The following is a 57671-nucleotide window of genomic DNA, read 5'->3' on the forward strand; positions in this document are numbered from 1 at the left end:
ACAGATTCTCCAAAGGCATATAATTTACTCTTGCCCTCAATCTTAAACTTTGTCTTATCAACAAGTTCTATTTCCATTGGCTCCTTAAATCCTTCAGGATAAATGGTTTCAACATTAACTCTTATAGGAGAATATTTATAAAGCTCTTTTGAATACCATGGTTTAGCGATGTAATCGGCAAATGTTTTGTCAGCTGAGTTAAAATAAGAAACATTCAATCCTAAACTTCTTACCACCTTATCCATTAAAATCCGAGATTTCAAGATCTCCATCTCGTTTTCAACTATTTTAGTGTTGTCAAATACGTTAAGTTCATTTAATACACTTTCCTTACTTTCTTTCTCACTTGTTTTTGGTTGTTTTACAAGGATACTGGCTGTTACATCATAAACAGGCACAGCAAATTTCAAATAAAGGAAAGCTAATAGTAAACAAGTGGTGATAGAAGCCAGAAACCAAGGCCAGTTTCGTAGGCAGGTATTAATAAACTCCTTTACCGCTTGTTCCTGAGCAGGAATAGTGGTATTGTTATAGGAATTGTTTTCACTAATCATGATAAGAGAGCTAAATGAAGTATTAAGTTATAAGTTTTAAGTCACAACTACCTAAAACTTTATCAATTAATATTTTGAGTAAAATTAACAGTTATGTTAATTAATTATTGAGACTGCTTATTACTTAATAGCGTAAATAGCTGCAACGTTCAATAAACCAATTAACACAGTAAGTACTTGATAGGTTCGGTTTTCACTGGCGTAAACTTTACGCGGACCTGGTTCAACATATATCACATCACCTTTGTGCAGGTAGTAGTAAGGAGAACTAAATACATCTGTTTTATTCATGTCGATCCGTGCGAATTGGCGTACACCATTTTCCTCACGAATTAACAACACGTTTTCGCGCATACCGTAAATAGTTATATCTCCGGCCATACTTAGGGCTTCAGTAATGGAGATCTTCTCGTTTGGAATATTATAAACATTTGGACGAGCAACCTCCCCTAATACAGATATCTTAAAGTTTAGGAATTTTACTTTAACAGTAGGTTCCTTTAAATAATTAGTTAAACGAGATTTTATCAATTCTGAAGTAGCTTCAGTTGTTAAGCCCTGTATCTTTAGTACTCCTAAAATTGGTAATTCAATATTTCCGTTTTTATCAACCAGGTAACCATCTAGCTGACGGAGTTCAAGTGAGTTTGAATTTCCAGTATTGGATTGTGGATTAAACATCTGCGTAGCTTCGGGACTTAAACTCGAAATGGTAACAGAAACTATATCGTTAGGTTGAATAAGGGGTTCGTAACTATTAATTGCTTGCTGGGGAGCAGTTTGCTTGGTTCCTGCTCCTTTAAAGTATGCAATATTCTCTGTTGAAGAACATGAAACAACTAAAAAAGACGACAATAATACGAAGACAGAGGTAATGTAATGCGTAAACTTCATGGTAATGGGTTATGTTAATACATACGTGTAAATTTGGGATGTACATAATCAATTTATATACCAAAAAAAGGAAGTCAATAAAAATTTGCTCGAAACTTATTTTTTAGATTAAATAAAATTAACACTAAGAGCCAGGACCTTACACATTCTTTAATACGATCACTGTCTACCTTAGACATGATTTTAGACACCTCCAATAAGTTTATATTACAGATTGCCTAATTAATTATTGAGACAGCAAAACGTTATGTTGATATTTATATCAACTGTTTCATTCATCTTGACTTATAATAAAAAAGGTATGACTATTATTTAAGCCATACCCGTTTTACAGTATACAAAAACGCTTTAAACCACTATAACTAAAGCAATTTTTGACTACCAGCAGTTATCATTTGCCAAACGAAAACTTCAAATTTAAACCTGCAGAGGTCCATTTAATTTGCTCAGCACCTAATCCGCCCAGTGGATACTTTAGATAAGGTTCAACTGTTAACTTATTGTTTTTTAGATTATAATCAATCCCGAATGACATATTAAACGTACGGAACCAATCTATCCTTGAGAATAATTTGCCCGAATTATCCTCATTTTCAAATTCAGTTGTGGAGAATGCCATTGCCGATCCGTTTACGTTAGGCGATTGATACATCTGTGTATAAGACGCTTTATAGGAGTCTTCAATGTAAGAGTAACTACTCAATCCACCACTAACAAACCATGAATGCTTCTCTCCTGGAAAAACTACTTTAACATTTACCGGAAGATCAATGGCTAACATACTGGCTTTATAGTCATCCAATGTTCCCATTGAATATACAGTGCTCATTTTTGAAGATAATCGAGGAGGAAGTTGATTGTCATTTGCAAATGTCAACGACTGATGTCCTAAATTCAACCCTGTATTAATGTGTACATTAGAAGCAATAGGAATTTCCACGTCAAAACCTGCCTTGTAACCTAGCGTATTATTTTCAGCACCTTTTGAATAACTCATAAAAGATCCCGCTAAAAATCCTACATCAACGTTATCTTTTTTCTTTTTCCTGGTTTCTCCTGCAATGTATTCCTTTACATTATCTTCATTCCTTAATGTTTTTTGAGGAGCAGGGATGTTAGTTTTAATAGTTGTTAAGGTTAAGGCTGGTTGCCCCAAAACACCTTTTGACAGCCCGTTAAAATTGCCTTCCCGCTTTTGCAGTGCGACCAATTCTTCATCATATTTCAGTACTGGTTCTTCAACATGAGACGGAGCATAAGCAAAATTTACAACTGATTTAGGTTTCAGATCACTTGCATTGGGAGTCTTAACCTGCTCATTTATTGCAATTTCACCAAACGACTTCCCTATCGTAACAAGAGCACCTGTGTTTGCTTTAGGTTGCTTGATTACTGGTGTAGTTGTTGATGATTTTTCATTTTTAGTAACCATATGTTCTCCGCTATTCATTTTCTCCACATTTAATATATTGATATTAAAAGCAAAGAAGACAAATAATGCGGCAACAGCAGGCCCTAACCAATACCATAAAGGAATGATTTTACGTTTCTTCTCAGGTTCTGCTTGCTTTATAAGCAGCTTGTTCCAGCCTTCGAATGCATCGCAATCCTCGTAATTGTCGAAAACCTCACGGATATGCGCTGATAATTTTTCGTCAAACCGCTCTTCCATAACCCTTTGCTGTTAATTCGCCAACTAATTTTCTTAATTTATCTTTCGCTCGTGATAAGTATACACGAGAGCTACTCGATGTTATATTGAGTAATCCGGCTATTTCGTCATGTGAATAACCGTCAATTTCATACATATTGAACACCATTGATTGAAGCTCAGGAAGTCTGTTGAGCATGGAGAGAATATCCTTGTAACCTAATAAACTAATAGCATCAGCATCTGCCCAAACAGGTTCAGCTACCTCATCAATTGATTGTTCATTTTCAATTTTAAGCCACTTCCTTTTCCGATCGATGGATTGATTTACAACAATTTGTCGCAACCAAGGCTTAAATGAACGGTTGGGATCAAATAAATGGAATTTATCAAAAATCTTAATAAATGCATCGTTAACAACTTCAAGAGCATCATCACGATTGATACAATACCGCAATGCAACGCCCATTGCATATCCGTAAAAACGTTTATACAATAGTTCGTAACACCGCTTTTCTCCTTTGCAGCAACGTTCTATAATCTCTAAATCTGTTAACTTATCCAACTTAAGCATTATGCTTTAAAAGGTTTTTACCGTTCCTACCATTCATTATCAATTAAAAACCAGTCATTTTCGGTTGCAAAGAAACAAAGAGTTGAGCATACAGGCCAAATTAATTCACGCTTACAAATTCTACGTCGACCATTGGAGAGAAGATCTGCAGAAAGGGGACCTGTATTACTCAACCTTTGTTCTGTTTACAACTAATCGAAATTTATTTTACCGGACTATATAACATATAGCCTTTTTTTCCGGCATGTATTAAAACTGTATTATTTTTAATCTCGTACAGAGCTCCTGCTTTTAGGAAAACCAATGACAGGCTATCTTTAACCGACACAACTGTTTTGTCTGTTGCAATTTGACCTGCAGTTAACTTATAGTTGCCGTCCATTTTATAGGATCCAGTCATGGTTACACTTTCAGGTTTTCCTGTAAATGCTGCAAGACTCTTAGCTTTATCAAAATTGATTGACAACGTACTTTTGTCAAGTTTTGTTGTTGCCGAATCTTTTCCGGTTTTATCAAAGTGATGTAGTTCAACTAATTTCCAGGAACCAGTAGGCACCTGAACAATTGGTTGAGGATCATCATTATCACTGCACGATGCAAATGAAATTGCCATCATTATTAAGGCTACAAATTTAGTCTTCATGTTTTTTTACTTTTAAATTCTGATTGATTTTTCCGGAAGAACCGGAGAGAGCACCAACCTGTCGACAGAAGGCTTGTAGCTGTTAATATGACTCCGCGAAAGTATATCAACCGTTACATTAGATATTACGGAGCTAAAAAGTTAAATGCTACAGTTGGTATGAAAAAAATTAAAAGCCACGATGATTTAATGGCTCAGGAAGACATAAAAAAGGTCAGCCTTATCAGCTGACCTCAAATTTAGTTATATAAAGTGTATTGAAATTGGGTTCAAAGAATAATCTACATATTTTTAAGCTCACTTACCAGTTGTTGTAGCACCGCTTTTGCATCGCCGAACAACATAGAGGTTTTAGGCTGGAAGAACAAAGCATTTTCGATTCCGGCATAGCCAGGTTTCATACTTCTCTTATTGACTACCACAAGCTTGGCATCTTCAACCTCAAGGATAGGCATGCCATAAATAGGTGATGATGGATCTTTTTTGGCCGCAGGGTTTACGACATCGTTCGCTCCCAACACCAAAACAACATCAGTGGTCTTAAACTCCTCATTAGCCTGTTCCATTTCCATCAACTTATCGTATTCAACATCTGCTTCAGCAAGCAATACATTCATATGCCCTGGCATACGGCCAGCTACTGGGTGTATCGCATAAACCACATTTACTCCTCTTGATACTAATGTTCGTTCCAATTCATGGCAAACGTGTTGAGCCTGAGCTACTGCTAAACCATATCCCGGAACAATGATCACTTTTTGAGCATAGTTCATTGCAACGGCAGTATCACTAATACTTATTTCCTTATAAGTACCACCAACTTCACTATTTCCATTGGAAGTTTTCTTTGCACCAAAAGAACCGATTAATACATTTTTAAGGCTTCGGTTCATGGCCTTACACATCAAAATTGTTAACAAAGTTCCCGCCGCACCTACTAAGATCCCTCCGGTAAGCATTACCTTGTTATCATATAAAAAACCACCACACGCAGCCGCTATCCCGGTAAATGAGTTCAGCAATGATATTACTACTGGCATATCAGCTCCACCTATTGGCAAAACAAATAGCATCCCATAGATAAATGCCAGAGCAAGTAAAACATAGAACAAGTAAAAATTGGAAGCGTTTAGATTAAAAATCAGATAAATGCATAAAGTGAAAATCACCAGCAACAACCCAATATTAACAAAGTGCTGACCATTAAATGAATAATCTTTTAACCGACCATTAAGTTTCGCCCAAGCTATTACACTCCCGGTAAAGGAAACAGATCCGATAATCAGCCCTAAGAAAATGATTAATAACAGTCCGTGTGGGACCTGCGTTGTCTGTTCTGAAACAGAGAATAATGTATGTTTTAAATGATCAAACTCAATTATTGAAATAAGAGCAGCACAGGCACCTCCTACGCCATTGAATAAACTAACCATTTCGGGCATGGCAGTCATTTTTACTTTTTTGGCAGCCAGCATTCCAACTACACTACCTATAATAATTGCACTAAAGATCCATACGTAATTATGAAGAGGATTTCCTTCCGCATCTTTATAAAAGAAAATAGTGCCTAAGATGGCCAGCGTCATTCCAATGGCTGCTACTATATTCCCTTTTCTTGCTGTCAACGGATGTGACAGCATTTTTAAGCCCATAATAAAGTTGACAGACGCTATTATATATATAAGAACTAATATTTGCATGTTGATTTAGTTAAATTGAATTCATGATTCGGACAAAAGACAATGTTTTTTCGCATCGATAACTATTTCTTCTTTTTAAACATTTCCAGCATCCGATCCGTAACTACAAATCCGCCGACCACATTTATAGCTCCTAATACAACGGCTAAAAACCCTAACCCAAGTGCCAGGTAATTATCGGGCTCTGCTTTACCCATAACTATTATTGCACCTATTATAACCACCCCATGAATGGCATTTGCTCCGCTCATAAGAGGTGTATGTAGCACACTTGGTACTCGTCCGATCACTTCAATCCCTAAAAAGATCATCAACACTAAAATGTAGATATACTGTTCATAGGATGAAATGAATGAAAGCACTGTTTCCATATAATTTAATTGACAGATTTATTGTATAACTATTCCTCGAGCTAACACTCTTCAGAAATAATCCTTATTGTTTTTTTGATATACAGGTTGCATTAACAATATCGTCTTCAAAATTTAAAGCGATCTCCCCTTCAGGTGTTAATACCAACTGTAAGAAATTAAGAAGATTTTTGCCATAGAGCTTACTGGCATCGAAAGGCATTGTTGAAGCCAAGTTGCTATTGCCAACAATTATCACTCCTTTATGCAAAATGGTTTCTTCATTTTTAGTAACCGCTGTATTTCCACCAGTAGCAGCTGCAAGATCAATGATTACAGATCCTGTACGCATCTTATCCAGCATATCTTCAGTAATTAAAACTGGTGCTTTTTTACCTGGAATTTGGGCGGTGGTAATTACCACATCCGCCTTTTGAATGGAATTTGCAATGAGTTCCTGTTGACGTCTTTTATATTCTTCGGTTTGTTCAACTGCATAGCCTCCGGCTTTAGATGCATCAGCGGCACCGTCTACTTCTACAAATTTGCCTCCTAAACTCATCACCTCCTCTTTAACGGCAGGTCTTGTATCGAAAACCTCCACAACAGCCCCCAGCCTTCGCGCTGTGGCTATAGCCTGTAACCCAGCAACCCCTGCCCCTATTATCAGCATTTTAGCAGGAGGAATACTTCCGGCAGCAGTCATAAACATTGGGAAATAACGAGGATACAATTGAGCTGCTAGTAAAACAGCTTTATATCCGGCTATATTTGCCTGACTACTTAACACATCCATACTCTGCGCCCTGGTTGTACGCGGAATGGCATCAAGACTAAATAATGTTATTGATTTTGATTGGCATTGTTGAACCCATTCTGCATTAAACAATGGCTGAAATACGCCTGCCAGAATAGTTCCTTCTTTTATATCACCGCTTGGGATTGGGTGAATGGAAAAAATTAGGGAAGCTTTTAGTAGTGCCTCCTCCCGGCTAACTATCTCTGCCCCCTTCTGAACATAATCTTCATCGGTTGCAAAGGCATTTAATCCGGCATTGTGCTCTACCAACACCTTTATGTTTTTTTCCGTAAGTACCTCAACCTGTTCAGGTAACAAGGATACTCGTTTCTCGGTGGAAGACTCCTTCAGTATTGATACAATCATGAGATGAAATACGAAGTTTTCTTAAGATAAAAAAACGATTTATATCATAAAAGTTATTTTGAAGAAGTTTTTATTTTATTCTTTAAATAAGGCTTTAGGAGTTAATGAATTAGAAAATTTATTCCTGAATGTTTTCAATTGAAGTGCCTGGCGGCAACAAATGTTGTACGGTTTCAATGTATTCAGGTCCAGCATATTTTGGCAATCGATTTTTCCCACCAATTATCAGTATGCCAGGAAATATCAAAGGTAACAGACCGGTATTTTTCGTCAACCTCTCCGATCTTATCAGTAAAATACTTAAAATCTTCAAACTCTTTAAGAGAATTCGCATTTAAAAGCACCTCAATACCCTTTCTATCTCTCATTTCATAGTCAGCTTCCCACATTGTGGCAGAATACGGATCAACCCGAAAAGTTGGGGGCTTGAATTAAATTATTTTCTTTGCAGTTCCATGCAAGATTTTAGCGTAGCCCAATTAATACTGCCGGAGGGAATGTTAGATTATTTTCTCCTTAGCGATATAGAACAAACTGACGAGCATATTTATATTTCGTTAACCGAAAAAAACACTAAACCGGAACAGTACGGCTCTGAGCATTTGGAATCTAAAGGATTCTTTGATCCAATTAAGGTTCAAGACTTTCCATTACGGACAAAAACGGTTTATCTACTCATTAAACGAAGAAAATGGTTGAATCATAGCACAGGGAACATTGTTTACAGGGATTGGGAGCTGGTTGCCAAAGGAACCCGAATTACCAAGGAATTCGGGGCTTTTTTAAAAGCATTGGCTCGATACTCAGCCAGTCAGCGCCAATAGTGTTGGGACTTATTTCAAAGTAGATGGCAAACAACTGGAAGAACACTACCGCTGTCATCTAAGTCATTACCATAGCTGGGATCAACGGGAACATGCCCAGGACTGGATTTTATTTGAGCATAATGTGGGGCCTTGTTTGAGCATTGATGAAACAGCTCTTTCTCAGGGTGAACTTTATACGATCATTACCAATAAAGCGGCCAAGGGTCGAAAAGGAGCATTGATAGCCATGGTAAAGGGAACCAACAGTGATAAAGTCAGGGCTGTGCTGGAAAAGATTCCTGTCCGCAAGCGTAACCAGGTCATCGAGGTGACCTTGGACATGGCTGCCAGCATGGAAAAGATTGTCCGTTATTCTTTTCCTAAGGCCAGTCTGGTAACAGATCGGTTTCATGTTCAGAAATTAGCTTACGATGCCGTTCAGGAAATGCGGATTCAGTACCGGTGGGAAGCTATCGAACAGGAAAACCAAGAGATTGCTTTAAGCAGGGAACTGGGACGAAAATACATTCCTGACCTGCTTGAAAATGGAGACACTCTGAAACAATTACTGGCCCGCAGTAGATACCTGCTATTTAAAACACGTTCCTCTTGGACTCCCTCTCAGGAACATCGTGCAGAACTGTTGTTTAAGTACTATCCGCTATTGGAACAAGCCTATGAGTTGTCCATGCAGTTGGGTAAGATCTTTCATTCCACTAAAGATAAAGGCATTGCTTTTACGCGACTAGCCCGATGGTATGACCAAGTGGAAAAAGCCGGATTTAAATCCTTTAATGTGGTGGCCCGGTCTATTCAGGCTCACTACCTGACCATCCTGAATTACTTCGATAACAGGAGCACCAATGCCGCTGCCGAATCTTTTAATGCCAAGATAAAGGCATTCAGATCTGCTTTCAGAGGTGTAAAGAATGTCAGTTACTTTCTTTTCAGGGAACAGGAACAAAAGTTGTGGAGTTTAGGCTAAAAGCTGATTTTTGTGGATCAAAAAAAGAATAATGCACGATTCCTTTCAAGCCCTTCTTCACTTGGTTATTCCCGAAGGTGTTTCAGATTATTTCAAACTGGTTGACCATAAAACGCAGGCCAACTCCATTCATATTTACCTGGAAGAACTCAATAGTATTCCCCTGGAGTACCAGTCCAACCGGCTGCAATCCAAAGGTTTTTTCGATGAAGTGATTTTACAGGATTTTCCCCTCCGTGGCCGGGAGGTGTTCTTGCACGTGAAGCGTCGCCGATGGCTGAATTTAGATAGCAATAAAGTGGTTTTCCGTAACTGGGAGGTAGTGGCCAAGGGAACGCGAATCACCCAGGATTTTGCCGCTTTTTTAAAAGCTATCAGCCGATACCAAGGCACATAGCCTGCAAACGATCGGTTCATTTTATGGTGTTAACGGAAAGAAACTACAGCGCTATTATCGGGATAAACTCAGTGACTACTCCCTTTGGGAACACAAAGAGAATGCTCGCAAGGGACTTGTTTTTGAACAGAATATGGGACCTTTTCTATCGATTGATGAAACCTCGCTGTCTCACGGAGAACTCTATACGGTGGTGACCAACAAGCAAGCAAAAGGGAAGGCAGGAACTTTAGTGGCCATTATGGAAGGCACCAAGTCGGAAACGATCATCCCTTTGCTGCAAAAGCTATCGCTGAAACAACGCAATAAGGTACAGGAAATAACCCTGGACCTGGCGGGCAACATGAGCCTGATTGCCAAGAAGTGTTTTCCCAATGCCACCCGGGTGATCGATCGGTTTCATGTGCAGCAGTTGGCCACAGAAGCCTTGCAGGAGATAAGAATTAAATACCGCTGGCAAGCAATCGATGCAGAAAATCAAGCAATAGAAGATGCTAAAACAGCCCAAGTAACCTACTGCCCTCCGGTTCTCTCCAATGGAGATACGCTCAAGCAGCTGCTGGCCAGAAGCAGGTACCTCTTGTATAAAAAAGAGGATAACTGGACTGCCGAACAGGCCCAGAGGGCCGGCCTGTTATTTGAAAAATACCCCGATCTAAGAAAAGCCTATGAACTCACTCAAAAACTATCCTGGATCTTTAGTACTACCACAGATAAATTATATGCTTTTGCAAGATTGGCCAAATGGAACGAACTGGTGGAACAATCGGGATTCAAGTCTTTCAATACCCTCTCCAGAACAATTATTAATCACCATCAACACATTCTTAACTACTTTGATAACAAAAGCACCAATGCTTCTGCCGAATCGTTCAATGCCAAGATCAAAGCGTTCAGAGCTCAATACAGGGGTGTGGGAAATGTGAATTTTTTCCTTTTCAGGCTGGCTAAATTATATGCTTAGTCCACAGATTTTGGACCTGATCCCTTTTCAGACTTTCTAATATCTATGCTTAAGCCCCCAACTTTTCGGGTTGATCCATAATTTATCAATCTGTGGAAATATTATCTGAAGGTATAACAAACAAAAAAAGGAAACAATTTTATAATTGTTTCCTTTTTTTGTTTTTGGTAGCGGGAACCAGACTCGAACTGATGACCTTCGGGTTATGAGCCCGACGAGCTACCAACTGCTCCATCCCGCACTGTATTGTATTGAAAAGATTTGCTTGGTCATAACTCCTTTCGGTAAAGAAATGCAAATCTAAAAATTAAAGGCCGACGACTTGTCGACCTTTGATCTTTGGTAGCGGGGACCAGACTCGAACTGATGACCTTCGGGTTATGAGCCCGACGAGCTACCAACTGCTCCACCCCGCACTATTTTTATTTCAGGGATTTTCTATTTGCGATCATAACTCGCTATCCCCTTTTGGGACTGCAAAGATAGGAATGATTATTTAATCACCAAAAATTATTTTAAAAATATTTCAAACCGTATCTTTGCCGAAACTTTTGCTTAACTCTTTACAATTGTAACACAAATAATTGCATCGTTTTAAGCTGATCACCTTTCAGATTATATAGGCTAAAACTTCTTAAATGTAGTTTTCTATTGATCTGAACTTAAATTAACTAAATGGAACACAAAGCAGGTTTTGTAAGTATTGTAGGTAAACCAAATGCCGGCAAGTCAACCCTAATGAACATTCTGGTGGGTGAACGTATGTCGATTATTACGCATAAAGCGCAAACTACCCGTCACCGTATCATCGGAATTATCAATGACGAGGACACCCAGATCATTTTTTCTGACACTCCTGGAATGATCCAACCTAAATATGGCTTACAAAAGTCAATGATGTCGGCTGTAAATGAATCCTTTTTAGATGCCGACGTACTTTTGGTTGTAACCGACATCAATGAAAAGCATGATGAAGCTGACTTAATAGAAAAAGTAAAAAAATATGAAGGTCCGGTTGCTGTATTGATCAATAAAGTTGATCAGTCTAACCAAGAACTGGTAACTGCAAAATTCGAATACTGGCAAAAAGAATTAAATCCGGCTGCTATTATTCCTATTTCAGCATTAAAGGAATTTAATATTGATGCGATTACTTCCTTCATTCGCGCCAATTTACCTGTTCACCCTCCTTATTACGACAAAGAGGAGTTAACCGACAGAAGTGAGCGTTTCTTCGTATCTGAGATCATTCGTGAACAGATATTTAAATGTTGCGAAAAAGAAGTGCCTTATAGCTCTGAAGTTGTAATCGTTTCGTTTAAAGAAGGTGAAGATATAGATCGTATCAGTGCTGAAATTATTGTTGAACGCGAAACTCAGAAGGCTATTATTATAGGTAAAGGCGGATTGATGTTAAAGAAAATCGCTTCTGCGGCCCGTTATGATATAGAACTGTTTTTACAGAAAAAAGTATTTCTTGAGGTCTTTGTTAAAGTGCTGGACGACTGGCGCAATAAAGACAACTACTTAAAAAGATTCGGATACGAATCTTAATATACTGATGGATATAAATTGATCTACTGATTATAGCAGCCAAGATTGAATTATACCCATCCTATTGTTGAACTATAAAGTTCAGAACTGTTAAATTTAATGAATTAGCAATAAGAGAATTGCTGATTGAACACCTGATTTTAAAAAAATGAGCAATATTGTAGCTATAGTTGGTCGCCCGAATGTAGGCAAGTCCACCTTATTTAATCGTTTAACCGAAACCCGCAAAGCCATTGTTGACGATATGAGCGGCGTAACCCGCGACCGTCATTATGGAAAAGCTGAATGGTTAGGACGTGAGTTTATCGTGATCGACACCGGAGGTTATGTGGCCAACTCCGAAGATGTTTTTGAAACAGCCATCCGTGAGCAGGTAATGATCGCTATTGAAGAAGCATCCGTTATCATTTTTATGGTTGATGTAACTACTGGCGTAACTGACTTGGAAGATGACGTGGCAAACATTCTTCGCCGCTCTAAAAAGCCGGTTTTTGTAGTTGCCAACAAAGTAGATAATACCAAACTGGTTCACGAATCAGCTGTATTTTATTCATTTGGATTAGGCGAAGTGTACAATCTTTCTTCAATGACAGGAAGCGGTACTGGAGAATTATTGGATGACATTATAGCCAAATTCGAACCTGATGCTGAAGACACCACAAGTGATTTACCTAAATTCGCAATCGTTGGTCGTCCAAATGTGGGAAAATCGTCCATTATTAACGCCTTTTTAGGTCACGACCGTAACATTGTTACTCCAATTGCAGGAACAACACGAGATTCAATCCATATCCATTACAAACAGTTTGGTCATGAATTCATGTTAATCGATACTGCTGGTCTTCGCAAGAAAACCAAAGTAAAGGAAAACATTGAATTCTACTCAGTTATGCGTACCATCAAAGCTTTGGAAGAAGCAGATGTTTGTATTTTGATGGTGGATGCCACTGCAGGCATTGAATCTCAGGATATTAATATTTTCCATCTAGCAGAAAAAAACAGAAAAGGTATTGTATTGCTGATCAACAAATGGGACCTGATCGCCAAGGATCATAAAACCATGAAGCAGTTTGAGGAAGCAATTAAACAAAAAATAGCTCCTTTTACTGACGTGCCTATTGTTTTTACTTCAGTAACGGAGAAACAACGCATTTTCAAAGCAATTGAGGTTGCACAAGAAGTGTATACTAACAAAACCAAGAAAATACCTACTTCAAAACTTAATGATGTAATGCTGGAAGTGATTGAACACTATCCACCACCATCAACAAAAGGTAAACACATTAAGATAAAATACATTACGCAACTGCCGGGCTCAGCTCCTACTTTTGCGTTCTTCTGTAATTTACCTCAGTATATTAAAGAACCTTACAAGCGTTACTTAGAGAACAAACTTCGTGAGAACTTTGATTTTACAGGTGTTCCGGTAACGATCTATTTCAGACAGAAATAATCACCCTTAAAAAAATAACCATGGCTTTAGCTTAAAACAGATTTAAGTTAAAGCCATTTTTTTGCTTAAAAAGCCCCTATAATCAAAAAAATATAAATTTAATTATTTGCTTATTAAGTTTATTAATATTTATCTTTGCCCCCGTTAAAAAATCTAACAAGTAAGAAAACACATGAAAAAAGTATTTGCATTAATGTTAGCTGCTGGTATGTTCGCAGTAGTTGCTTGCGGTGAAGGTAAAAAAGCTGAAGGTTCTGCTGATTCAGTTGCTGTTGATTCTGCTCAATCTGCAACTGTTGATTCATTAGCTAATTCAGTAGACTCTACTAAAGCTGTTGACTCTGCTGCTGTTGATACAGCTGCTAAAAAATAATTTTAGCTTAATAAAAAATGAAAGGCTATCCAATTGGATAGCCTTTCATTTTTTATAGCACTACTGTTTACTTAGCCGAAACATTTCCGGCCACAGTTTGCACCGTATTACTTATCGACCTTAAAACTACCTGGTCGTTGCTATTTATTACTTTATAAAAGCCCTCATCTTTCCAGTACCTTCGGGCAATTAAAGCTTTTATCTGTTGCTTTATTAAGCCTTTACTTCTTTTTAAATCAGTATCATTTACATTGATCTTCTGTTCGCGCGCCAACTTCATTAGCTCTTTCACATCATTATCAGCTATTTCAAAGCTTTTCACAAAATCTTCCAAAGAGGTGTAGGATTTCAGCATACTATAATTCTTCTCCATATAATCATAGGCATAATCAACCACTAATCCCTTGTAGGAAATATAATTGTACAAAGCTGAGCCAGCAGAAGTATCAACTGGAATAAAATTATCTGGCATAATTCCGCCGCCGCCAAATAAAGTCTTTCCTGATGGTGTTATGTACTTTGGTGCATTAACAAATGCAATCTTGTTACTATCTGCATTAAACAGTTCTCCATGCTTTAAACGCTCATCCACTTCATTCTTATAACTCTCAATCCCTGCCGAGTATGACTTTTGAATACAACGGCCAAGTGGGGTATAATAACGTGCTACGGTCAACCGCAATGCCGAACCATCAGGAAATAATACCTGATCCTGAACTAAGCCTTTACCGAATGAGCGGCGACCAATGATAGTAGCTCGTTCAGTATCTTGTAAAGCACCCGCAACAATTTCACTGGCAGAAGCTGAATTTTCATCAATAAGAACTACCAGGTTTCCTTTTTCGAATTCTCCCGAACCTGTCGCAAAATATTCTTCTTTAGCCTGCTTACGTCCTTGCGTATAAACGATCAACTGTCCATTTGGCAAAAATTCGTCAGCAATAGCGATCGCTGCCCTTAAGTAGCCTCCTCCATTTCCACGTAAGTCGAGCACCAGACTTTTTAAGCCTTGTTGCTCCAACTTTTCCATTGACTTCAAAAATTCTTTATGAGTAGTAGCAGCGAAACGGGCAATCTTAATATAACCTGTTTGCTCATTAAGCATGTAAGAGGTTTCAATACTATTGTACGGAACCTTTCCACGGGTAATACTAAACTGTTGCAACGCAGCTTGTCCGTAGCGCTTGATGCCTAAATTTACGGTTGTACCGGAAGGACCTCTTAAAACCTTGAATATATCTGCATTGGAGGCTTTTACAATGCTCTTTTCATTCACATTGACAATCTTATCTCCGGCTATTAAACCAGCTTCAGCAGATGGACCATCAGGCACTACATTCACAATTAGCAATGTATCTTTCAGCATGTGAAATTCTATGCCTATTCCGTCAAAATTGCCATCTAAAGATTCCGACAGTATCTTATATTCATCCGGGGTTACATATTGCGAATGTGGGTCGAGCCTTGACATTACAGCTTCGATCGATTGTTGCTCTACTTTATCGATATCAACCGTGTCAACATACCTGTCTTGAATTACTTGTAAGATCCGACTCATTTTATCTACAGACCTTGCACTGAAAGGGAAACTAAAGTTGAGGTCAGATGTAGAGGTATCGCCCATTCTAGACCCCACAACCATCCCTCCAGCCATCATTAAGGCTGCAATCAACGCAATTCGGGCATTATTTTTAGTAGCGCTCATTTATAATTAATAATCTGCAATATTAATACAATTAATATTCCGCTATTGTTCTTTAAAAAAAACAATCCGTAACAATGCATTTACTGAATTGATTAAGAAAATGTTGTATACTTTTAGTAAATAAATAACGTTTCAACACTATTTTTCATTATGATTTAAGTGTTGCAATACAGAACTTTGCAGTTAAGATATTTTCTTGTATGCACAGAACAACTGAATCCGATTCAAAATATGAACATTTAGAAAAAATGTCAGTTCTTGAATTATTGAAAAACATAAATAATGAAGATAAATTAGTTCCTCTTGCTGTGGAAAAGACAATTCCGGCAATTGAAACTTTAGTTATGGCAATTGTTGAACGACTGCAAAATGGTGGTCGTCTATTTTATATTGGTGCAGGAACAAGCGGCCGCCTTGGTGTTGTTGATGCATCTGAATGCCCTCCCACCTTTGGTGTTCCCCATGGCTTAGTGGTTGGTATAATTGCAGGCGGTGATACAGCAATTCGTAAAGCTGTGGAATTTGCGGAAGACAATGAACAACAAGCGTGGATTGATTTGCAACAACACGACATCAACGAAAAAGATTGTGTTATTGGAATCGCAGCTTCGGGAACCACTCCATACGTTATTGGAGGATTGCAACAAGCTAATAAAAAAGGACTACTTACTGGCTGCGTTGTTTGTAATGGCGGCAGTCCGGTAGCGGCAGAAGCACGGTATCCGGTTGAAGTAATTGTAGGCCCTGAGTTTTTAACCGGATCAACCCGTATGAAATCCGGAACGGCTCAAAAATTGGTACTGAATATGATATCTACTTCGGTGATGATCAAATTAGGAAGAGTCAAAGGCAACAAAATGATCGATATGCAGTTAAGTAATCATAAACTTGTTGACCGTGGTATCAGAATGGTAATGGAAGCAACCGGTGTTGATCAAACGTTGGCTGCAAAATTACTTGAAGAGTGCGGCAGCGTAAGAAAGGCTGTTGAGCATTTTGAGAAAAAAGATTGATCGAAAACTATTCGTTCATCACTCTGTATTATTTTTTATTTAAATCATGCACGAATTAGAACCATATTATAACTGGCGGGATTATTATGTTGCTTCGGAAGACAAGTTATCACCGTTCTATAATCGTGAGTATAGCGAGTTTTATTTCGATAAAACAGTTTATAATTATTACATCCATCCTCAATGGGATTTTTTTGGATCTAACACCTTATACCTGAAAGTCTTGTTTGCTGATTATACTGCAGGCTATGGCATCATTGAGTTTATTGGCGAATGGAATGATTGTATTAACAATGACATCATGCTCTTAAAACGTGAAGTACTGGAAGACATGATGGCTGAAGGAATTAATAAATTCATCCTGATTGGCGAAAATGTACTTAATTTTCATGGTTCTGACGATTCTTATTACGAGGAATGGTATCAGGAAGTAGAAGACGGATGGATAGCACTTATTAATTTCCGTGAGCATGTTTTACAGGAAATGGTTAGCAATAATCTTGATTATTACTTGAATTTGGGAGGTGAACTTGATGAATTAGGATGGCGTACGCTAAAACCAATGCAGCTTTTTAAAAAAGTAGATAATATGATGACGAAAAGGTTAGGGATGTAATTTACACCCTATTCTTTTCAACCATTAGTTTTACCAGAATTACCCATGATCGTCATGAATTACTCTTCCACTCTTTTTAACTCTTCTCCATCAACAGTCATTTTCCAAACACCTTCTTCTTCATGAGGAGGATTTGTAACCTTGAAAGTAGTTGTTATACCTAGTGCTCCTACTTCGAAATCATTTCCAATGAACTTCTGGAGTGGGCCAGATACACTTTTAGATGTCCCTCCTTCAATCCTCTCGTACTGAACACTTCCATCCTTAGTAATAACCAGTTCCATTGATAACGATTTCCACCTGCCAACATAATTCATTTTATCTGACGGGATACCGGGACTTTTTAAATTACAGGCCGTGATCAAAAACATAGAAATCAACAAAAGTAGAATGTGATTTTTCATGATGATAAATGGTTAGTACTCAAGAATACATAATTATTTTCAATAAAAAAGGTCCGCACTCACTTGCAGACCTTAAATCATACTATTTTTATTGGCAAGCAACGATTATTCATCGTCATTATCCATTAAGCTGGCCTTTTTTCCATGTTTCAACACTTTGGCTTCAAGGAAGAAAATGATCTCTTCAGCAATGTTAGTAACATGATCACCAACGCGTTCAAGCTTGCGAATGATAGTCATCAGGAACAATGCCTGTTTAACATTATGAGGATTTTTGCCAATATAATCAGCAATCAGGTCCGTCGCTTGCTTGTTGATAGCATCTAAGATACTGTCCATGCTAAATACCGTACGAGCAAGCTTTGCATTTCGTTCAGCATAAGCGCGATTAGAGGCACTCAGCATCAGCTTAACAGTTTCAGCCATTTCGTAAAAACGACATTCTTCCAAAAGATTCTTATCAAACCCCTTTTCAAAATCGATCACATAATGAGCAATACCTTCGGCGTTATCACCAATACGCTCCAGATTATAATTGATTTTTAAAGTGGCAAAAACAAAACGCATATCCTGCGCAAACGGATTTAATAAAGTGAATATATTCTCACAATCCTTGTCAATCTTTAACTCATAAGCATTTACGCGCTTTTCATTAAAAACCACCTCTCTTGCTAATCCTTTATCTTCGTCTACCAATGAAGCAATACATTTCTCAATTTGGCCTTCAACCAAACTTGCCATATCGTTCATCTGGTAAAATAATTTCTGTAGTTCTTCTTCTAAGTGTGTCATAGTTGCTTCCTCCGAAGAGTGATATGCATAATGTAATTAATAAACCCTAAATATGGTATAAAATAATGACGAAATCCACTTTGTCTGTCAATCCTTTTACATCAACCAAATCTACCCGTTACGTAATTTTGAGTAGCCTCTTTAGCCGGATTAGTGAACATAGTTGATGTTTCATCATATTCAATTAATTCACCCAAGTAAAAGAAAGCTGTTTTATCACTAATACGCGCAGCTTGTTGCATATTATGCGTTACAATTACAATCGTGTATTTGTGTTTAAGTTCGTGTATAAGTTCTTCAATTTTTGCAGTCGAAATTGGATCAAGTGCCGATGCGGGTTCGTCCATCAGGATAACAGAAGGCTCAACCGCCAATGTTCTTGCAATACACAAACGTTGTTGTTGTCCACCAGATAAAGCTAATGCTGATTTCTTAAGATCATCCTTAACCTCATCCCATAAAGCTGCCTGACGCAAGGAACGTTCAACGGTTTCATCAATAAACTTCTTATGAGTAATACCGTTAATTCTTAATCCGTACGCAACATTCTCGTAAATAGATTTTGGAAATGGATTGGGTTTCTGGAATACCATTCCTATCTTTTTACGGTGATCCACTACGTTGATTTTATTTTTATAAATATCACGACCGTCAATAAGTATTTCACCTTCCACTCTACAATTATCGATCAAATCGTTCATACGATTAAAACAACGCAAAAATGTTGATTTACCACAACCCGACGGACCAATAAAGGCGGTAACACTGTTGGCTTTAATACCCATGCTAATGCCTTTTAATGCGTGCTTTTCGCCGTAATACAAATTGACGTCTTTAGCTTCTAATTTATTCATGTATATTCAATTTGGCTAATAGCTATTGGCTATTAGCTATTGGCTATTTAATATTTTATTCTTCTATTATGGCGATTACGTAAAAATACGGCGATGCCATTTAATATGAAAACAAACAATAACAAGATGATAATTGCAGCCGCTGCATTCACAACAAATCCTTGTTGTGGTCTGCTCGTCCAGTTAAAGATCTGGATAGGCAGTACCGTAAACTGATCCATTGGCGATTTAGGAGCAAAGGGTACATAAACCAAGGCACCAACAACAATTAGTGGAGCAGTTTCTCCTACAGCCCTTGAAACGGCCAGAATCATACCTGTTAAAATACTTCCGAAACTTGCCGGAAGCACAATACGGCTAATTGTCTGCCAACGAGTAGCACCTAATCCTGTCGATGCTTCACGCAATGAGTTAGGAACAGCCTTAACAGCCTCACGGGTAGCAACGATAATAACCGGTAATACCAATAAGGAAAGCGTTAAACTCGCAGCCAAAATACTATTACCTAATGCAAGCAAACGACCAAATAATTCTAATCCGAGAATACCGTAAATGATAGAAGGCACACCTGCAAGGTTAGCAATATTGATTTCAATAAATTTGGCAAACCGATTCTTTTTGCCGTACTCTTCCAGATATACACCTGCTCCAATTCCAATTGGAAATGAAATTAACAACGTTAATGTTACTACCCAGATCATTCCTAACAAAGCGGTATAGATACCGGCTTTGCCTGGTCTGCGTGAAGGGAGGTTAGTAATAAAATCCCAGTTGATACGTGTTAAACCAACGGAAATAATGTTGTACAACAGCAAGCCTAAAACAATAAGACCAACAGATGTACAGACAAGCGCAAACACTTTAAAAGTATTGTCTTTCAGCTCATTCTTACGCGCGTTATTCATATTTCTGCTGAAATTTACGTTTCATCCAAAACGAAATATTGTTCAGGATAAAGGTTAAACCAAATAATGTAATACCTGCCGCAAATATTGATCGGAACTCAATTGAGTTTTGAGGGACATCACCCATGCTCACCTGTACGATATAAGTAGTAATCGTTTCAACCGAGTTCAATGGATTGAAGGTAAGCTTTGGCTCCTGCCCTGCTGCAACGGCAACGATCATTGTTTCTCCAATCGCCCGAGATATAGCAAGGATCACGGAAACAATTACACCGGAAGAAGCCGCAGGCAGCATAACTTTAAAAGCTGTTTGCAAACGGGTGGATCCCATTCCATAAGCAGCCTCTCGTAAAGAATTTGGTACCGCACTTAAAGCATCCTCACTCATCGACGATACATACGGAATAATCATAACTCCCATTACTAAACCAGCCGACAATGCATTAAAACCGCCTAAGGATGGAATAAATGTTTGTAGAATTGGAGTAATAAATGTGAGCGCAAAAAAACCATATACTACTGTCGGTATAGCAGCTAATATTTCTAATAAAGGCTTAATAAATGCTTTAAAGCGTTTATCAGCATATTCATTTAAATAAATAGCAATGGTTAACCCTAGCGGAAGAGCCACTAAAATAGCTATCAAGGTGGTTAATAAAGTTCCTGAAACCAAGGGCAAAATCCCGAACTTCTTATTGGCAAACAACGGGGTCCATTCAGTACCGGTAAAAAACTCAACAATTGAAACATCCTTAAAAAACTGGAATGTTTCAATTGTTAATATGATAATAATCCCTAATGTGGTTAAGACAGTGATGGAACTGCAAAAGAACAGTATTCCTTCAATGATCTTTTCTTTGATTTTTTGCATTTATGGTGATAGTTCAGAGATGATAGTTTATAGCTAATTAGTTAAGTTATTCAACATCAATAATTAGCTATAAACTGAGAACTTAATCTTATTTTCCTTCTTCCAGTTTAAGAAGATCAGACATTTTAGTACCTACAATTGATTTACCATTGGCAAACATAGTACCTGTTACTTTTTTAGTAAAACGTTCTTCGGCTAACTTATATTCAGCATCACCCAATGGAACGTAGCCAATTTCTTTGGCTAATTTCCCTGCATTCTGAATGTAAAACTTCACGAAATCCTGCACTTCTTTACGCTCTGCAGATTTTGCGTTTACATAGATAAATTCTGGACGAGATAATGGCTGATAGGTTCCGTTTCCTACCGTTTCCTGACTAGGAGCAATCGGACCATTTCCGTTATCAACTGGAATTAGTTTTAACTTATCAATATTTTGTTCGTAATAAGCTAAACCAAAATAAGCCAATCCGTTTTTATCATTAGAAACACCTTGTACTAACACGTTATCATCCTCACTAGCTGTATAATCACCACGTGAAGCTCCTTTTTTACCACAAATTGCTTCGGTAAAATAATCGTAAGTACCTGATGCTGTTCCTGCACCGTATAATTTAATTGGTTCTTTCGGAAAAGAAGAGCGAATTTGATCCCATGTTTTAACAGTACCTTGTGCAGCTGGTTCCCAAAGTTTTTTCAACTCTGCCACTGTTAAATGATCTATAAAAGTATTTTGCTTACTTACAACTACTGCTAAACCATCGAAAGCAACGGGAATTTCAATAAAGTTAATGCCTGCTTTGGTACAAGCCTCTATTTCTTCTACAGTAATCGGACGAGATGCATCACTAATGTCAATTTCATTTCTGGAGAATTTCTTGAAACCACCGCCAGTTCCTGATTCACCAACTGTTACGTTAACATTTGGTTGGATCGCCCTGAATTCTTCAGCTACTGCTTCCGAAACAGGATAAACGGTACTTGAGCCATCAATTTTAATAGCTCCGGTTGCACTTTCCGTTTTATTCGTTTTTTGTCCACCGCCACAAGAGCTTAAAAATGCTGCTGTTGCGATTAAAAGAAAAATCTTTCTCATAATTACTTCTTTGGATAGAATATATTTCGGATACAAAGAAGAAAGAATTACATTACTTGAACATTAATCTAATGTTAAGTAAATGTTAAGTAACATTTCTTTAACAATTTATTCACTTTAACACTGATAAACAAGTAATTAAAAAAGAAAAAAACAGACTAGATATTTACAATTGTTAATTCAACTCCTGCATCTTCAATTTGTCCGGCTGTTCTGGGATTAATATTACTATCGGTAATAATGTGATCTATATCTGAGAAATCGCAAATCTTACCAAAACCACGCTTACCAAATTTCGATGAATCGGTTAAAACAATTGTCTTCTGCGCAGCCATAATCATGTGCTGATTTACATGAGCCTCTAAAATATTACTGGTTGTACAACCATATTCAAGGTCGATTCCATCTACGCCTAAAAATAACTTACTGGCCGAAAATTGTTTTAAAATATACTCAGCAAATGGACCAGTAACTGAGGTTGACGTTTTACGAATAATTCCGCCAAGTTGTATTACTTCAATATTATCCTTCTTAAGTAAAGCCATGGCAACGTTCAACGCTGAGGTAAGCACTGTTAAGCGATCCTTGGGTTCTACCACTTGGGCAAGTTGCAAAATGGTAGTACCTGACGCAAATATCACCGCATCTTTAGGCTCAATTAACTCAGCAGCCTTCAACGCAATCCGTTTCTTTTCATCAGCAGAAAGAAACTCTTTTTCTTCCACATGCTTGTCTTGTGTATAAGGACTCGAAACACATATCCGCCCATGTGTTTTATATAAAAGTTTCTTACTTTCTAAATATTCCAAATCCTTTCTAATTGTTACCATTGAAACATTTAGCTCGTTGCTAATATCTATCACCTTAAGCTCACCCTCTTTCCTAAGTTTATTTAAGATAAAAGTGTGTCTTTGGGTCTGTGAAAGCTTATCCATACCAATTCTTTGTGCAACTAAGATAATTCTTTTATTGCTTTCTGCTTCTTTTTTATAGCCTGCAAAACATGATATAAATCATATAAAAAATAACTATTAAAAACATACATTTGTTTCTAATTATTTCTAATTGTTACTTTTTATTGCGGATATGAAAAAAAGAAATGCATTAATTGATCAACTTGAGCAGGAAGAAATTTGGGATATAGTGATAGTTGGCGGAGGCGCAACCGGTTTGGGAATTGCTCTCGACGCTGTTACACGAGGCTATAAGACCCTATTGCTTGAGCAACATGATTTTGCCAAAGGAACTTCAAGTCGCAGTACTAAATTAGTACACGGCGGAGTTCGATACATGGCACAAGGCGATCTTGCTTTGGTTAAAGAAGCTTGCTTTGAACGTGGCCTTCTACTAAAAAACGCTCCACATTTAGTAAAGAACCAATCATTTGTAATTCCCAATTATTCATATTGGAATAATCTGAAATACACCATTGGTTTAAAATTCTACGATTTCCTCGCCGGAAAACTAAGCTTAGGAAAATCGGAATACATAAATAAGGCTGAAACAAAAAATCTTTTGCCTACCATAAAAACAGAAGGATTAAAAGGAGGCGTAAGGTATCACGACGGCCAGTTTGACGATTCGCGCCTGGCGGTAAACATTGCACAATCGGCTATTGAAAATAATGCTTGTTTATTGAACTACTTCAAAGTTAAAGGTTTATTAAAGTCTGAAACCGGACAAGTTGCGGGTGTTGTAGCTCAAGACATTGAAACCAATAAATCGTATGAAATAAAAGCAAAGTCGGTTATTAACGCTACAGGAGTATTTGTGGATGATGTATTATTAATGGATAAACCTGAAGCACGGAGAATTGTACGTCCAAGTCAGGGAATTCACTTAATGCTCGACAAAAAATTCCTTCCCGGAAACGATGCCTTGATGATTCCTGAAACCAGCGACGGACGGGTATTGTTTGCAGTTCCATGGCACGATAAATTAGTGGTAGGTACCACTGACACTTTACGTGATCATCCGGAACTAGAACCCCATGCATTGGAAGAAGAAATCAACTTTATTCTAAATACTGCAGCTGCTTATTTAGTTAATAAACCTCAACGATCTGACGTTTTATCTGTATTTGTTGGACTTAGACCTCTTGCTGCCGTTGAAGGAAACAACCAAAGCACTAAAGAAATATCAAGAAGCCATAAAATCATTGTTTCATCCAGTAAACTCATCACTATTACCGGAGGAAAATGGACAACCTACAGAAGAATGGCCCAGGATACCCTTGAAAAGGCTATTAAACTCGATCTTTTACCTAATCGTCCATGTGTTACTCAAAATTTTAAGATACATGGATATAAGGAAAAAGTAGACAGAACGGATCCGCTTTATATTTATGGTTCTGACAAGGATGCGCTTTTACAGCTTAGCCATACCGAGAGAGAACTTTCTGAAAAGCTACATCCAGCCCATCCTCATCTAAAAGCAGAAGTTGTATGGTGTGTTAGGAATGAATTTGCGAGAACTGTTGAAGATATATTATCACGAAGAGTTCGGTTACTATTTCTTGATGCAAGGGCAGCCGTTGAAGCAGCCCCAACCGTTGCTCGTCTAATAGCTAATGAATTAAATAAGGATGAAAACTGGATCAATCAGCAAATAGCAGACTTTACAGCTTTAGCCAAAGAATACATACTACCAAACAAATAAAGTTTAACCAAGAAAATTATGAATACACAAAAGTTTATCCTTGCCTTAGATCAAGGCACAACAAGCTCACGTGCAATTATTTTCAACCATCAGGGCGAAATCGTGAGCCTTTCACAAAAACCATTTGAACAAATTTTCCCACAACCGGGGTGGGTTGAGCATGATGCCAACGAAATCTGGTATACACAATCTTCGGTTGCTGCAGAAGCTATTGCCAAATACGATCTCACAGGTGAAAATATAGCAGCAATAGGCATCACGAACCAACGTGAGACAACTATCGTTTGGGACCGTCAAACAGGTATTCCCCTTTACAATGCCATCGTTTGGCAAGACAGAAGAACATCAAGATACTGTGATGACCTTAAAGCACAAGGCCTTGAGAAAATGATCAAAGACAAAACCGGGTTAGTTATCGACGCTTATTTCTCTGGAACTAAGGTAAAATGGATACTCGACAATGTGAAAGGGGCCCGTGAACGGGCAGAGAATGGGGAGCTCTGTTTCGGAACCATTGACAGTTGGCTGGTATGGAAGTTTACACGAGGAAAAATGCACATCACAGATGTTTCAAATGCGAGCCGTACGCTACTTTTCAATATCAATACAATGGAGTGGGACAAGGAATTGCTTGAATTATTTAACATTCCTGAAAGTATGTTGCCTGAGGTAAAACAAAGCTCAGAAATATACGGAGAAACCTCTACTACCCTGTTTGCTTCAAAAATTCCGATTGCAGGTATTGCAGGAGATCAGCAAGCTGCATTATTTGGTCAAATGTGTGTTCATAAAGGCGATACCAAAAATACGTATGGGACTGGTTGTTTTATGTTGATGAACACTGGAGATAAACCTGTTCAATCTAAAAACAGTCTGCTAACAACAGTTGCATGGAAAATAAACGATAAAGTAACCTATGCACTAGAAGGTAGTGTATTTGTTGGGGGAGCTGTTATTCAATGGCTTCGTGATGGATTAGAGATCATTAAAAAATCAAGTGACAGTGAGGCTCTTGCCCTTTCTGTTGAGGACAATGGAGGCGTTTATTTTGTCCCTGCCTTAACAGGATTAGGTGCTCCTTACTGGGATCAATACGCAAGAGGAGCCATTTTAGGTATCACTCGCGGAACAAACAACGGTCATATTGCAAGAGCGGCTTTAGAAAGTATTGCATTCCAGGTTTATGAATTATTAAGAGCAATGGAATCTGATTCGGGACAAAAATCGACCGGACTTAAAGTGGATGGTGGTGCAGCCAACAATGACCTGCTGATGCAATTCCAGGCCGACATCTTTGGCAGTGCCGTTATTCGTCCGAAAACACTTGAAACAACCGCTTTAGGAGCTGCATATCTTGCAGGACTTGCTGTTGGCTATTGGTCAGATATTGATGAGATCAAAAACCAATGGGCAGTTGACAAACGATTTGAACCTGCTATTAATGATGAGAAAGCTGTTGAATTATTAAAATACTGGAAAAAAGCAGTTACCAAATCCTTAAGCTGGATTGAAGACTAATATCAAAAACTAACACAACCAAAAATAGTATTATGTCAAATTTTATTTCTGAATTTATTGGCACTGCTGTGCTTATTCTTCTGGGGGGAGGAGTTGTTGCTAATGTTGTTTTAAACAAAACAAAGGGCAATAGTTCCGGTTGGATTGTTATTACGGCGGGTTGGGCATTTGCCGTATTCTGTGGAGTTATTGTTTCTATGCCAAGCGGCGCTCATTTAAATCCGGCAGTGTCTTTATGTTTAGCCATTGCAGGCAAATTTTCATGGGCAAGCATGGCAACTTACATAACAGCCCAGCTTTTTGGAGCCATGACCGGAGCCTTTCTTGTGTGGCTTACTTACAAAGATCATTTTGACCAATCGGATGCAGGTTCTCAACTTGCCGTTTTCAGCACTGGACCCGCAATTAAAAATCCAATCCTGAATTTAATAAGTGAGGTCATAGGAACTTTTGTTTTAACATTTGTGATCTTATGGTTTGGTACTGGAGCCAATGTGCAAGGATTAGCAGCATTAGGTCCATTACCTGTATCCATACTCGTTTGGGCAATTGGCTTATCATTGGGTGGAACTACCGGATATGCCATTAACCCCGCCCGCGATTTAGGTCCACGTATTATGCACGCCATACTTCCGATGAAAAACAAAGGATCATCTGATTGGCAGTATGCCTTAATTCCCGTTGCAGGACCTTTAATTGGCGGTGCATTAGCTGCTATTATTTTTAATTGTGTACAATAACTATCCCACATCTACCCGAAAAACACCATTAAAATTAACGCTCATGTTTTATGAAAAAACTATTTATTACTCTCTTTTCGCTTGTTGCATTTGCGACAAGCTCTTACGCGCAATCTGAATACAAACCAGTTGATTTTACTTTACAATTAAAGAATATGCACTTATGGCGTGGTTACACAGTTACCAATACGCCAATGACTGCTGTTGACTTACATTACAATTCAAAAAACGAACATTTTAGTGCAGGAGTTTGGGGAGGAGCAGGTTTTACAGGTGATTACAAAGAATTCGATTATTACCTCTCTTATCAAAACAAAGGATTTAATATAGCGCTTTGGGATATTTACAACTTCTCGACAGGAGCAACTTATAACAACTCCGAATTTTTCAATTATAAAGCAGGAGAAACTGGTCATTTTATCGACTTAACTGTTGGTTATAAATTCCAGGGAAGTTTTCCATTGAGCATGTCGTGGAGTACAATCCTTTACGGAAGGGACAGAGGAAGCCAAAATCAGCAAAATTTATATTCGACTTTTGTTCAGCTAGGTTATCCAGTGATGAAAAGCGACATCGTCAATATTGATGTTTTTGCAGCAGGCGCCTTTGCCTTAAATCCTGAAGATGGATCTAAAGCCAACTTTTACGGTTCAAAAAGTAACCTGGTCAGCTTAGGATTTACTGCATCGAAAACCCTGAAAATCGGCAATTTTAGCCTTCCTGTTTCAGTTATGCCAATGTGGAACCCAGAACTAAACCAGGGAAACATTCAATTCGCAGTTAACTTATTCTAGTTTCATAAGTTATTTATAGCACGCAAAGCCGCTAAGACGCAAAGTATTATACTTTTATGCCTTAGCGGCTTCTTCGTATCTATGTCAAAATCACGCAAAGTCACTAAGAGCACAAAGTAATCATTCCTTCACTTAGTGTCTTTGCATGACTTATCTTCTTTCTATATCCATTAAAATCAGGCAAAGCCGCTAAGACACAAAGCAGAACTTTCGTTTGCGCCTTAGCGTTCTTTGCATGACATATCTCCTTCCTTTACCTTGTATGATAAAATCACTAAAGCCGCTAAGCACAAAGTAGAACATCCCTTTGCGTCTTAGCGGCTTTGCGTGACTTATTTCTTAATTTATTTCTTTTCTTCGGTAACCTGTAATACTAAGCATAACTCCACTTCGCAGTTATCCTTAATTTCAACAAGTCGATTAGCGTCTGAAGGATTTAAGCCAAAATCTCGTAGATTAATTTGTTGTAAAGCTTTAAATCTTAACCCACAAGTAGAAGACTCTCCCTTATACGGAATTAAATAAGTCTTTTTAACACCAGCAATGGTAACACTTACCTTGCTTAAACCATTTTGCCATGGCATTTCATTGGCTCCTGGCTTAGGTGAAATAGAAATTACTTCAATCTTACAAATTGGATGTTCCTTGGACTTTAACAATTTTCTAAAATCCCGGTTCATTAAAAAATTACCAGAAGTAAATTTCTCAATTTCCAATTGTAAATCTCCAAATGCACTAATCAGTTGTTCATTGGTAGAGTTTGCTCCTATTTTAAAAGCCCGCATCATATCACCTTTATAGGTAAATGAGTACCCACCTATAGAAGTACGACCTTTTAATTTCACAGTGCTTTCAGGAAGTACTTTTACGAAGGTTTGCTGAGCTTCTACAGGAAGCGTTTGCAGCAGAAAGAATCCGGCAACAAGCACGATTAAATTTAGCTTCATTTTATTCGCCGTTAAAGTCTTTAAGAGGGGTAAATTAGAATTGAGAGCTTAAGAAAGCAGCAGACCTATAGGTCTGCTGCTGGTTATGAAGAATTTGTGTTTGTTTTTTACACCTTAGAAAGAGATGGCTGCTTCAATTACGTAACCATTGAATTTACCACCGCTACGATAATCAGCTGTTGGGAAATCTTTGTATTTTTGGTCAACGTATTCAGCTTTCATCATGATGTTTTTAGTGATGAACCAACCAGCACTTCCAGCGATACGGTCAATTTTTACATCATCAGCTACACCCATTACTTTACCGCTAACTGTATTGTAACGTGCTCCTACAAAAAGATTCTCATTTTTTCCGAATCTGTACACACCTTCAACAGCATATTGATTTAAGGTTCTGCTAGTTGTTTCAGCCGCTGCTCTACCTTTTGCATTTTCGTAAGTTCCGAAGAATTCAAAACCTTCATACTTTACAAAAGCGTTGATCATAAAGGCATCCACTTTCTGACTGAAGTTTGGATTTAAACGACCTGACCAAGGAATATTTTTATAATCCGCAGGAGTAGTTTTGCCATCATTAGCATTATAGGCTCCCCATTTTTCCATCACGTTTTGATAGTTGGAACCTGTTCTATCACCCCAGTATAAAGTACCAGCATTGTTTCCGGCATTTCCATTGTGATAATAACTACCTGACAAACGTACTCTTAAATTTTCCTGGATTTGTTTGTCAACCCCAGCTTTCAGGATAAGAGATGGTGATTTTTTAGCATCTGTATTTGTTGCAGAAGTTACAATTGAGTCAACATTACCTTTTAATTGACCACCAGTTACTCCCACCATTCCGAAGAAACCATCTTTTTGAACGAATACATCACCACCAATTTCAGTTGTGAATCCATCAAGAATATAGCCTTCCATGAACGGATTTTGAAGGGTTTGGCCACCGTCAGATCTGCGGAAGTGCATGTCACCGTAGTTTACTTCATAGTGACCAGCTCTGATCGTGGTGTATTTCATAATGTTATCCCATAACTCACCTTTAAACGGCAACTTGTCAATTTGTAAGTAACCGCCTTTTACCCAAGTTTCATTGTGGTGACGAGATGACAAATAAGTAGTTAAGTTCAAGCGGATACCATCGTATAACTGCGCATCAAGATATAAATTAGCCTGAGCAGTCATAAAACCAGGTGAAAGCGGATATAACTTATTGGCAGCTTGATTATTTAAGGCTTTAGGATTTTCTTGTTTCAAATTTTGAAACTGCTGAGTAAATCCAGCGCCAATTCTAAATTTGAATCCATCATAAACTACGCTATCATTTTTACCGGTTTCAAACATGTTGATACCACGTTGATCGTATGGACGGAAATATTGGATTTTTTGTTGTTGAGCATATATGGCTGTCGAGCTCGCTGCTAATACAGCCAAAAGAGTAAACACTTTTTTCATCTTTTTATCCTTTAACTTTTAAAAAACTTTTTTTTACGTTGGGTTATTTGTAAACCACATCAAATTCGATAGAGATATCGTCGCCTGTTTTTATAGCGCCAAGCATCGCTTTAGGAGGGGTGATACTAAAATCAGTCATCTTCATTTCCTTTTTCCCTGTAATTTTCACAGCACCATTACCTAATACTTTAGCATTTCCGGTTACAACAATGTCTTTTGCAACTCCGGCAATTGTTACCTGAGCAATCGCATTAACATCTCCTGTTGTACTGATACTGTTTACTTTTTTGAGATTAAAGACTATCTGAGGATATTTATCAGCATTTAATGATTTGTAAACATTTTTATCCATTCCTGAATCATAATATTTACCATCTTCTTTTAAACTTTTCATCGATTTCACCACCATTTGCATTTGCATGGCTTTGATCGATTTTAAAGTAGTTCCTGATTTTTCGGCCTGCAACTCACCTGAAAGCTGCTCCACTTTACATCTCCAATCATGAAGTGTAGAAGTTCCTTTAACCATTACTTTACTTTCGCTTGCGGAAATTTTTTGTTGAGCACTCGTCATTAGTGGCAATGACAACAAACAAATTCCAATGAGAATTTTCATTTTACGTTTCATATAATTCCCTTTCTATTTATTATTTATTGTTTCGTTTCCTTTTGTACAGCAAATATAAGGGGAAATTAGATGTTAAAACATGATTAAAATCATTGTGTCAAAAACACACTAATAATCAATGTTAAAACATTGATTATTAGTCAAAAACAATTCAATAACTATTAGATAGTATACCGTATGGATAAAGAAGGTCTATTAATCAATAAAAAACTTGTAATTAACCAATGAATTACAGACTTTTGTATCGCTTATAAAGAAAGACGGAGGGAATAGACCCGATGAAGTCTTGGCAACCTGTGCTAACAAGGTGCCAAATTCTATCCTGATAAAATCAGGAGAAGATGAGCAAAGTGGGAATCTCCACTTGATATCTGATAAGCACATAAATTATAAGTTGACACAGATTATCTCTTTACAGAAATAATCCGGTTTATTCCGATACCACAATTGATGTTATGGGAATTGATTATTCCAAACTTGGCTTAATCATTTAAACTGAAAATGTGGTAATAAAACGGAAGATAGCTGATTATATCGCCGTTAGGTTTTATGGCCAATTGCCGGCCGTTGATACTTGAATAATGGATATTAGAAATATACTTACAAAACGCATTTTGGTACTTGATGGTGCAATGGGAACCATGATCCAGCGATATAAATTGCAGGAGGATGATTTTCGTGGCAAACGTTTTAAGGACCACCCTACCGATCTGAAGGGCAATAATGACTTATTAAGCATTACCCGCCCGGATGTAATCAAAGCGATTCATCGCGAATATCTTGAAGCTGGTGCTGATATTATTGAAACCAATACCTTCAGTGGTACCACTATCGCTATGGCTGATTACCAGATGGAACATCTTGCATATGAACTAAATTATGAATCAGCTAAAATAGCTAAAGAAGTTACAGCGGAGTTCAATGCTAAATATCCTGAAAAACCTCGTTTTGTAGCTGGTGCCATTGGTCCGACAAACAGAACGGCTTCATTATCTCCGGATGTTAATGACCCTGGATTTCGTGCAATCACTTTTGACCAGTTAGTTGAAGCTTACACCGAACAAGTACATGGACTTGTTAGTGGTGGTGCTGATATTATTTTGGTGGAAACTATTTTTGATACGTTAAATGCCAAGGCCGCCTTATTTGCTATCGACCAATACTTTGAAGTAAATAAGATTAAGCTTCCAATCATGGTTTCGGGAACAATTACTGATGCCAGCGGACGTACTCTTTCCGGACAAACAGCAGAGGCTTTTTTAATTTCATTATCCAATTTTGATCTTTTATCAATAGGTTTTAACTGTGCTTTGGGTGCAAAAGATATGCGTCCATACCTGGAAGAAATTTCAGAAAAGGCTCCATTCTTTGTGGGGGCCTACCCAAATGCAGGCTTACCGAACCAATTTGGTGAGTACGATGAAACCCCTGATCAAATGCTTGATCAAATTCGCGATTTCTTAAAAAGCGGATTTATAAATATTGTTGGAGGTTGTTGCGGAACCACGCCGGATCACATTCGTGCGATTGCAGATGAGGTTGCTAAATATGCTCCCCGTAAAAAAGCTGAACCTCAACCTTTTTTGCGTCTGAGCGGTTTGGAACCTATTGTGATTACTCCGGAAACTAATTTCGTAAATGTTGGTGAGCGAACTAACATTACCGGATCTCCCAAATTCTCAAAATTAATATTATCAGGAGATTACGAAGGTGCCCTTGCTGTTGCTCGTCAGCAAGTGGAAGGCGGCGCTCAAGTTATTGACGTTAATATGGATGAGGGGATGTTGGATTCGGAAGCAGCAATGGTTAAATTTTTAAATCTTATTGCATCCGAACCTGATATCGCAAAACTGCCCATCATGATCGACTCTTCAAAATGGTCGGTTATTGAGGCTGGACTTAAATGTTTACAGGGAAAAGGAATTGTTAACTCCATTTCACTAAAAGAAGGCGAAGAAAAATTTAAAGAACATGCTCGCAAAATAAAACGTTATGGCGCTGCAACAGTGGTGATGGCTTTTGATGAAAAAGGTCAGGCCGATACTTATGAGCGTCGTATCGAAATCTGTGAACGTTCTTATAAGTTATTAGTTAATGAGATTGGATTTGCTCCTCAAGACATTATCTTCGATCCTAACATTTTAACTGTTGCGACTGGTTTAGATGAACACAATAATTATGCAGTCGATTTTATTGAAACAGCCCGATGGATCAAACAAAATCTTCCGTTAGCAAAGGTTAGTGGCGGTGTAAGTAATATTTCGTTCTCCTTCCGTGGTAATAATACAGTAAGAGAAGCGATGCATTCAGCTTTCTTGTATCATGCTATTAAAGCGGGACTTGATATGGGTATTGTTAACGCTGGTATGCTGGAAGTTTATGAAGAAATCCCTAAAGATCTTTTAGTATTAGTAGAGGATGTTCTTCTAAACCGTAAACCTGATGCCACAGAGCATTTAGTCGCTTTTGCAGAAACTGTAAAAGCCAAAGGAAAAACAATCGTAAAAGATGAGGAATGGAGAAAAGAAGGAGTTGAAAAACGACTGAGTCATTCATTAGTAAAAGGCATTATTGAATACCTGGAGGAAGATGTAGAAGAAGCCCGCCAGAAATATGATCGTCCGTTACAGGTTATTGAAGGTCCGTTAATGGACGGCATGAACGTAGTAGGCGATCTGTTTGGTTCCGGAAAAATGTTTTTACCTCAGGTTGTTAAGTCGGCCCGTGTGATGAAAAAGGCGGTGGCTTATCTATTACCATTTATTGAAGCTGAAAAAGAAAAGCTGGCCCACGCTGATCCAAGTTCTGTTATCGAGGGAGGCCGTGAAGGGGCCGGAAAAATTTTATTAGCTACGGTTAAAGGTGACGTTCATGATATTGGAAAAAACATTGTAGGCGTTGTTTTGGCTTGCAATAACTACCAGATTATCGACTTAGGAGTAATGGTTTCCTGTCAGCAGATATTGGAAACTGCCCGTAAAGAAAATGTGGATATAATCGGCTTGAGCGGCCTTATTACACCTTCACTTGATGAAATGGTGCATGTGGCCAAAGAAATGGAACGCGAAGGATTTAACATCCCGCTTTTGATTGGAGGTGCCACCACTTCACGTGTACATACAGCAGTAAAAATCTCTCCGAACTATAACGGACCTGTTGTTCACGTATTAGATGCATCGCGTTCAGTTCCTGTTGCAGGAAATTTGCTAAATGATCAAAAGGATAATTTTATGGCTGGTATTACCAAAGAATACGACCAGCTTAGAGATTTCCATCTTAATAAAAAATCAACAAAGACATTCGTCTCTATTGAAGAGGCTCGTAACCGCAGGCTGAAACTAAACTGGGAAAGTTATCAGCCTGTTAAACCTTCTTTCACTGGAGCTAAGGTTTTGGACAATTACGATCTTGCTGAATTGGCTGAATATATCGACTGGACACCATTTTTCCATACTTGGGAATTATATGGAAGTTATCCTAAAATATTCAATGACGAGGTTGTTGGGACAGAGGCTAAAAAGCTTTTTGCGGATGCGCAGGTTTTATTAAAACGCATTGTTGACGAGAAACTACTGACAGCTCGAGCTGTTATTGGTTTCTGGCCAGCCAACTCGGTTGGTCATGATGATATTGAGTTATATACTGATGATAGTCGTTCCGAAAAACTGACGACCATTCATACACTCCGTCAGCAATTAGAAAAGGCTCAGAACATTCCATATTTTGCATTGGCCGATTTCATTGCACCTAAAGAAACAGGAATTACTGATTATTGGGGTGGTTTTGCTGTTACCACAGGTATTGGACTGGACAAGTTGGTGGAGGAATTTGAAAGTCAGCACGATGATTACAATAGTATCATGGCAAAGGCTTTGGCCGATCGTTTAGCCGAAGCATTTGCAGAGCGTATGCATGAACGCGTTCGTAAAGAATACTGGGGTTATGTTGCAGATGAACACTTCAGTAATGAAGAATTGATTGAAGAAAGATATAAAGGAATCCGTCCGGCACCAGGCTATCCTGCCTGTCCGGATCATACGGAGAAAACCACACTATTCGAAATCTTAGATGCAGAAGCCAATACAGGAATCTTCTTAACCGAAAGTTTAGCAATGTATCCGACAGCAGCGGTTAGCGGATTCTATTTTTCTCATCCTGAATCTAAATACTTTGGCTTAGGAAAAATCCAGAAAGATCAGGTTGAAGATTATGCAACACGCAAAAAAATGACTGTGGCCGAAGTAGAAAGATGGATGGCTCCGAATTTGGCGTATTAATTAATTACGAGTTGCGGGTTACAGATTACGAGTTAATTAATTAAACGATAAGAATTCGTGATTATGAACCCGAAACACATAACCTGTAATATTATAACATATAAAAATGAAGATTACCGAACATATACAAAACGCAAAAAGACCGCTCTTTTCATTTGAGCTTTTGCCTCCAATGAAAGGTCAGAGTATTGACCAGATATTTGAAGCAATTGAGCCTCTAATGGAATTTGAGCCTCCTTTTATAGATGTTACTTATCACAGGGAAGATTTCATTTACAAAAAACAACCGAACGGGTTACTCGAAAAAGTTTCCACCAGAAAACGTCCGGGAACTGTTAGTATTTGCGCTGCAATTCAATTTAAATATAAAGTAGATGCTGTTCCCCATTTGATTTGTGGTGGCTTTACGAAAGAAGATACGGAAAATGCATTAATCGAACTTAAGTTTTTAGGTATTGATAATGTATTAGTTTTAAGAGGGGACGCGCGCAAAGAAGATGGAGGGTTTATTCCTGAAGCGGGAGGCCACTCCTATGCATCTGAATTATTGGAGCAGGTGGTGAATATGAACCGTGGAAAATACCTTCATGATGAGTACAACGGAATCAATGGCACTAACTTCTGTATAGGAATTGCGGGGTACCCTGAGAAACATTTTGAGGCCCCTAATTTAAAGACTGACATTCGTTACCTGAAAATGAAGGTTGAAATGGGAGCTGAATACATTGTTACACAGATGTTTTACGATAATGAAAAGTATGCATCGTTTGTAAAAACCTGTCGTGATAACAGAATAAATGTTCCAATAATTCCCGGATTAAAACCTCTTACCACTAAAAAACAGTTAACCTTACTGCCCAAGGTGTTTAATATTGACATTCCTGAAGATTTAGCAGATGCTGTAATGGATTGTAAAACAGATAAAGAAGTTCGAGAAGTAGGTATTGAATGGTGCATACAACAATCGAAAGGACTAATTGATTTAGGAGCGCCTTGCCTACATTATTATACGATGGGTAAGTCTGAAACGATTAAACGAATCGCTAAAGCGGCATTTTAAAAACTGACTCTAAAACTCAAATTCTCAATTTTATAATTAATTCAAAATATTTTTAACTATTTTGTAAAATAAAATTGTTTAATTAAAAAAATTATTAGTAATATTGAATAAGCTTGAGAAAGTTACTAAAACGTCTCTTTCTTCATATACAACCTATATCATCCACAATTGGCCGACTCATTTTTAATGAGTCGGTTTTTTTATGATGCTGATCATTTTCTTAAGAGTGTGTCATTTCCAAATTTAGCTTCACGCTCACTAACTTCTTTTAATAAGTGCAAGCCTTCTTCAAAACTTCCGCCTATCGATTTGTCCATGTCCATAAACATCATCATAACATTGTATGGAAAGGTATAATGTGCCTTAAATCCCCATGTTGCCTTAGTTCCTTCCAGCAAAGGTTCAGTCATCACCCAACCATCAGCTTCACTTTCGAAGGGTTTAATAAATATCATTTTATACTCCATGCGATTTTCTGCAACAGCAATATTTTTCACAATCCCTTCGCCAACTTCCTTGTTACCTTCCCAATGATAGGTTGCCCCTATTGCCCCGTCCGTCCCCTGATAAGTTTCCTTCATTTTTGGATCAAAATGTTTCCATGGCGACCATAATCCCCATTTTTTAAAATGAACCATGTGATCATATACAATATCTTCAGGAGCATTGATGTTTATACTTCTTTCGAGTTGGTAGTCTTTCGGGGCCCAGATGCCCAATATTACAAAAATGGCTACAAGTGCAATGAGAGTAACAGCCAAAAACTTAAGCGTTTTCATTACAATTTGTTTAGGTAAAAAACTGATTAACTTAAAGTTAAGAAAATTAAATATCTCTAGCAAAGAGGCAAAAAAGTTATAGGTATACCTTTTAAAGTATCGATAAAGAATTCTTAAATGGATGAGGATTCTCTAATGAGAATTCAAATGCGAGAACATTTGACTTGTGTGTGTTTTCTCTTAAGCCTCCTCTTCAATGTGGTATCTCGGACGGGCTTTGGTTTCCATGTAAATCTTACCTAAATACTCACCAATAACGCCTAAAGCAAGCAATTGAATTCCACCTAAAAAATACATTGGTAATGTGATAGATGCCCAACCTGGAACGGTTATACCATAGAAACGTTGGAAAAGCACCCATAAACTGATCAAAAAGGAAGCAACAAACACGGTGAACCCAATATAAGTGATCATTTTTAACGGAAGGTTAGAAAATGAGGTAATCCCATCTACAGCCAAATGAAGCATTTTTTTAAATGGGTATTTTGTTTTCCCTGCAACTCGTTCTTTTCTTGCATAATAAACAATACTCGATTGAAAGCCCATCATTGGGAACAATCCCCTAAGGAAGAGATTTACTTCTTTATAGTGCTGCAGTTCGACCAAAACCTTATTTGACAATAACCTAAAGTCGGCATGGTCATAAATTAAATCAACGCCCATCTGTTTCATTAATCGATAAAATAAATGAGCTGTACCACTCTTCATTTGTTTATCCGAGTTCCGACTCCCTCGTACACCATACACAATTTGCGAGCCCTGACGATAATCCTGTATCATTTGTTCGATAACAGAGCTGTCATCCTGTAGATCAGCATCCAACGAAACACAACAATCAACTTTATTGGTAACATAGGTTAATCCCGCCATTAGTGCGTATTGGTGACCTACATTATGACTCAGCTTAATGGATTTTACATGGGGCGATTGATTGGTCAGTAATATGTTCCAGGTACGGTCTCTACTCCCATCATCAACAAATAAAGCAAAACTATCCGCCGAAATCAGTTTGTTCTCAATGTAAGAATTCAACAATGCTGATAAGTGTGGAATAGTGATACCCAACACATCCTCTTCGTTAAAACAGGGTAAAACGAGCGCAAGTGTAGGTAATGGTTTTATTAAACTCATGAATAGGCCTTATTAAACGATAAATATAATAAGTTTTTTACCTGCAACGGTCCGCATTTTGTTAACTTAATAATGATTTAACGATTCGTTTTCAATGCACACCTACTTTTAGCAACTAAACAAAACGTATGGATCAGCCTATAAGTAATCGGACTTATAATCTATTGTTTACTTTATCTTTAATCGTTTATTTCACCGGACTTTGCTTTCCACTGCTAGAGCCTGATGCAAATGAATATGCATGTATCGCAATGCGCATGTATCAGCAGCATGATTTTGTTGATATCATTAGTCGTTCGGTTTTCACTTTTAAAGAATATGATTACTTAGACAAGCCTCATTTATTATTCTGGCTTTCCGGACTCTCGTTTAAGTTATTCGGTTTACACGATTGGGTCTATCGTTTACCTTCTCTCCTATTTACGATTTTAGCAACCTACTCAACCTACAGCTTAGGCAAACTATTATACAACAAAGAAATTGGCAAGATTGCAGCATTAATCTTCATTACCTCCCAATCTATTATAATAGCCAATCATGATGTAAGAACCGATTCATTATTAACGAGCTTTCTTATTTTAGGCATATGGCAATTAACCAGATTCCTTCAAACCGATAAATTAGCTGCAATCATAATAGGTAGCGCAGCAATTGCATTGGCAGTGGCAACAAAAGGCATGATTGCAGTTATTGTAGCTGGTAGTGCCTTGGTTTGTTATGTAATTTATCAGCGTGAATGGCGAACCTTTTTAAATTGTAAATGGCTGATAGGACTGTTATCCTTCTTCGTTGCACTTTCGCCATTCCTATATTGTTACTACTTACAGTTTGACCTGCACCCTGAGAAACTGGTAAACGGAAAATACAATCAATCTGGAATTAAATTTCTGTTATGGACGCAGAGTGCCGAGCGTTTTGCAGGTAACCGAGACTTTGTTTCGAGTCCTGAGTTTTCTTTCTTCTATCATACATTATTGTGGGCCATATTACCTTGGAGTTTTCTCGTTTACACTGCTTTAGTTGGTCGGATAAAAGCTTTTTGGGATGCTCGCTTCAGAAAAACAGGCACTCTGGAATTTCTAACATTAGGTGGAATTCTAATCGTCTTTCACCTGATGTCGGCCTCACAGTTCAAACTCCCGCATTATTTAAATGTACTATTTCCACTGTTTGCTATTTTATGTGCTTCTTACTTATATAACCTGGTAAAGAACAATAACCATAGGCTGCTGAACATTTTAGAAAAACTACAATTATTTACCATCGGAGTTCTCCTCATTTTCGCTTACGTGTTAAACTTCTGGTTTTTCCCTATACAATCAATCTGGCTAAAATTGACCAGTTTTGTTTTGCTTACTTTTTTATTCTATTTAATTATCAGGAGTTCTCCAAGTGGTGTTTTATACCGGATTATTGTCCCTTCAGCATTTGCGATTTTAAGTGTCAATCTGCTTCTTAATACGAACTTCTACCCTCAGCTAATGCATTATCAAGCCGGTAGTGAAATGGCACTTATAGCGAAAAAAAATGCTATCCCAGTTGAAAAAACATTTATCTATAAAAAACTCCTTTTTTCTTTTGATTTCTACTCCGGTAAAACAATTCCAGCATTAAATTCAGTGCAGATAATAACTAAATCAAAAACAGGAGAACGATTTTATCTTTTCCTAAGGGCAAAGGATTTCACGGACTTACCATCGGGTTTAACAATAACTCGTAGATTAGAAACTCCACACTTCCATGTTTCACAGTTAAAATATGAGTTTTTAAATCCTGCTACTCGTTCACAAGCTATTGAAGCCTATTATTTACTCCAGTTTAATTAACAATCATTTCTACAAGAAAAACAGATTGCAAGATATTTGAGTAGCTTTGCAAAAAGTTAACCGAATAACAACGAATAACTATTCGGTCTTGCACAACTGAATGACAGGAAAAGTAATTAAATCAACCGGTAGCTGGTATAGCGTTTTAGGAAATGACGGACAAGCCTATGAATGTCGTATAAAAGGCAAATTCCGAATTAAAGGGATTAAAAGTACAAACCCTATTGCTGTTGGTGATATTGTTGATTTTGAGCTTGAACCGGGAGAACCCACCGCAGTAATCATTCATTTGCACGACCGCGAAAACTATATTATCCGTAAATCAGTAAACCTGTCGCGTCAAACGCAGATTATTGCGGCCAACATGGATCAGGCTATTTTAGTTGTTACTTTGGCAGCCCCGCGCACCTCTTTAGGTTTTATCGACCGTTTTCTGGTAACTGCAGAAGCTTATCATATACCCAGCATCTTGGTTTTTAACAAATATGACCTATATGACGATCCTGAAAAATATTTACTTAATGAGGTAAAAGCTATTTATGAAAACATCGGGTATCCATGTTATGAGATCTCGGCCTTAAATGGCTATCATATTGACCAGGTCAATGAATTGCTAAAAGATAAAACCACCCTATTCTCAGGACACTCTGGTGTTGGAAAATCTTCACTGATCAATGCAATTTGCCCAGAAAAACAACTTCGAACAGCAGCCATTTCCGAAGCTCATCAAAAAGGAATGCATACTACTACATTTGCTGAGATGTTTGCATTACCCAACGGAGGGTTTGTAATTGATACTCCCGGTATTCGTGAATTAGGAGTGGTAGAAATTGAACCGGAAGAACTTTCGGGCTATTTTCCGGAAATGCGCCAATTCAGTGAGGAGTGTAAGTTTAATAACTGTACTCATATTCATGAACCAGGCTGTGCCGTTTTAAAAGCTGTTGATGAAGACCTGATTGCCCCTTCCCGATATGATAGTTATGTAAGTATCTTTCACAATTTTGATTCAAGAGCCTAAAAATCACAACATTTAAACCTATTTACTGTTAATTTAATATTGCTTTTTGAACTAATTTTAAAAAGTGTATTTTAGCAAAAAATAAATACTCTATATAGTCGATGGGAAAAGTAGAATTTAATTCAGCAGTAGTAATAATTCCGGGATTAGGTAACTCAGGCGAGCAACATTGGCAAACCCGGTGGGAAAAGAAATATGGTTTCAACCGAATTGAACAGGTGAATTGGGACGAGCCCGATAAACAATCATGGGTAAATGCTCTTGAAAAACAATTATCGAATATAGTTGATAAACCAATTATATTGGTAGCACACAGCCTCGCATGCATTACAACGGCTTTATGGGCATCTGAATTTTCTAAAAAGATAAAGGCTGCCTTATTAGTTGCGCCTGCAGATACAGAAGCGAATGCTATTCCTAAGGAAATTACCGACTTCGCTCCTATTCCATTAAATAAACTGCCTTTTAAATCCATTGTAGTTGCAAGTACCAACGATCAATACATTTCGTTAGAAAGAGCCAATTTTTTAGCTGAATCATGGGGAAGCGAATTCATTAATATTGGTGCGACAGGCCATATCAACTCGGATTCTAACCTAGGAGATTGGGAGCTAGGCTTGGAACTGTTAAAAGAATTGGACCGATACTAAAAATATAAATACCATCACTGAAAAAAGGCTTTAGCTAACACTCGAGTAAAGTGTTGGCTAAAGCCTTTTTTCTTTTTTACTTTATGAACCGTTGACTAAAGTCAACATCAAACGAAACAAAATCCCTATCTTCTTCTTACAAAATCTCTCAAATAACTACATTCATTAACTGCTGTAACATAGAATGGAGTAGTTGAATAGTTCTTTTTCAGTTCAGCGAAATACTTATTATTGATCAACATTAAATAATACTTCCTTGCTGCAATATCATTTTGCTCGCTCCAGTTTTCAACATCGTAAGGAACATTGGGATACTTTACTCTGGAGTTTAAACATTTAGCTGCCATAAATGTACATTTAGCTTTCAGGTTATTATCCGTTGTCAATTTCAGTGCTTTCAGGTAATACTGCTCAGCAGTATAGTTGAAATAGTAATCCTTTAGGTAAGGTAAATCTGTTTTACTGTTAAATTCTCTATCGGTAGTAGACCAGTAATAGTTAACCAATAACCACGAATTTCCGTTATAACTCATGTTATAAAATCCGTTGGCCATCTGATAATAACAGAAAGCTGCATTCTTTGGATCCTCCTTCGCTTTTTTCTCAAATGCAATCATTGTTTGTGCAAACGATAGCTTCGTAAATTTCTTTGTATCGCGATGAGTTGGAGCATGTGTATCAGTAATCAAATCAACAAATGAATTGGCTGCCAGATAGGTTTTGTAAGGTTCATCCTCAAAATACTTTGCAGGTAACTTTTTAAAAGCCACAACTGCTTTTGAGAAATTATATTCACGCAAATAACAGGTTCCCAAAAGCTCAAACAGAAAATCATTACCCACTGCATTTAAGGTATTGGTCATTAGCTGATGATATTCTGTTTTAGTAGCATTGTTTTTTACTTGTATTAACTTTTCTACTTCCGCAGAGTTCATGCTGTTTCGAAGAAAGTCCACCGAGGTCCAGATTGTCCAACGGATTGAATTATCCTTTTTTGCTTTTTCAATCATTTGTGTTGAAACCATTTCACTTTGAAGCACACATAGTGCTGCACTTACCCGATCTTTCTGACTCAAATATTTAGGTTGAAGGATATTCAACATCAAATACTTATAAATCTTGGTAAACGGCAAATCTGAGTCCCAGTTCTCTTTCTTTGAAGATAACTCTTGCTGACGTTTTTCTTCTAACCAATTTAATGAAGGGTAAATTTTAGCTTCAAAACTTGCATCAATTGTTTGCTGCTCATTAATCGTAATCAACATTCGTAGCACTTCAAACTGATCGCGAACTTTAGCACTCATTTTCATCCCCTCAGCTTGCTTTAACGATGCTTTAGCCGCAACTAAATCGCGGCGCATAAATTTGATATAGGCTCCTGAGATTTTCCAAAGTGCAGGCTCCTTTACCTTATTATCATTCGCCACATTATTACAGAATGTATAAAGACTGTCGGCGTACTTTTCCTCGATCTTTAATGACGATGCTTCAACGATTCCATAAGTAGTTAATCGTAGTGAATCCTTAGGGTTAGCAAGAGCCAATGATGGCGACATATAAGAGTTTTCGAGCTTTGATATTTCACGAACAAGTAATACATCCAGTGTTGGAACGCGAGGGTCAAGTTTGTACATTTTTTCCAATTGTTTCAACTCATTGCCAGCGCTCCCCAAACTTTCAACTCCTAAAAAATTAGCTTTTTCTGTATTATTCTTACATAAGGCAAGTACATTATTCTGGTTATACTTATCGTACACCGATAGATATAGCACATTTTGATAGGCCATGATGCGTTTATTTTTACACTCGCTAAAAACGGTTGAAAACAGGTAGGCACTCTCTTCTTTCTTACCCACTTTACGTAAGGCCCCTGCTTTTAAAGCCAATGCCCAATAATACACCGTGCTCTCACTTTTATATGGAGCCACATTCGATTCAAAAAGTCGCAAACATGCTTCGTAATTTCCACTGTAGTGAGCTAACCGGCATAATTGAAAGCCATAACGCAATTGTAGATAATTGTCTTTTTTTACTGTTGCAGCTGCAGCCTCCCCTTCCTTTATTAAAGCATCCATAGCTTCAGTATTCGGTTGTTGAGGATCCCATTCATTATAGGGCATATTTACATAAGGCTCACAACGTTTAGCAAAAAGCAGGTAATCCAATGCTGCACTGTTCTTCTTTTTCGCCAAGGCCACTGCAAATCCATTATTTTTCAGACTATCCGGCCAATCGCTTTCTTGCTTATTTTTAAGAATATTTAAAGATTCTTCATCATTGTAATAAATAATCCCTGCTATAATTGGACCATCGACAGATTCTGTTTTAAGGTATTTTTTCCATTCTTCCGTATTCTGCATCACATCACTATAAGGTTCTTCATAGTCATATAAACTTTGATAAGCGATATAATAGAAAGGCTTATAGTCAGGATCGCCGGCTACATGGTTATTAAAAAAGGTAACCCGGTCGTCGTAAGGGTCTTCCCACCCTCCACAGGCTATACCGTAAATTACCGCGCCGGTAATAAGTAAAAAAATACTACTAAAAACTACTGTATACTTTTTCAATTTCATTTGTTTGATAGTTGTTTAATATGGAAGAATCGAGGTGAAATAAGACTACATGGATATTGTCATTCTGAATACGGGAAGAGCAAAATTCAGCTGCATTTAAAACATCTGAAATCGTATAGCTTTCATCTCGGATCACTTCACCTTTTTTGAATGAATATCCTTTCAAATTTACATCATTTAGCACTTTATAGAGTGTTTTACCCTGCTTTTCGAAGTAATTTTTATTGTCAAGATCTGTTGAAGAAAGTTTTCCCAATAAGCCGGCATAAAGTTCATTCCTGAAAAGAACCGACCAGGAAAATAATGGGAAGGCGATATCAAGCTTTATTGGATATTTACTTAACGGTTGCAAATAAGATTCAATGGAGCGTTGATCAATAATTGAGTTATGATCACCATATCGCCTCAAATCGCCCATGTTATAGCACATTAATAAGCCTTTATCAACCGGAGGAATCCCTGTTTGAGTTTGGTATTTAATCTGATGCATCCGAATTGTTGCTGACAATTCTTTAGATTTCATGAAACTGTGCTTCTTTAATTCGGTTAATAGCAGAAAATACCGATCGCGTGAATTTCCGGACCAATCACAATCAATTTGAACTTCTGCAGGATGAATTTGTTGCAATTCACATTGTTTTTTCACAAAGTGAATAATATTACCTGCAAGCTCTTTTATCGTTAGGCTGTCTGCGTTAAGTATTGTTTTATTGGTAATGTACACAACCGGAATTGCATTAATAGAACGACTGACCGTGTCCTTAAATTTCATTGGCGAAATAGGCCTGGCAGCTTTTTGTACATCGTCCCAATCCACATCCAAAAAACGCAAATAAAGATTGTTTGCATTCAGCTTAGCAATCGTTTCCTTTTCTTTCTGATTTAACTCAAATGAGGTTTTCCAATAGTAAAATCCTCGATGAACTACTCGGTCTGATTGATTATGACAGGATGCAATGGAGAAAAGAATAAAGAGAAATAAAAAAAGAAAATATCTGTTTTTCATGTTTTACAAAACTAACAATTCGGAATGGGATAATTGTGTATCCTTTTTATTAACTCTTGACTGGTTATTATATCTTCGTTGCTATGAGAGCAGTTATTCAACGTGTTTCAGAGGCATCTGTTAAAATCGACGGAATTATTAAAGGAGAGATCAACCAGGGATTTATGGTTTTGTTAGGCATTGAAGATGCTGATACGCAGGAAGATATTGATTGGCTATCACAAAAAATTGCGAATATGCGTGTTTTTGGTGATGAAAACGGCCTAATGAACAAAGCATTAGCAGATATTGACGGCAACATATTATTGATCAGCCAGTTCACACTATTTGCCTCCACTAAAAAAGGTAATCGTCCCGGATTTACCCGCTCCGCTAAGCCAGAGAAGGCAATTCCGCTATATGAATTATTTATTAAGAGCTTGGAAAACCTAACTGGTAAAAAAATCGTGACAGGTGAGTTTGGTGCCGATATGAAAGTGAGCTTAATCAACGATGGCCCGGTTACAATAACCATAGACTCGAAAGATAAACAGTAAATTACGTGTTGCGTGTTACGGATTACGAGTTATTGACAATTCATTACAATTTAATCCGTAACTCGAAACCCGAAACCCGAAATTTAGATTATGAAAGATATAACAATAAAAGAAGCACAGGAATTGGTTGATAAGTGGATCAATACAACCGGTGTACGCTATTTCAGTGAATTAACCAACATGGCGATATTAACTGAGGAAGTAGGCGAAGTTGCCCGCTTAATGAGTCGTATCTACGGCGACCAATCGTTTAAAGAAAGTGATAAAGGAAAAGAGTTAAACGATGAGCTTGCGGATGTGCTTTGGGTATTAATCTGTATCGCCAACCAAACCGGAGTAGACCTATCAGCGGCTTTAGAGAAGAACTTCGAAAAGAAAAGCATCAGGGATGCGGAACGGCATAAGAATAATGAGAAACTTAAGTAGTTAATAGTTGATGGTTCATAGATCATAGCACTTACTATGAACCATCATCCATGAACTATGAACTTCTCACAATTTGCCCATTCTTAATCACGGGTACAGAGTCAAGGATATCCACATTTAAGCAAAACTCAATATCTTTTTCAATACCTAGTTTTTTAAGGCGTTCACTGTGGGAGGTTTTCTTCATGTATTCATTCAGATTACCTTGGGCACACAAATACAGGTCTTCGGCTAATACAGATGAATCACACCATGCATCAAATTTGTCTTTTAACTTATTTACAACTGCACCTGCAAATAGGGTATCTTCCAGGTTAACCTTGTTTTTCCAGCCAGAACATAACAAGAAAACATTCTTGTCTTGCTTAACTAAGTAATCACAAACTGCAGTAAGATTCAAAAAGGAACCTATAACAATTTCGTCTGCATTTTTAGATTCATTGATTGCATGTGTGCCATTTGTGGTTGTAAGCACCAATGTCTTACCGGCTACTTTTTCCTTCGTATAACTAAACGGAGAATTTCCAAAGTCAAAACCTGCAACAACTTCACCATTACGCTCTGCACCTAACAGATGGCCATGGTCCTTATAAGACAGACATTCTTCTACACTTGCAACAGGAATAATCGCTGCAGCTCCATTATCAATTCCATAGCTTATTGAAGAGGTAGCCCTGAAAATATCAATTACCACAACAATGCTTCCTTTTAAATCATATAATGGTAAAAGAGCGGGAGTCAAGCAGACTTCGAGGTGTTTCATTTAACTAGATTTGAGATTGGAGATTGGAGATTTGAGACTGATTTGCATTTTCTCAAATCTCATATCTCATATCTTCTTATTTAAAAGGGTATTTAACCACTTTGGCTTTTACTTTATTATCGCGGATACCGATAAACAACTCAGTTCCTTCTTTGCTATTATCAAGCGTTACATAACCCATCCCGATGGCTTTCTGTAAAGAAGGGGCCTGAGTTCCAGATGTAACACGACCAATCTTAGTTCCGGCAGCATCAAAAATCTCATAATCATGACGTGGAATTCCACGGTCAATCATTTCAAAACCAACTAATTTACTTTTTAATCCCGCTTCTTTTTCTGCTTTAAGCGCTGTCGAGTTGGTAAATTCTTTTGTGAATTTTGTAATCCAACCTAAACCGGCCTCTAAAGGAGAAGTAGTATCATCAATATCATTTCCGTAAAGAGCAAAGCCCATTTCTAAACGCAATGTATCACGAGCACCTAAACCAATTGGTTTGATACCAAACTCAGCACCTGCTTCAAAAATAGCTTTCCAAATCTGTTCGGCATGTTCGTTTTCGAAATAGATCTCAAACCCTCCTGCTCCGGTATAACCTGTTGCTGAAACCACTACATTATCAACACCGGCAAACTTGCCTTTCTTGAAGCTGTAGTATTCCATACTAGCAAGATCAAAATCGGTAAGCTTTTGCAAAGCAGCAGCTGCTTTTGGACCTTGAACAGCTAATAAGCTTGTTTTATCAGAAATGTTATGCATTTCTACGTTGTTAGTATTGCGCTCACTGATCCAGTTCCAGTCTTTTTCAATGTTTGAAGCGTTTACTACCAACATATATGTTTTATCGTCGATGCGATAAACTAAAAGGTCATCTACAATACCGCCATTTTCATTAGGAAGGCAAGAGTATTGAACCTTACCATCAAAAAGTTTAGAGGCGTCATTAGATGTTACGCGTTGAATAAGTTCTAAAGCGTTTTCACCTTTAAGAATAAATTCACCCATGTGTGATACGTCGAAAACGCCCACACCATTTCGTACGGTTGCATGTTCATCATTAATACCAGTGTATTGAACAGGCATATTATAACCAGCAAAAGGAACCATTTTAGCTCCTAACGCAATGTGTACGTTTGTTAAAGCTGTAGTCTTCATTAAAAGTTTCGATTGAATTAAAAGGTGAGCAAAGGTAACATTATATTATAAGGCACAAAAGGATAATAGCAGTAAAGCCTAAATAGATAAATTACACAAAGGTGCAAGGTCACAAATTATTATATCAACTACCAATTGAGTACACGATCAAATGCTTAGCCTTGTTAATTTAGAGGGGTTTTGAGTCTTTATCTTTAAACGGGACTATTTCAATTTATCTTTAAATTTCCCTAATGCATCAGCCAATGAAGTAGAAGGAACGCTGTGATCAATTGCGGCATCAATCTCCTTAGCAGATTCTGTAAGCATTTTGATAACATCAGCAGTTTTCAGATTAAGACGTTTTAAATCCTTAAAATTCATTAAAATACCTTCCGGTTCTCCTTTGGTATTAGTTATATAAGTAATTCCTTGCATTGTTTTATTTACTAAATTCTAATTCAAGTTGATCTGGCAATAAGGTAAAAGACATACGATGAAAGGGTGTGGTGCCTAATTTCTTTATTCCATCACGGTGTTTTTTTGTTGGGTATCCCTTATTATTGACCCAGTCATAACCAGAAAACTGTTCATGCAATTGAGTCATATAGTCATCCCGATACGTTTTGGCCAATATGGATGCTGCTGCAATCGAGTAATATTTCCCATCGCCTTTTATGATACAAGCATGCGGCAATGTTTGATACTTCTTAAAACGATTACCATCAATGATCAAATACTCGACTTTACTATTTAGCTGGTCAAGGGCCCTGTGCATGGCCAGAAATGAAGCATTCAGGATATTTATTTTGTCAATTTCGACATTATCGACCATTGCTACCGAAAATGCAATTGCATGATCTTCAATAAATGACCTTAATTCATAGCGCTTACTTTCTGTGATTATTTTGGAATCGTTCAGTTCCGGATGTTCGAAATCTTTTGGTAAAATAACAGAAGCCGCAAAAACCGGCCCAGCCAGGCATCCTCTTCCAGCTTCGTCACAACCAGCTTCTATTAATTCATCCTGATAAAATGCCTTGAGCATAAATTATATTCTACTTGCACAAAACGTTTTGATCATTTTGCGCCATTTTTTAATAAACTCTAAACGTAAGCAAAGTTATATCATCATCCTGAAGATCATTACCAATGAGCTTTTTTATTTTGTCCATCAGGGCGATATTTATTTTTTCCGGTTTTAAGTTTTGATGCTCGAAAACAAAGTTGATCAAATCTGTCTCCGAAAAAAGATCTGCATGATCATGATCAAGTTCTACTAAGCCATCTGTGTAATTAAATACCAATGAATTAGGCTCAATAATTTCTTCTCCCACATTTATAAAAGGCAAGTCCTCAAAAACACCAATCATAGTTGTACCAGACTTCAGCTCCTTAATATTAAGATTATTGATCAATAAAGAAGGATTATGTCCGGCATTTACATATGTTAATTTACGGGTGCTAAGGTCATAATGTCCTAAAAAGAGAGTGATATGCCTGTCGCCTTCTGTAAGTGCAAAAATGGCTTTATTAACGGTAGAAAGCAACATGTTAAGGGGTAACTTCTGAAATGCCAAAGCACGTAAACTTGCCTGAAAATTGGCCATTAACAATGCCGCACTCACTCCTTTGCCCGAAACATCTGCAATACAGAAAATAAACTCGTTTTTATTAAGCTCAAGGAAATCGTAATAATCACCGCCAATATTATGTTGTGGAACATATCGCGCCGACATACTTATTTTCTCGTTGTCTGGTAGCGACCTCGGAAATAACATCGATTGCACTTCGACTGCCAGCCGAAGATCACGCTGCAAACGTTCTTGCAAAATACGTTCTTCCAACAAACGACGATTTTCTGCAGCTACTATAATTACATTAATAATCGTTTGAATGAGCTTTACATCGATGTCTACCTGGTCAAATTCACGGGTAAGATAATCGCCGATTAATACATAGCCATATATTTGTTCTTTGTATTCAACGGGTATAAGTAATCTGAATTCGGAAAGAACTTGTGAGTCGACGCTATTTATATAGGTAACAATCTTATATTCGGCTAAAACAGCAGTAAGGTCAGCTTCTTGCTCCTCATTTAGCTTTTCTACTCCATAAGAAGCCGGTTGAGTCCATAGGCTATCTTCCCCTCTTGAAAACACTCGCAACTTCCCTATTCTAAGCTGATTTTTTAAGATCAACTCTGTCATTTGGAACAAGGAATCTATCGAATTATTATTATTAATAGCCCTTGTGATCTCAAGTAAAGAATTCAGCTCTACCTGGCGACGAATTAAAAGTTCTAATATTTCCTGATTAGTCTCGTTGTTCACTTATTTATGACATCCTTTTTTAACCACAGAAAGACAAGATAATATAATCGTTATTACTTTGATTATTATCTTTTTAACTCAATTATTACACAAGAAAAAAAATCGTTCAAATTCTTCTTCATTGTGAACTGATCATGTTAACCGAAAATAACAAATTAGAATGAAAGATCATTAACCAGAAGTCTGACTTCGTACATTAAATGCATCAGTTAAGCCTACAGAAACGAGGTTAAAAGCATACACAATAAGCATAATAGCTAATCCAGGTAATACGGCCAGATACGCTGCATCAATAATGATGTAGCCATAATGTTCTTTTATCATTCCACCCCATGACGGAAATGGAGGTTGCACCCCAAATCCTAAAAAACTTAATCCTGCTTCCAGCAATATTGCAGATGCAAAATTCGCAGATGCTACAACTAATATCGGGCCCGAAATATTTGGTAAGATGTGTCTGATAATTATTCTGGCATTACTGAATCCCATAGCTCTACCAGCTTCAACATACTCCACTTCACGGATACCCATTATTTGTCCGCGCACCATACGTGCAACATCAACCCAGGTTGTTAAACCAATAGCAATGAATACCTGAAAAAATCCCTTACCTAACGCAAACGAGATGGCGATCACAATCAATAATGATGGCAACGACCAAACTACATTTATCAACCAAGATATAAACTGATCTAACCAACCTCCATAATAACCCGCTAAAGCCCCTAGAGCGATGCCTATGACTAGGGAAATTAATACCGACATAAATCCTACAGAGAGAGAAATACGCGAACCAAGAATTAACCGACTTAGCATATCCCTTCCATACAAATCAGTTCCCAACCAATATTTACGGTTTACTATATTTTCTGAAGTTATTTTTTTCTGCAAATCAGCAATATTTTCCGATTTCTTTTGTCCGTAAATGGTAGTGAATGTTATTTTTTCACCATCCTTAACCACTTTAGTTTCGGCTTGCAACGGATAAACTACATCCGCTAATGAATATCTTTTCTCTAATTTCTCATCACCTGAAATTCCAGTGTATTCATCGATGATAATACTGTCAGCATTAAATTTGAAAGAATTAATGGGGACAAAATCAAAAAAGTCGGGCTGACCAAAGAATAACTTAGTAAATACATTTACAGTGTCAATCTGTTGATTTTTCCTAATTGACAAAAATTTGAAAGTTGATCCCGGATGTTTGGTACTCAACTGGACATTCATCCGGTTAGACATAGGAGTATCGTCGGGTGTAATTAAATACCCTAAGAAGGAAATCAGCACAAAAAAGGCGATAACCACCAATCCAAAAACAGATAGTTTATTTCGAAGAAAGCGTTTCTTAGTTCGTTGCCAAGGTGTTTCGGGAGCAATCGCCAAAGCCATATAATAATTACTTGTACGAAATGTTTGATTTATTAGCTAATATAATGCGCCAAATGACTTTTATGCGAATAACAATACAAATTATTTGCAAAGCAGTTCAATATTGGCTTTTAATGCTACTGCACCATTCGGCCTTTCCATTCATATTGCTTTGCCTGTCCGGCTAAACCAATATAAACGATGTAAAACAAATGCAGAAAAGCCAGGATCGGGAAATAAATAATAAGATTTAGTTTTCGAAGAAAAACCGCAACTGGCAGTACCCAGATAAGGTCTATCAAGCATTTAAATACAAAAGCTCCTAAAAACAAACAACCTATTGAAGGGACAAACAATCCGATTAATCCAGTTAACAGTAAAGCTACATAGTAGAAAAACACAGAAACCCCTATACCTACCATCCACTTATTTTTATACTTGGTACTCTTTGATGCCCATCTTCTTCGCTGTGAGATAAAATCTTTAAGTGTAGGCTTAGCATGTGTATACACCACTGCCTCTCTAGATTTTAAAAAGCTTACCTTACCATGATATGCCGACAACATCTTATGCAGCAATAACTCGTCATCGCCAGAAGCAATGTGATCAATTCCAGAGAATCCGCCAACTTCAAAAAATGCTTTCTTCTCATAGGCCAGATTAGCGCCATTGCAACTTCCGGCCATTTTATTGGCTATTGAAGCAGCGCCCAAACTAATTAAGCACATAAATTCGAGGCTTTGAAGTTTTTCAAAGAAAGAGCGCTCTTCAAAATAAGCTACCGGAGAGGATATCATTTTATTTCCTGTAACCTCATACTCGTTCACAATTGAACGGATCCAGTTATTTCCCATGCGGCAATCGCCATCGGTGGTTACAATAAGATCACCAGAAGCAATACTTATGGCATCTGCAATCGCTTTTTTCTTATAAGAATTTACAGCCGGGTCGGCTTGTAATTTGATTAATTTAAGATTGGGATATTGAATACTTTTAACAACATCGGCGGTACTATCGGTAGAGTGATCATCAATCACAATTATTTCTAGCAGTTCATTGGGGTAATTTTGAGCAACAATATCATTAACACACTTTCCGATCATTTTTTCTTCATTTCTGGCCGGAATAATTACACTTACTTTGGTAGTGTGAGTGCCTCTGTTGGCAGATGGCTTTCTTATGCGCTGCCATCCAATAATAAAGCTTCCTGCAATAATAAAATAGGAAAAAGCCAGAATCGAGGTTAAAATATCAATCAGTAGTAGCACCAAAAAAATTAGCTTTTAAAACAAAATAAACTCCTAATAATGAAGGGATGATTAGATTAAGCAACCACACTCCGAATGCTGCTGCCAATAAATTTACGGTTTCAACATCACCAACTAAAAATCCGAAGAAATAGGTTGCTGCTGCTCCACGTATCCCGATATCAAAGAATGCGAAGGTAGGTAAAATAGATTGAACCATGTAAATAACACTGATCATTACCATGCTCATAGGATAGGTAACCTGTGGAATAAACAGATTTACAAGGAGATAATATTGCATGGAGAACACAATGTAGCGCAAAAAGCTCATCCCAAAAACGGTAAGCAGCTCTTTTTTGCTATACCTTAAGAGAATACGGAAGTTTTTTTTGAATTTATGAAGAAAGGAAAAGGAATCAAGAATAACGTAAAACCAGCGGATATTGATCAGCAGCAAGATCATCCCTGCTGAAAACAAGATAGCAGCGGCAGCAATTGCTCCTAACACCACTTTACTTACAGGCACAAAAATTCCAATAAAAAACACCAATCCGATTGCTCCCATTACATTGGTCACCATCATTTGGCTGAACGAACCAACACCCATAGCTAATACCCCTCTGATTCGGTTTTCAGGGGCAAGGTAAAGGACACGTCCTCCGAATTCACCTATCCGGCTTGGAGTAAATGCTGCTAATGTTAAACCCGCTAATAATGACTCAATCGTTCGTTTCCACGAGATATTTTCTACTTTTTTAACCAGGTAGTGCCATTTTAAAGTTTCTAACAACAAATTGAGATAGGCCAAGTAACCCACCAAAATAAAATAGGAAATAGCACGCCCATTTAACGGAGTATTTGCAAAAGCTTTCAGTTTTGCCAACGATTCAGGATGTGTTATTTTGCTGTATACAAACCAAAAGGTTAACAATAAAATAAGTACTTTAACAGAGATCACAAAGATCTTTTTAGATACAGGCATGCGGAAAATGTAATTTCTTAAGCTAAAAAGGTGTGGCAAATATCTTAATAATTTAAACTATTCGGACAATAAACAAGTATTGAACCATTTTTATGGTATGATGCTTCGACGTCTTTTGAGAAATAAAAGCGTTTACACTTTGAGTGAAACGAAATTTTCAGGTAATTCGTATTCCAAAATTGGTATTAGTGTCAGACAAAAAAGAAAGAATCATTTTAGGAATTGATCCCGGGACTGCGGTTTTAGGGTATGGACTTGTGCTCGAAACAAGGAACAAACTTCAGTTACTTACGCTGGGTGTTATTCACCTAAAGAAATACGAAAATCACGCTTTAAAATTAAAGAGGATATTTGAACGCACCTCCATGCTTATCGAGGAATACAAACCCGATTGCATGGCACTTGAGGACCCTTTTTATGGCAAAAACGTACAGGTAATGTTAAAGCTTGGACGCGCGCAAGGTGTTGCAATGGCTGCTGCATTAAACCGCGATCTGCCAATTTTTGAATATTCGCCTAAGAAAATAAAACAGTCAATTACCGGCAATGGAAACGCTACCAAAGAGCAGGTTGCGGGTATGTTAAAACAATTACTAAACTTTAGTGAAACTCCGGAGTTTTTAGATGCTACCGACGGACTGGCCGTGGCTGTTTGTCATTCTTTCCAAAGAATTGGATCAGACGGAACTGCTAAAAAGACCTATTCAGGTTGGGAAGCCTTTGTAAAAGATAATCCCAAAAAGTTAAAGTAGATTATCCTGTTATTTTAGCTAACGTAGCTTGTAATTGTTCTTTACTTGGAGGTGTAGGTTTATGACTAAAGTTCATGTCATTGATCTTATTGATAGGGATCAGATGAATATGAGCATGAGGTACTTCCAACCCAATTACAGTAACACCAATTCTTTTGCAAGGAATGGCTTTTTCGATCTTTTTAGCTACTTGCTTCGAAAAAATCATCATTCGTCCTAAAAGATCGTCTTCTACATCAAAAAGATAATCGACTTCCGTTTTCGGAATTACCAATGTATGCCCCTCTGCAAGTGGTTCAATATCCAGAAATGCCAAAAACTCTTCGTTTTCAGCCACCTTGAATGCTGGAATTTCTCCTGCTACAATTTTTGAAAATATAGATGCCATATAGATTGCGGGTTGTAGGTTACGAATTGAGAGTAGTAAAATAAATTAAGGGTTGCGAATTATATGTATCGGTTACAAATTACTAATTATTTAACTAATCAGATAGATCATAAACCTATAACACGGAACTCGCAACCCGTAATTCCACTAACGGCTGATTTCTAAGATTTCGAATTGCATAGTTCCGTTTGGAACGGTTACGTCTGCAATATCACCAACAGATTTTCCAAGTAATCCTTTAGCAATTGGAGACTGAACTGAAATTTTACCCGTTTTAAGATCGGCTTCTTTTTCAGCTACCAATTGATAATTCATTACAGTACCATTCTTTACATTTTTGATTTTCACTTTAGAGAGCACTAAAACTTTTGAAGTATCAAGTTTAGATTCGTCAATAATGCGTGAATTGGCCAATACTTCTTCAAGCTTGGAAATTTTCAGCTCATGTAAACCTTGCGCTTCTTTTGCTGCATCATATTCTGCATTTTCTGATAGATCTCCCTTGTCGCGAGCTTCTGCAATTTGCTTAGAAATTTCTGACCGGCCATGGGTTTTAAGGTACGCTAACTCTTGCTTAAGTTTCTCTAATCCTTCCGGAGTTAAGTAAGTTATCTCTGCCATAACGCAAAAAATTTTTTATTACTGACTATATAAAAAAGAAACAAGACTATACGCCGCAAGCCGACGGATAGTCTTGTTTTACAATGCTACAAAATTAAAATTTATTTTCCGAATTTTCTACCAATAATTTATAAACAATTGATTAACAATAAAAAACAAGAATTACTATTAATTTTCCAGTAGAACAATACGGTCGTTATATTTAATTTCCTGGAAATTTACTAAGGATTTTTTCAGCTAAAATTTCGGAGATTTTTCGGTACGATTCAACACTCCAACCACCTACATGAGGGGTTAATAAAACGTTATCTCGCTTCGACAAATCGTCGAACCAAACATGTTCATTTTCAGTTAACGGAAACTTCTCTTTTTGTAACACATCTAAAGCTGCTCCTTTTAATTTCCCGTTATCCAACGCTTTTAAAAGTCCCGGAATAGACACTATTTCTCCCCTGGCAGTATTTACAAACCAAAGCGTTTTTTTAAACTTATCAAAGTAATGCTCATCTATCATAAACTTGGTTTCAGCGGTCAGCGGAATGTGCAAGCTTAATACATCAGCTTTGTCAAATAATTCCTGCTCTGTAACCTCTTTAACCCATGTATTACCAAAACCGGTTTTATACTTATCGTATACCAATACTTCTACATCAAAACCTTTTAACTTTTTAGCAAAAGCAGGCCCCATGTACCCATAACCGACAATGCCAACCGTTAAACCATCCAATTCCCATCCCCGGTTTCCTTCCCTGTCCCAAATTTCAGACCTTACTTCTTTATCTCCTTTTTCGAGTTTGTTCATTAAAGATAGCAACATACCCAATGCATGTTCTCCAACGGCATTACTATTGCCTTCGGGAGCATTGAACAATTCTACCTTCCGTTGTGCTGCATAATCAACATCAATATTATCCATCCCTGCGCCTGCACGACCAATAAATCTTAGGTTGGTTGCTTTATCAAACAGTTCTTTTTCTACCCTGAACTTAGTTCTAACAATCATTCCTTCGTAATTGGCAATGCAATCCAACACTTGCTGATAGGTTATTTTAGGTTGATAGTCACAAATGAAGCCCTTTTCTTTCAGGCGATCCATTAACGATGGGTGCGTTTCGTCTACAATAAGTACTTTCAATGACATGTATAATAGGCTGGGTGAGGTTATTTAGTTTCTAACAACTGTGTTATTTTAACAAAATCTTCTACGGTTAGCTTTTCGGCTCGTAATTCCAGGATGGTTTCATCTATTTTACCTTTTGGCTGAAACTGGCTTAACGCATTTCGTAGTTGTTTTCTTCGTTGATTAAACGCCGCTTTCACTACCTGAAAAAACAATTTTTCATTACACCCTAAATTGGTATTTTCTTTACGCGTTAAGCGAATAACTCCTGAATTAACTTTTGGTGGAGGATTAAATACGCCAGGCTTTACTGTAAATAGATATTCTATTTTATAGAATGCCTGACTCAGTACACTTAAAATACCATATTCCTTTCCTCCTGGCTTTGCAGCAACCCGCTCTCCTACTTCTTTCTGGAACATGCCTACCATTTCAGGAACAAGATCACGATTATCAATAATTTTGAAAATGATCTGAGATGAAATGTTGTAAGGAAAGTTTCCGATGATCGCAAACTGATCTTTAAATACGGTCGAAAAATCCATTTCAAGGAAATCTCCGTGGATAATCCGCTCTTTTAATTCAGGATATTTTTTATGCAGATATTCAATCGATTCA

At 37.5% G+C, this 57671-nt stretch carries 56 protein-coding genes, 2 tRNA genes, 1 pseudogene and 1 riboswitch (2 of these 60 running past the window's edge); of the genes and pseudogenes, 21 read left to right on the forward strand and 38 right to left on the reverse strand.

The genetic code is table 11. The annotated features are described in order from the left end of the window. The 9 genes from SOLCA_RS15530 to SOLCA_RS15570 all read right to left on the reverse strand — a co-directional run. Positions 1–554 carry the beginning of a GumC family protein gene (locus SOLCA_RS15530; protein WP_014681414.1) on the reverse strand. 1807 nt of this gene lie to the left of the window's left edge, so 554 of the gene's 2361 nt are visible here — the first part of the coding sequence; the start codon lies at positions 552–554; its stop codon lies beyond the left edge, outside the window. A gap of 120 nt (positions 555–674) precedes the next feature. Continuing rightward, the gene (locus SOLCA_RS15535; RefSeq protein WP_014681415.1) at positions 675–1448 is read right to left on the reverse strand and encodes a polysaccharide biosynthesis/export family protein; all 774 of its coding nucleotides are present in this window, start codon (positions 1446–1448) and stop codon (positions 675–677) included. A gap of 391 nt (positions 1449–1839) precedes the next feature. Next, positions 1840–3120 carry an outer membrane beta-barrel protein gene (locus SOLCA_RS15540; protein ID WP_014681416.1) on the reverse strand — a complete coding sequence of 427 codons (1281 nt, stop codon included), beginning with the start codon at positions 3118–3120 and terminating at the stop codon, positions 1840–1842. Beyond that, a complete protein-coding gene (locus SOLCA_RS15545; RefSeq protein ID WP_014681417.1) occupies positions 3104–3673 on the reverse strand; it encodes an RNA polymerase sigma factor in 570 nt (189 codons plus the stop codon). Before SOLCA_RS15545 ends, SOLCA_RS15540 begins: the two co-directional genes overlap by 17 nt. Positions 3674–3875: 202 nt before the next feature. Beyond that, the gene (locus SOLCA_RS15550; RefSeq protein WP_014681418.1) at positions 3876–4316 is read right to left on the reverse strand and encodes a DUF5004 domain-containing protein; all 441 of its coding nucleotides are present in this window, start codon (positions 4314–4316) and stop codon (positions 3876–3878) included. Between the two features lie 281 nt (positions 4317–4597). Then, positions 4598–6016 (reverse strand): NAD(P)(+) transhydrogenase (Re/Si-specific) subunit beta, encoded by a 1419-nt coding sequence (locus SOLCA_RS15555; protein WP_014681419.1) that lies wholly within the window; start codon positions 6014–6016, stop codon positions 4598–4600. A gap of 62 nt (positions 6017–6078) precedes the next feature. Further along, on the reverse strand, positions 6079–6387 hold the full coding sequence (locus SOLCA_RS15560) for an NAD(P) transhydrogenase subunit alpha (RefSeq protein WP_014681420.1): 309 nt from the start codon (positions 6385–6387) through the stop codon (positions 6079–6081). 64 nt (positions 6388–6451) lie between these two features. Beyond that, positions 6452–7531, reverse strand: a complete 1080-nt coding sequence (locus tag SOLCA_RS15565; protein WP_014681421.1) for an NAD(P) transhydrogenase subunit alpha — start codon at positions 7529–7531, stop codon at positions 6452–6454. 182 nt (positions 7532–7713) lie between these two features. After that, positions 7714–7899, reverse strand: coding sequence for a hypothetical protein (locus SOLCA_RS15570; RefSeq protein ID WP_157604588.1), 186 nt, complete (start codon positions 7897–7899; stop codon positions 7714–7716). An 87-nt stretch (positions 7900–7986) separates the two neighbouring features. Between SOLCA_RS15570 and SOLCA_RS23500 the strand changes: the two genes are divergently transcribed. The 4 genes and pseudogenes from SOLCA_RS23500 (at position 7987) to SOLCA_RS15590 (ending at position 10683) form a co-directional block, all read left to right on the forward strand. Continuing rightward, complete coding sequence (locus SOLCA_RS23500; protein WP_042479306.1) at positions 7987–8355, forward strand: ISAon1 family transposase N-terminal region protein; 369 nt, start codon at positions 7987–7989, stop codon at positions 8353–8355. A 31-nt stretch (positions 8356–8386) separates the two neighbouring features. Then, positions 8387–9322: pseudogene (locus tag SOLCA_RS15580) on the forward strand (ISAon1 family transposase); the annotation flags it as partial. A gap of 31 nt (positions 9323–9353) precedes the next feature. Beyond that, positions 9354–9719: an ISAon1 family transposase N-terminal region protein gene (locus SOLCA_RS23505; RefSeq protein WP_042479065.1), complete on the forward strand. Its 366-nt coding sequence runs from the start codon at positions 9354–9356 to the stop codon at positions 9717–9719. A gap of 10 nt (positions 9720–9729) precedes the next feature. After that, positions 9730–10683: an ISAon1 family transposase gene (locus tag SOLCA_RS15590; RefSeq protein WP_042479364.1), complete on the forward strand. Its 954-nt coding sequence runs from the start codon at positions 9730–9732 to the stop codon at positions 10681–10683. Positions 10684–10848: 165 nt separating this feature from the next. Here SOLCA_RS15590 and SOLCA_RS15595 read toward each other — a convergent pair. Then, positions 10849–10924: transfer RNA gene (locus SOLCA_RS15595), tRNA-Met, on the reverse strand. Between the two features lie 99 nt (positions 10925–11023). Beyond that, a tRNA-Met gene (locus tag SOLCA_RS15600) sits at positions 11024–11099 on the reverse strand. Positions 11100–11358: 259 nt separating this feature from the next. Here SOLCA_RS15600 and era point away from each other — a divergent pair. The 3 genes from era to SOLCA_RS15615 all read left to right on the forward strand — a co-directional run bounded on the left by era (position 11359) and on the right by SOLCA_RS15615 (position 14063). Beyond that, the gene (era, locus tag SOLCA_RS15605) at positions 11359–12237 is read left to right on the forward strand and encodes a GTPase Era (protein WP_014681424.1); all 879 of its coding nucleotides are present in this window, start codon (positions 11359–11361) and stop codon (positions 12235–12237) included. Between the two features lie 148 nt (positions 12238–12385). Beyond that, positions 12386–13690, forward strand: coding sequence for a ribosome biogenesis GTPase Der (gene der, locus SOLCA_RS15610; protein ID WP_014681425.1), 1305 nt, complete (start codon positions 12386–12388; stop codon positions 13688–13690). 172 nt (positions 13691–13862) lie between these two features. Continuing rightward, a complete protein-coding gene (locus tag SOLCA_RS15615; protein ID WP_014681426.1) occupies positions 13863–14063 on the forward strand; it encodes a PG1828 family lipoprotein in 201 nt (66 codons plus the stop codon). A gap of 67 nt (positions 14064–14130) precedes the next feature. On the opposite strand, the gene SOLCA_RS15620 is transcribed toward SOLCA_RS15615, so the two are convergent. Continuing rightward, entirely contained in the window at positions 14131–15768 is a 1638-nt protein-coding gene (locus tag SOLCA_RS15620; RefSeq protein ID WP_014681427.1) for a S41 family peptidase, read from the reverse strand. 200 nt (positions 15769–15968) lie between these two features. Here SOLCA_RS15620 and murQ point away from each other — a divergent pair, with 200 nt between their 5' ends. Beyond that, positions 15969–16781: an N-acetylmuramic acid 6-phosphate etherase gene (gene murQ, locus SOLCA_RS15625; RefSeq protein ID WP_014681428.1), complete on the forward strand. Its 813-nt coding sequence runs from the start codon at positions 15969–15971 to the stop codon at positions 16779–16781. 46 nt (positions 16782–16827) lie between these two features. Further along, the gene (locus tag SOLCA_RS15630) at positions 16828–17397 is read left to right on the forward strand and encodes a hypothetical protein (RefSeq protein WP_014681429.1); all 570 of its coding nucleotides are present in this window, start codon (positions 16828–16830) and stop codon (positions 17395–17397) included. A 59-nt stretch (positions 17398–17456) separates the two neighbouring features. Here the strand turns inward: SOLCA_RS15630 and SOLCA_RS15635 are convergent, their stop codons facing one another. The 7 genes from SOLCA_RS15635 to SOLCA_RS15665 form a co-directional block, all read right to left on the reverse strand. Continuing rightward, complete coding sequence (locus SOLCA_RS15635) at positions 17457–17801, reverse strand: hypothetical protein (RefSeq protein WP_014681430.1); 345 nt, start codon at positions 17799–17801, stop codon at positions 17457–17459. Between the two features lie 105 nt (positions 17802–17906). Beyond that, positions 17907–18593, reverse strand: a complete 687-nt coding sequence (gene phoU / locus SOLCA_RS15640; RefSeq protein WP_014681431.1) for a phosphate signaling complex protein PhoU — start codon at positions 18591–18593, stop codon at positions 17907–17909. A gap of 101 nt (positions 18594–18694) precedes the next feature. Further along, the gene (gene pstB / locus SOLCA_RS15645) at positions 18695–19447 is read right to left on the reverse strand and encodes a phosphate ABC transporter ATP-binding protein PstB (RefSeq protein WP_014681432.1); all 753 of its coding nucleotides are present in this window, start codon (positions 19445–19447) and stop codon (positions 18695–18697) included. A gap of 47 nt (positions 19448–19494) precedes the next feature. After that, positions 19495–20352 carry a phosphate ABC transporter permease PstA gene (pstA, locus tag SOLCA_RS15650; RefSeq protein WP_014681433.1) on the reverse strand — a complete coding sequence of 286 codons (858 nt, stop codon included), beginning with the start codon at positions 20350–20352 and terminating at the stop codon, positions 19495–19497. Beyond that, positions 20345–21223 (reverse strand): phosphate ABC transporter permease subunit PstC, encoded by an 879-nt coding sequence (pstC, locus tag SOLCA_RS15655; protein WP_014681434.1) that lies wholly within the window; start codon positions 21221–21223, stop codon positions 20345–20347. Before pstC ends, pstA begins: the two co-directional genes overlap by 8 nt. A gap of 88 nt (positions 21224–21311) precedes the next feature. Beyond that, entirely contained in the window at positions 21312–22319 is a 1008-nt protein-coding gene (locus SOLCA_RS15660; RefSeq protein ID WP_014681435.1) for a PstS family phosphate ABC transporter substrate-binding protein, read from the reverse strand. 158 nt (positions 22320–22477) lie between these two features. Then, positions 22478–23254, reverse strand: a complete 777-nt coding sequence (locus SOLCA_RS15665; protein ID WP_014681436.1) for a DeoR/GlpR family DNA-binding transcription regulator — start codon at positions 23252–23254, stop codon at positions 22478–22480. Positions 23255–23405: 151 nt separating this feature from the next. Here SOLCA_RS15665 and SOLCA_RS15670 point away from each other — a divergent pair, with 151 nt between their 5' ends. The 4 genes from SOLCA_RS15670 to SOLCA_RS15685 are packed head-to-tail and all read left to right on the forward strand — an operon-like array spanning position 23406 to position 28029. Further along, entirely contained in the window at positions 23406–24977 is a 1572-nt protein-coding gene (locus SOLCA_RS15670; RefSeq protein ID WP_014681437.1) for a glycerol-3-phosphate dehydrogenase/oxidase, read from the forward strand. An 18-nt stretch (positions 24978–24995) separates the two neighbouring features. After that, entirely contained in the window at positions 24996–26495 is a 1500-nt protein-coding gene (gene glpK / locus SOLCA_RS15675) for a glycerol kinase GlpK (protein ID WP_014681438.1), read from the forward strand. A gap of 32 nt (positions 26496–26527) precedes the next feature. Continuing rightward, complete coding sequence (locus SOLCA_RS15680) at positions 26528–27235, forward strand: MIP/aquaporin family protein (protein ID WP_014681439.1); 708 nt, start codon at positions 26528–26530, stop codon at positions 27233–27235. 50 nt (positions 27236–27285) lie between these two features. Beyond that, positions 27286–28029, forward strand: a complete 744-nt coding sequence (locus tag SOLCA_RS15685; protein ID WP_014681440.1) for a hypothetical protein — start codon at positions 27286–27288, stop codon at positions 28027–28029. Positions 28030–28373: 344 nt separating this feature from the next. Here the strand turns inward: SOLCA_RS15685 and SOLCA_RS15690 are convergent, their stop codons facing one another. The 3 genes from SOLCA_RS15690 to SOLCA_RS15700 all read right to left on the reverse strand — a co-directional run bounded on the left by SOLCA_RS15690 (position 28374) and on the right by SOLCA_RS15700 (position 31044). Continuing rightward, complete coding sequence (locus SOLCA_RS15690) at positions 28374–28976, reverse strand: hypothetical protein (RefSeq protein WP_014681441.1); 603 nt, start codon at positions 28974–28976, stop codon at positions 28374–28376. A 114-nt stretch (positions 28977–29090) separates the two neighbouring features. Further along, a complete protein-coding gene (locus SOLCA_RS15695) occupies positions 29091–30428 on the reverse strand; it encodes a hypothetical protein (protein WP_014681442.1) in 1338 nt (445 codons plus the stop codon). A gap of 43 nt (positions 30429–30471) precedes the next feature. Beyond that, positions 30472–31044, reverse strand: coding sequence for a YceI family protein (locus SOLCA_RS15700; RefSeq protein WP_157604589.1), 573 nt, complete (start codon positions 31042–31044; stop codon positions 30472–30474). Positions 31045–31301: 257 nt separating this feature from the next. Next, positions 31302–31404: riboswitch (SAM riboswitch) on the forward strand. 233 nt (positions 31405–31637) lie between these two features. Here SOLCA_RS15700 and metH point away from each other — a divergent pair. Next, positions 31638–35333: a methionine synthase gene (metH, locus tag SOLCA_RS15705; RefSeq protein WP_014681444.1), complete on the forward strand. Its 3696-nt coding sequence runs from the start codon at positions 31638–31640 to the stop codon at positions 35331–35333. Positions 35334–35439: 106 nt separating this feature from the next. Continuing rightward, positions 35440–36393: a methylenetetrahydrofolate reductase gene (locus SOLCA_RS15710; protein ID WP_014681445.1), complete on the forward strand. Its 954-nt coding sequence runs from the start codon at positions 35440–35442 to the stop codon at positions 36391–36393. Between the two features lie 212 nt (positions 36394–36605). On the opposite strand, the gene SOLCA_RS15715 is transcribed toward SOLCA_RS15710, so the two are convergent. Next, on the reverse strand, positions 36606–37172 hold the full coding sequence (locus SOLCA_RS15715) for an SRPBCC family protein (RefSeq protein ID WP_014681446.1): 567 nt from the start codon (positions 37170–37172) through the stop codon (positions 36606–36608). 180 nt (positions 37173–37352) lie between these two features. Beyond that, on the reverse strand, positions 37353–38303 hold the full coding sequence (locus SOLCA_RS15720; RefSeq protein ID WP_014681447.1) for a glycosyltransferase family 2 protein: 951 nt from the start codon (positions 38301–38303) through the stop codon (positions 37353–37355). Between the two features lie 128 nt (positions 38304–38431). On the opposite strand from SOLCA_RS15720, the gene SOLCA_RS15725 reads away from it, so the two are divergent. The 3 genes from SOLCA_RS15725 (at position 38432) to SOLCA_RS15735 (ending at position 41800) form a co-directional block, all read left to right on the forward strand. After that, positions 38432–40129, forward strand: a complete 1698-nt coding sequence (locus SOLCA_RS15725; protein ID WP_014681448.1) for a glycosyltransferase family 39 protein — start codon at positions 38432–38434, stop codon at positions 40127–40129. A 100-nt stretch (positions 40130–40229) separates the two neighbouring features. Further along, positions 40230–41150, forward strand: a complete 921-nt coding sequence (rsgA, locus tag SOLCA_RS15730) for a ribosome small subunit-dependent GTPase A (protein WP_014681449.1) — start codon at positions 40230–40232, stop codon at positions 41148–41150. A 101-nt stretch (positions 41151–41251) separates the two neighbouring features. Beyond that, positions 41252–41800 carry an RBBP9/YdeN family alpha/beta hydrolase gene (locus SOLCA_RS15735; RefSeq protein WP_014681450.1) on the forward strand — a complete coding sequence of 183 codons (549 nt, stop codon included), beginning with the start codon at positions 41252–41254 and terminating at the stop codon, positions 41798–41800. Between the two features lie 125 nt (positions 41801–41925). Here SOLCA_RS15735 and SOLCA_RS15740 read toward each other — a convergent pair whose 3' ends face one another. Next, on the reverse strand, positions 41926–44376 hold the full coding sequence (locus SOLCA_RS15740; RefSeq protein WP_014681451.1) for a hypothetical protein: 2451 nt from the start codon (positions 44374–44376) through the stop codon (positions 41926–41928). Beyond that, entirely contained in the window at positions 44345–45382 is a 1038-nt protein-coding gene (locus SOLCA_RS15745; protein ID WP_014681452.1) for a hypothetical protein, read from the reverse strand. The genes SOLCA_RS15740 and SOLCA_RS15745 overlap by 32 nt, the downstream gene beginning before the upstream one ends. 83 nt (positions 45383–45465) lie before the next feature. Here SOLCA_RS15745 and dtd point away from each other — a divergent pair, with 83 nt between their 5' ends. Both dtd and SOLCA_RS15755 read left to right on the forward strand, forming a co-directional pair. Continuing rightward, positions 45466–45918, forward strand: a complete 453-nt coding sequence (gene dtd / locus SOLCA_RS15750; RefSeq protein ID WP_014681453.1) for a D-aminoacyl-tRNA deacylase — start codon at positions 45466–45468, stop codon at positions 45916–45918. A gap of 99 nt (positions 45919–46017) precedes the next feature. Next, the gene (locus SOLCA_RS15755) at positions 46018–46344 is read left to right on the forward strand and encodes a nucleotide pyrophosphohydrolase (RefSeq protein ID WP_042481463.1); all 327 of its coding nucleotides are present in this window, start codon (positions 46018–46020) and stop codon (positions 46342–46344) included. A 55-nt stretch (positions 46345–46399) separates the two neighbouring features. Here the strand turns inward: SOLCA_RS15755 and SOLCA_RS15760 are convergent, their stop codons facing one another. The 8 genes from SOLCA_RS15760 to SOLCA_RS15795 form a co-directional block, all read right to left on the reverse strand. Then, positions 46400–47107: a 2-phosphosulfolactate phosphatase gene (locus SOLCA_RS15760; RefSeq protein ID WP_014681455.1), complete on the reverse strand. Its 708-nt coding sequence runs from the start codon at positions 47105–47107 to the stop codon at positions 46400–46402. A 76-nt stretch (positions 47108–47183) separates the two neighbouring features. Further along, positions 47184–48260 carry a glycine cleavage system aminomethyltransferase GcvT gene (gene gcvT, locus SOLCA_RS15765; RefSeq protein ID WP_014681456.1) on the reverse strand — a complete coding sequence of 359 codons (1077 nt, stop codon included), beginning with the start codon at positions 48258–48260 and terminating at the stop codon, positions 47184–47186. A 204-nt stretch (positions 48261–48464) separates the two neighbouring features. Then, on the reverse strand, positions 48465–48677 hold the full coding sequence (locus tag SOLCA_RS15770) for a hypothetical protein (RefSeq protein ID WP_014681457.1): 213 nt from the start codon (positions 48675–48677) through the stop codon (positions 48465–48467). 4 nt (positions 48678–48681) lie between these two features. Beyond that, positions 48682–49287 carry a ribonuclease HII gene (locus tag SOLCA_RS15775; protein ID WP_014681458.1) on the reverse strand — a complete coding sequence of 202 codons (606 nt, stop codon included), beginning with the start codon at positions 49285–49287 and terminating at the stop codon, positions 48682–48684. 49 nt (positions 49288–49336) lie between these two features. Next, entirely contained in the window at positions 49337–50572 is a 1236-nt protein-coding gene (locus tag SOLCA_RS15780) for a PP2C family protein-serine/threonine phosphatase (RefSeq protein ID WP_014681459.1), read from the reverse strand. Between the two features lie 171 nt (positions 50573–50743). Continuing rightward, on the reverse strand, positions 50744–51964 hold the full coding sequence (locus SOLCA_RS15785; protein WP_014681460.1) for an ABC transporter permease: 1221 nt from the start codon (positions 51962–51964) through the stop codon (positions 50744–50746). Positions 51965–52080: 116 nt separating this feature from the next. Continuing rightward, positions 52081–53211, reverse strand: a complete 1131-nt coding sequence (locus tag SOLCA_RS15790; RefSeq protein WP_014681461.1) for a glycosyltransferase family 2 protein — start codon at positions 53209–53211, stop codon at positions 52081–52083. Next, the gene (locus SOLCA_RS15795; protein ID WP_014681462.1) at positions 53195–54172 is read right to left on the reverse strand and encodes a lysylphosphatidylglycerol synthase domain-containing protein; all 978 of its coding nucleotides are present in this window, start codon (positions 54170–54172) and stop codon (positions 53195–53197) included. Before SOLCA_RS15795 ends, SOLCA_RS15790 begins: the two co-directional genes overlap by 17 nt. 143 nt (positions 54173–54315) lie before the next feature. On the opposite strand from SOLCA_RS15795, the gene ruvC reads away from it, so the two are divergent. After that, positions 54316–54924, forward strand: coding sequence for a crossover junction endodeoxyribonuclease RuvC (gene ruvC / locus SOLCA_RS15800; RefSeq protein ID WP_014681463.1), 609 nt, complete (start codon positions 54316–54318; stop codon positions 54922–54924). Between the two features lies 1 nt (position 54925). Here the strand turns inward: ruvC and SOLCA_RS15805 are convergent, their stop codons facing one another. The 4 genes from SOLCA_RS15805 to rsmA all read right to left on the reverse strand — a co-directional run. Next, positions 54926–55312, reverse strand: coding sequence for an HIT family protein (locus SOLCA_RS15805; protein WP_014681464.1), 387 nt, complete (start codon positions 55310–55312; stop codon positions 54926–54928). A gap of 147 nt (positions 55313–55459) precedes the next feature. Continuing rightward, positions 55460–55933, reverse strand: coding sequence for a transcription elongation factor GreA (gene greA / locus SOLCA_RS15810; protein ID WP_014681465.1), 474 nt, complete (start codon positions 55931–55933; stop codon positions 55460–55462). A 202-nt stretch (positions 55934–56135) separates the two neighbouring features. Then, positions 56136–57074, reverse strand: a complete 939-nt coding sequence (locus tag SOLCA_RS15815) for an NAD(P)-dependent oxidoreductase (RefSeq protein WP_014681466.1) — start codon at positions 57072–57074, stop codon at positions 56136–56138. 20 nt (positions 57075–57094) lie between these two features. Continuing rightward, a protein-coding gene (rsmA, locus tag SOLCA_RS15820; protein ID WP_014681467.1) for a 16S rRNA (adenine(1518)-N(6)/adenine(1519)-N(6))-dimethyltransferase RsmA crosses the window boundary here: on the reverse strand, positions 57095–57671 show its 3' portion. Its footprint extends 197 nt past the window's final position; the window shows 577 of its 774 coding nt (coding positions 198–774); the start codon falls outside the window, past its right edge; its stop codon occupies positions 57095–57097.

The organism is Solitalea canadensis DSM 3403, from assembly GCF_000242635.2.
GTDB lineage: Bacteria > Bacteroidota > Bacteroidia > Sphingobacteriales > Sphingobacteriaceae > Solitalea > Solitalea canadensis.

Excerpts from the sequence above, each read along its gene's own strand:
- SOLCA_RS15535 (WP_014681415.1), bottom strand. The coding sequence starts at position 1,448 with ATGAAGTTTACGCATTACATTACCTCTGTCTTCGTATTATTGTCGTCT.
- SOLCA_RS15540 (WP_014681416.1), bottom strand. The coding sequence starts at position 3,120 with ATGGAAGAGCGGTTTGACGAAAAATTATCAGCGCATATCCGTGAGGTT.
- SOLCA_RS15545 (WP_014681417.1), bottom strand. The coding sequence starts at position 3,673 with ATGCTTAAGTTGGATAAGTTAACAGATTTAGAGATTATAGAACGTTGC.
- SOLCA_RS15550 (WP_014681418.1), bottom strand. The coding sequence starts at position 4,316 with ATGAAGACTAAATTTGTAGCCTTAATAATGATGGCAATTTCATTTGCA.
- SOLCA_RS15555 (WP_014681419.1), bottom strand. The coding sequence starts at position 6,016 with ATGCAAATATTAGTTCTTATATATATAATAGCGTCTGTCAACTTTATT.
- SOLCA_RS15560 (WP_014681420.1), bottom strand. The coding sequence starts at position 6,387 with ATGGAAACAGTGCTTTCATTCATTTCATCCTATGAACAGTATATCTAC.
- SOLCA_RS15565 (WP_014681421.1), bottom strand. The coding sequence starts at position 7,531 with ATGATTGTATCAATACTGAAGGAGTCTTCCACCGAGAAACGAGTATCC.
- SOLCA_RS15570 (WP_157604588.1), bottom strand. The coding sequence starts at position 7,899 with ATGAGAGATAGAAAGGGTATTGAGGTGCTTTTAAATGCGAATTCTCTT.
- SOLCA_RS23500 (WP_042479306.1), top strand. The coding sequence starts at position 7,987 with ATGCAAGATTTTAGCGTAGCCCAATTAATACTGCCGGAGGGAATGTTA.
- SOLCA_RS23505 (WP_042479065.1), top strand. The coding sequence starts at position 9,354 with ATGCACGATTCCTTTCAAGCCCTTCTTCACTTGGTTATTCCCGAAGGT.
- era (WP_014681424.1), top strand. The coding sequence starts at position 11,359 with ATGGAACACAAAGCAGGTTTTGTAAGTATTGTAGGTAAACCAAATGCC.
- der (WP_014681425.1), top strand. The coding sequence starts at position 12,386 with ATGAGCAATATTGTAGCTATAGTTGGTCGCCCGAATGTAGGCAAGTCC.
- SOLCA_RS15615 (WP_014681426.1), top strand. The coding sequence starts at position 13,863 with ATGAAAAAAGTATTTGCATTAATGTTAGCTGCTGGTATGTTCGCAGTA.
- SOLCA_RS15620 (WP_014681427.1), bottom strand. The coding sequence starts at position 15,768 with ATGAGCGCTACTAAAAATAATGCCCGAATTGCGTTGATTGCAGCCTTA.
- murQ (WP_014681428.1), top strand. The coding sequence starts at position 15,969 with ATGCACAGAACAACTGAATCCGATTCAAAATATGAACATTTAGAAAAA.
- SOLCA_RS15630 (WP_014681429.1), top strand. The coding sequence starts at position 16,828 with ATGCACGAATTAGAACCATATTATAACTGGCGGGATTATTATGTTGCT.
- SOLCA_RS15635 (WP_014681430.1), bottom strand. The coding sequence starts at position 17,801 with ATGAAAAATCACATTCTACTTTTGTTGATTTCTATGTTTTTGATCACG.
- phoU (WP_014681431.1), bottom strand. The coding sequence starts at position 18,593 with ATGACACACTTAGAAGAAGAACTACAGAAATTATTTTACCAGATGAAC.
- pstB (WP_014681432.1), bottom strand. The coding sequence starts at position 19,447 with ATGAATAAATTAGAAGCTAAAGACGTCAATTTGTATTACGGCGAAAAG.
- pstA (WP_014681433.1), bottom strand. The coding sequence starts at position 20,352 with ATGAATAACGCGCGTAAGAATGAGCTGAAAGACAATACTTTTAAAGTG.
- pstC (WP_014681434.1), bottom strand. The coding sequence starts at position 21,223 with ATGCAAAAAATCAAAGAAAAGATCATTGAAGGAATACTGTTCTTTTGC.
- SOLCA_RS15660 (WP_014681435.1), bottom strand. The coding sequence starts at position 22,319 with ATGAGAAAGATTTTTCTTTTAATCGCAACAGCAGCATTTTTAAGCTCT.
- SOLCA_RS15665 (WP_014681436.1), bottom strand. The coding sequence starts at position 23,254 with ATGGATAAGCTTTCACAGACCCAAAGACACACTTTTATCTTAAATAAA.
- SOLCA_RS15670 (WP_014681437.1), top strand. The coding sequence starts at position 23,406 with ATGAAAAAAAGAAATGCATTAATTGATCAACTTGAGCAGGAAGAAATT.
- glpK (WP_014681438.1), top strand. The coding sequence starts at position 24,996 with ATGAATACACAAAAGTTTATCCTTGCCTTAGATCAAGGCACAACAAGC.
- SOLCA_RS15680 (WP_014681439.1), top strand. The coding sequence starts at position 26,528 with ATGTCAAATTTTATTTCTGAATTTATTGGCACTGCTGTGCTTATTCTT.
- SOLCA_RS15685 (WP_014681440.1), top strand. The coding sequence starts at position 27,286 with ATGAAAAAACTATTTATTACTCTCTTTTCGCTTGTTGCATTTGCGACA.
- SOLCA_RS15690 (WP_014681441.1), bottom strand. The coding sequence starts at position 28,976 with ATGAAGCTAAATTTAATCGTGCTTGTTGCCGGATTCTTTCTGCTGCAA.
- SOLCA_RS15695 (WP_014681442.1), bottom strand. The coding sequence starts at position 30,428 with ATGAAAAAAGTGTTTACTCTTTTGGCTGTATTAGCAGCGAGCTCGACA.
- SOLCA_RS15700 (WP_157604589.1), bottom strand. The coding sequence starts at position 31,044 with ATGAAAATTCTCATTGGAATTTGTTTGTTGTCATTGCCACTAATGACG.
- metH (WP_014681444.1), top strand. The coding sequence starts at position 31,638 with ATGGATATTAGAAATATACTTACAAAACGCATTTTGGTACTTGATGGT.
- SOLCA_RS15710 (WP_014681445.1), top strand. The coding sequence starts at position 35,440 with ATGAAGATTACCGAACATATACAAAACGCAAAAAGACCGCTCTTTTCA.
- SOLCA_RS15715 (WP_014681446.1), bottom strand. The coding sequence starts at position 37,172 with ATGAAAACGCTTAAGTTTTTGGCTGTTACTCTCATTGCACTTGTAGCC.
- SOLCA_RS15720 (WP_014681447.1), bottom strand. The coding sequence starts at position 38,303 with ATGAGTTTAATAAAACCATTACCTACACTTGCGCTCGTTTTACCCTGT.
- SOLCA_RS15725 (WP_014681448.1), top strand. The coding sequence starts at position 38,432 with ATGGATCAGCCTATAAGTAATCGGACTTATAATCTATTGTTTACTTTA.
- rsgA (WP_014681449.1), top strand. The coding sequence starts at position 40,230 with ATGACAGGAAAAGTAATTAAATCAACCGGTAGCTGGTATAGCGTTTTA.
- SOLCA_RS15735 (WP_014681450.1), top strand. The coding sequence starts at position 41,252 with ATGGGAAAAGTAGAATTTAATTCAGCAGTAGTAATAATTCCGGGATTA.
- SOLCA_RS15740 (WP_014681451.1), bottom strand. The coding sequence starts at position 44,376 with ATGAAATTGAAAAAGTATACAGTAGTTTTTAGTAGTATTTTTTTACTT.
- SOLCA_RS15745 (WP_014681452.1), bottom strand. The coding sequence starts at position 45,382 with ATGAAAAACAGATATTTTCTTTTTTTATTTCTCTTTATTCTTTTCTCC.
- dtd (WP_014681453.1), top strand. The coding sequence starts at position 45,466 with ATGAGAGCAGTTATTCAACGTGTTTCAGAGGCATCTGTTAAAATCGAC.
- SOLCA_RS15760 (WP_014681455.1), bottom strand. The coding sequence starts at position 47,107 with ATGAAACACCTCGAAGTCTGCTTGACTCCCGCTCTTTTACCATTATAT.
- gcvT (WP_014681456.1), bottom strand. The coding sequence starts at position 48,260 with ATGAAGACTACAGCTTTAACAAACGTACACATTGCGTTAGGAGCTAAA.
- SOLCA_RS15770 (WP_014681457.1), bottom strand. The coding sequence starts at position 48,677 with ATGCAAGGAATTACTTATATAACTAATACCAAAGGAGAACCGGAAGGT.
- SOLCA_RS15775 (WP_014681458.1), bottom strand. The coding sequence starts at position 49,287 with ATGCTCAAGGCATTTTATCAGGATGAATTAATAGAAGCTGGTTGTGAC.
- SOLCA_RS15785 (WP_014681460.1), bottom strand. The coding sequence starts at position 51,964 with ATGGCTTTGGCGATTGCTCCCGAAACACCTTGGCAACGAACTAAGAAA.
- SOLCA_RS15795 (WP_014681462.1), bottom strand. The coding sequence starts at position 54,172 with ATGCCTGTATCTAAAAAGATCTTTGTGATCTCTGTTAAAGTACTTATT.
- SOLCA_RS15805 (WP_014681464.1), bottom strand. The coding sequence starts at position 55,312 with ATGGCATCTATATTTTCAAAAATTGTAGCAGGAGAAATTCCAGCATTC.
- greA (WP_014681465.1), bottom strand. The coding sequence starts at position 55,933 with ATGGCAGAGATAACTTACTTAACTCCGGAAGGATTAGAGAAACTTAAG.
- SOLCA_RS15815 (WP_014681466.1), bottom strand. The coding sequence starts at position 57,074 with ATGTCATTGAAAGTACTTATTGTAGACGAAACGCACCCATCGTTAATG.